Source organism: Leclercia sp. CFBP8987 (assembly GCF_034044995.2).
GTDB classification, from domain to species: Bacteria; Pseudomonadota; Gammaproteobacteria; order Enterobacterales; family Enterobacteriaceae; genus Enterobacter; species Enterobacter tamurae.
Map to the genome: position 1 here is coordinate 3,151,930 of NZ_CM188255.1, position 57,671 is coordinate 3,209,600.

Annotated in this window: 48 protein-coding genes and 1 riboswitch (2 of these 49 only partly in view); of the genes, 23 read left to right on the forward strand and 25 right to left on the reverse strand. The window is 57.9% G+C overall.

Features of this window, described 5'->3' with window-relative positions:
- The 9 genes in view from wcaF to SOM40_RS15370 are tightly spaced (at most 20 nt apart) and all read right to left on the reverse strand, a layout consistent with a single transcriptional unit that may run on beyond the window.
- A protein-coding gene (gene wcaF, locus SOM40_RS15330) for a colanic acid biosynthesis acetyltransferase WcaF (RefSeq protein ID WP_106993499.1) crosses the window boundary here: on the reverse strand, positions 1–211 show its beginning. 338 nt of this gene lie to the left of the window's left edge; only the first 211 of its 549 coding nucleotides appear in the window; it begins with the start codon at positions 209–211; its stop codon lies beyond the left edge, outside the window.
- A 15-nt stretch (positions 212–226) separates the two neighbouring features.
- Positions 227–973 carry a colanic acid biosynthesis glycosyltransferase WcaE gene (gene wcaE / locus SOM40_RS15335; protein WP_106993500.1) on the reverse strand — a complete coding sequence of 249 codons (747 nt, stop codon included), beginning with the start codon at positions 971–973 and terminating at the stop codon, positions 227–229.
- An 11-nt stretch (positions 974–984) separates the two neighbouring features.
- On the reverse strand, positions 985–2,205 hold the full coding sequence (gene wcaD, locus SOM40_RS15340) for a colanic acid polymerase WcaD (RefSeq protein ID WP_225759506.1): 1,221 nt from the start codon (positions 2,203–2,205) through the stop codon (positions 985–987).
- On the reverse strand, positions 2,180–3,397 hold the full coding sequence (wcaC, locus tag SOM40_RS15345; protein ID WP_320530295.1) for a colanic acid biosynthesis glycosyltransferase WcaC: 1,218 nt from the start codon (positions 3,395–3,397) through the stop codon (positions 2,180–2,182). Before wcaC ends, wcaD begins: the two co-directional genes overlap by 26 nt.
- The gene (gene wcaB / locus SOM40_RS15350) at positions 3,394–3,882 is read right to left on the reverse strand and encodes a colanic acid biosynthesis acetyltransferase WcaB (protein ID WP_103792230.1); all 489 of its coding nucleotides are present in this window, start codon (positions 3,880–3,882) and stop codon (positions 3,394–3,396) included. Before wcaB ends, wcaC begins: the two co-directional genes overlap by 4 nt.
- Positions 3,883–3,884: 2 nt before the next feature.
- Positions 3,885–4,724 (reverse strand): colanic acid biosynthesis glycosyltransferase WcaA, encoded by an 840-nt coding sequence (gene wcaA, locus SOM40_RS15355; protein WP_106993567.1) that lies wholly within the window; start codon positions 4,722–4,724, stop codon positions 3,885–3,887.
- Positions 4,725–4,744: 20 nt separating this feature from the next.
- The gene (wzc, locus tag SOM40_RS15360; protein ID WP_106993503.1) at positions 4,745–6,907 is read right to left on the reverse strand and encodes a tyrosine-protein kinase Wzc; all 2,163 of its coding nucleotides are present in this window, start codon (positions 6,905–6,907) and stop codon (positions 4,745–4,747) included.
- A gap of 2 nt (positions 6,908–6,909) precedes the next feature.
- A complete protein-coding gene (gene wzb / locus SOM40_RS15365) occupies positions 6,910–7,353 on the reverse strand; it encodes a low molecular weight protein-tyrosine-phosphatase Wzb (RefSeq protein WP_106993504.1) in 444 nt (147 codons plus the stop codon).
- Between the two features lie 5 nt (positions 7,354–7,358).
- Positions 7,359–8,495, reverse strand: a complete 1,137-nt coding sequence (locus tag SOM40_RS15370) for a polysaccharide export protein (protein ID WP_225758443.1) — start codon at positions 8,493–8,495, stop codon at positions 7,359–7,361.
- Positions 8,496–9,188: 693 nt separating this feature from the next.
- On the opposite strand from SOM40_RS15370, the gene SOM40_RS15375 reads away from it, so the two are divergent.
- A complete protein-coding gene (locus SOM40_RS15375) occupies positions 9,189–10,772 on the forward strand; it encodes a TerC family protein (protein ID WP_225758442.1) in 1,584 nt (527 codons plus the stop codon).
- Positions 10,773–10,903: 131 nt separating this feature from the next.
- Here the strand turns inward: SOM40_RS15375 and asmA are convergent, their stop codons facing one another.
- The 3 genes from asmA to udk form a co-directional block, all read right to left on the reverse strand.
- Positions 10,904–12,757 (reverse strand): outer membrane assembly protein AsmA, encoded by a 1,854-nt coding sequence (asmA, locus tag SOM40_RS15380; protein ID WP_320530296.1) that lies wholly within the window; start codon positions 12,755–12,757, stop codon positions 10,904–10,906.
- A gap of 27 nt (positions 12,758–12,784) precedes the next feature.
- Positions 12,785–13,366, reverse strand: coding sequence for a dCTP deaminase (gene dcd / locus SOM40_RS15385; protein ID WP_106993508.1), 582 nt, complete (start codon positions 13,364–13,366; stop codon positions 12,785–12,787).
- A 91-nt stretch (positions 13,367–13,457) separates the two neighbouring features.
- Entirely contained in the window at positions 13,458–14,099 is a 642-nt protein-coding gene (gene udk, locus SOM40_RS15390) for a uridine kinase (protein ID WP_032612454.1), read from the reverse strand.
- A 333-nt stretch (positions 14,100–14,432) separates the two neighbouring features.
- Between udk and SOM40_RS15395 the strand changes: the two genes are divergently transcribed.
- On the forward strand, positions 14,433–17,762 hold the full coding sequence (locus SOM40_RS15395) for a diguanylate cyclase (protein ID WP_320530297.1): 3,330 nt from the start codon (positions 14,433–14,435) through the stop codon (positions 17,760–17,762).
- Here SOM40_RS15395 and alkA read toward each other — a convergent pair.
- On the reverse strand, positions 17,733–18,599 hold the full coding sequence (gene alkA / locus SOM40_RS15400) for a DNA-3-methyladenine glycosylase 2 (RefSeq protein WP_320530298.1): 867 nt from the start codon (positions 18,597–18,599) through the stop codon (positions 17,733–17,735). The genes SOM40_RS15395 and alkA overlap by 30 nt on opposite strands.
- A gap of 133 nt (positions 18,600–18,732) precedes the next feature.
- On the opposite strand from alkA, the gene yegD reads away from it, so the two are divergent.
- From yegD to baeR, 7 genes are all read left to right on the forward strand, one after another.
- Positions 18,733–20,085 (forward strand): molecular chaperone, encoded by a 1,353-nt coding sequence (yegD, locus tag SOM40_RS15405; RefSeq protein WP_262673423.1) that lies wholly within the window; start codon positions 18,733–18,735, stop codon positions 20,083–20,085.
- Positions 20,086–20,331: 246 nt separating this feature from the next.
- Entirely contained in the window at positions 20,332–21,564 is a 1,233-nt protein-coding gene (locus SOM40_RS15410) for an MdtA/MuxA family multidrug efflux RND transporter periplasmic adaptor subunit (protein ID WP_320530299.1), read from the forward strand.
- Positions 21,564–24,689, forward strand: a complete 3,126-nt coding sequence (locus tag SOM40_RS15415; protein WP_225758437.1) for an MdtB/MuxB family multidrug efflux RND transporter permease subunit — start codon at positions 21,564–21,566, stop codon at positions 24,687–24,689. Before SOM40_RS15410 ends, SOM40_RS15415 begins: the two co-directional genes overlap by 1 nt.
- On the forward strand, positions 24,690–27,767 hold the full coding sequence (gene mdtC, locus SOM40_RS15420; RefSeq protein ID WP_106993513.1) for a multidrug efflux RND transporter permease subunit MdtC: 3,078 nt from the start codon (positions 24,690–24,692) through the stop codon (positions 27,765–27,767). It begins immediately after the preceding gene.
- Positions 27,767–29,182, forward strand: a complete 1,416-nt coding sequence (locus SOM40_RS15425; RefSeq protein WP_166182953.1) for an MFS transporter — start codon at positions 27,767–27,769, stop codon at positions 29,180–29,182. The genes mdtC and SOM40_RS15425 overlap by 1 nt, the downstream gene beginning before the upstream one ends.
- Positions 29,179–30,582 (forward strand): envelope stress sensor histidine kinase BaeS, encoded by a 1,404-nt coding sequence (gene baeS, locus SOM40_RS15430; protein ID WP_320530300.1) that lies wholly within the window; start codon positions 29,179–29,181, stop codon positions 30,580–30,582. Before SOM40_RS15425 ends, baeS begins: the two co-directional genes overlap by 4 nt.
- Positions 30,579–31,301: an envelope stress response regulator BaeR gene (baeR, locus tag SOM40_RS15435; protein WP_106993516.1), complete on the forward strand. Its 723-nt coding sequence runs from the start codon at positions 30,579–30,581 to the stop codon at positions 31,299–31,301. The genes baeS and baeR overlap by 4 nt, the downstream gene beginning before the upstream one ends.
- 39 nt (positions 31,302–31,340) lie before the next feature.
- Here baeR and SOM40_RS15440 read toward each other — a convergent pair whose 3' ends face one another.
- Together SOM40_RS15440 and SOM40_RS15445 are read right to left on the reverse strand one after the other, a co-directional pair.
- Positions 31,341–32,084 carry a MerR family transcriptional regulator gene (locus SOM40_RS15440; protein ID WP_320530301.1) on the reverse strand — a complete coding sequence of 248 codons (744 nt, stop codon included), beginning with the start codon at positions 32,082–32,084 and terminating at the stop codon, positions 31,341–31,343.
- Positions 32,085–32,198: 114 nt separating this feature from the next.
- Positions 32,199–33,419 (reverse strand): diguanylate phosphodiesterase, encoded by a 1,221-nt coding sequence (locus SOM40_RS15445; protein WP_166182955.1) that lies wholly within the window; start codon positions 33,417–33,419, stop codon positions 32,199–32,201.
- Positions 33,420–33,723: 304 nt separating this feature from the next.
- On the opposite strand from SOM40_RS15445, the gene ycgZ reads away from it, so the two are divergent.
- The 6 genes from ycgZ (at position 33,724) to yegS (ending at position 38,040) form a co-directional block, all read left to right on the forward strand.
- Complete coding sequence (gene ycgZ / locus SOM40_RS15450) at positions 33,724–33,963, forward strand: regulatory protein YcgZ (protein WP_106993519.1); 240 nt, start codon at positions 33,724–33,726, stop codon at positions 33,961–33,963.
- Between the two features lie 139 nt (positions 33,964–34,102).
- Positions 34,103–34,417, forward strand: a complete 315-nt coding sequence (locus tag SOM40_RS15455; protein ID WP_106993520.1) for a hypothetical protein — start codon at positions 34,103–34,105, stop codon at positions 34,415–34,417.
- 50 nt (positions 34,418–34,467) lie between these two features.
- On the forward strand, positions 34,468–34,734 hold the full coding sequence (locus SOM40_RS15460) for a biofilm development regulator YmgB/AriR family protein (protein ID WP_320530415.1): 267 nt from the start codon (positions 34,468–34,470) through the stop codon (positions 34,732–34,734).
- A 172-nt stretch (positions 34,735–34,906) separates the two neighbouring features.
- Positions 34,907–36,268 (forward strand): prephenate-dependent tRNA uridine(34) hydroxylase TrhP, encoded by a 1,362-nt coding sequence (trhP, locus tag SOM40_RS15465; RefSeq protein ID WP_320530302.1) that lies wholly within the window; start codon positions 34,907–34,909, stop codon positions 36,266–36,268.
- Between the two features lie 406 nt (positions 36,269–36,674).
- Positions 36,675–37,013 carry an anti-adapter protein iraM gene (locus tag SOM40_RS15470; RefSeq protein ID WP_106993522.1) on the forward strand — a complete coding sequence of 113 codons (339 nt, stop codon included), beginning with the start codon at positions 36,675–36,677 and terminating at the stop codon, positions 37,011–37,013.
- Between the two features lie 127 nt (positions 37,014–37,140).
- Positions 37,141–38,040, forward strand: coding sequence for a lipid kinase YegS (gene yegS / locus SOM40_RS15475; protein WP_106993523.1), 900 nt, complete (start codon positions 37,141–37,143; stop codon positions 38,038–38,040).
- Between the two features lie 113 nt (positions 38,041–38,153).
- Here yegS and SOM40_RS15480 read toward each other — a convergent pair whose 3' ends face one another.
- The 7 genes from SOM40_RS15480 to fbaB all read right to left on the reverse strand — a co-directional run bounded on the left by SOM40_RS15480 (position 38,154) and on the right by fbaB (position 45,816).
- Positions 38,154–38,927: an ABC transporter ATP-binding protein gene (locus SOM40_RS15480; RefSeq protein ID WP_106993524.1), complete on the reverse strand. Its 774-nt coding sequence runs from the start codon at positions 38,925–38,927 to the stop codon at positions 38,154–38,156.
- Between the two features lie 9 nt (positions 38,928–38,936).
- Positions 38,937–39,809 (reverse strand): ABC transporter ATP-binding protein, encoded by an 873-nt coding sequence (locus SOM40_RS15485; RefSeq protein ID WP_414672279.1) that lies wholly within the window; start codon positions 39,807–39,809, stop codon positions 38,937–38,939.
- Positions 39,772–40,677 (reverse strand): ABC transporter permease, encoded by a 906-nt coding sequence (locus tag SOM40_RS15490; protein WP_106993525.1) that lies wholly within the window; start codon positions 40,675–40,677, stop codon positions 39,772–39,774. The genes SOM40_RS15485 and SOM40_RS15490 overlap by 38 nt, the downstream gene beginning before the upstream one ends.
- Entirely contained in the window at positions 40,674–41,711 is a 1,038-nt protein-coding gene (locus SOM40_RS15495; RefSeq protein ID WP_106993526.1) for an ABC transporter permease, read from the reverse strand. The genes SOM40_RS15490 and SOM40_RS15495 overlap by 4 nt, the downstream gene beginning before the upstream one ends.
- Positions 41,708–43,324 carry an ABC transporter substrate-binding protein gene (locus tag SOM40_RS15500; RefSeq protein WP_320530303.1) on the reverse strand — a complete coding sequence of 539 codons (1,617 nt, stop codon included), beginning with the start codon at positions 43,322–43,324 and terminating at the stop codon, positions 41,708–41,710. The genes SOM40_RS15495 and SOM40_RS15500 overlap by 4 nt, the downstream gene beginning before the upstream one ends.
- Before the next feature lie 33 nt (positions 43,325–43,357).
- Positions 43,358–44,512, reverse strand: a complete 1,155-nt coding sequence (locus tag SOM40_RS15505; RefSeq protein WP_106993528.1) for a mandelate racemase family protein — start codon at positions 44,510–44,512, stop codon at positions 43,358–43,360.
- A 251-nt stretch (positions 44,513–44,763) separates the two neighbouring features.
- Entirely contained in the window at positions 44,764–45,816 is a 1,053-nt protein-coding gene (gene fbaB / locus SOM40_RS15510; protein ID WP_320530304.1) for a class I fructose-bisphosphate aldolase, read from the reverse strand.
- 253 nt (positions 45,817–46,069) lie between these two features.
- On the opposite strand from fbaB, the gene SOM40_RS15515 reads away from it, so the two are divergent.
- From SOM40_RS15515 to SOM40_RS15525, 3 genes are read left to right on the forward strand one after another with little or no spacing between them, the layout of a single operon-like run.
- Entirely contained in the window at positions 46,070–47,347 is a 1,278-nt protein-coding gene (locus SOM40_RS15515) for a nucleoside permease (protein WP_106993530.1), read from the forward strand.
- Positions 47,344–48,348, forward strand: coding sequence for an ADP-ribosylglycohydrolase family protein (locus tag SOM40_RS15520; RefSeq protein ID WP_320530305.1), 1,005 nt, complete (start codon positions 47,344–47,346; stop codon positions 48,346–48,348). Before SOM40_RS15515 ends, SOM40_RS15520 begins: the two co-directional genes overlap by 4 nt.
- A complete protein-coding gene (locus SOM40_RS15525) occupies positions 48,345–49,298 on the forward strand; it encodes a PfkB family carbohydrate kinase (RefSeq protein ID WP_261644246.1) in 954 nt (317 codons plus the stop codon). Before SOM40_RS15520 ends, SOM40_RS15525 begins: the two co-directional genes overlap by 4 nt.
- Here SOM40_RS15525 and SOM40_RS15530 read toward each other — a convergent pair.
- From SOM40_RS15530 to thiM, 3 genes are read right to left on the reverse strand one after another with little or no spacing between them, the layout of a single operon-like run.
- Entirely contained in the window at positions 49,272–50,018 is a 747-nt protein-coding gene (locus tag SOM40_RS15530; RefSeq protein WP_106993533.1) for a GntR family transcriptional regulator, read from the reverse strand. The genes SOM40_RS15525 and SOM40_RS15530 overlap by 27 nt on opposite strands.
- 42 nt (positions 50,019–50,060) lie before the next feature.
- Complete coding sequence (gene thiD, locus SOM40_RS15535; protein WP_106993534.1) at positions 50,061–50,861, reverse strand: bifunctional hydroxymethylpyrimidine kinase/phosphomethylpyrimidine kinase; 801 nt, start codon at positions 50,859–50,861, stop codon at positions 50,061–50,063.
- Positions 50,858–51,628, reverse strand: a complete 771-nt coding sequence (thiM, locus tag SOM40_RS15540; RefSeq protein WP_320530306.1) for a hydroxyethylthiazole kinase — start codon at positions 51,626–51,628, stop codon at positions 50,858–50,860. The genes thiD and thiM overlap by 4 nt, the downstream gene beginning before the upstream one ends.
- 35 nt (positions 51,629–51,663) lie before the next feature.
- Positions 51,664–51,760: riboswitch (TPP riboswitch) on the reverse strand.
- A 285-nt stretch (positions 51,761–52,045) separates the two neighbouring features.
- Between thiM and SOM40_RS15545 the strand changes: the two genes are divergently transcribed.
- From SOM40_RS15545 to SOM40_RS15565, 5 genes are all read left to right on the forward strand, one after another.
- Positions 52,046–53,029, forward strand: a complete 984-nt coding sequence (locus SOM40_RS15545; RefSeq protein ID WP_320530307.1) for a radical SAM/SPASM domain-containing protein — start codon at positions 52,046–52,048, stop codon at positions 53,027–53,029.
- 37 nt (positions 53,030–53,066) lie between these two features.
- Positions 53,067–53,900: a class I SAM-dependent methyltransferase gene (locus SOM40_RS15550; RefSeq protein ID WP_320530308.1), complete on the forward strand. Its 834-nt coding sequence runs from the start codon at positions 53,067–53,069 to the stop codon at positions 53,898–53,900.
- Positions 53,901–54,172: 272 nt separating this feature from the next.
- Positions 54,173–54,649, forward strand: a complete 477-nt coding sequence (locus SOM40_RS15555; RefSeq protein ID WP_312077331.1) for a hypothetical protein — start codon at positions 54,173–54,175, stop codon at positions 54,647–54,649.
- A gap of 226 nt (positions 54,650–54,875) precedes the next feature.
- On the forward strand, positions 54,876–56,258 hold the full coding sequence (locus SOM40_RS15560) for a diaminobutyrate--2-oxoglutarate transaminase (protein WP_039031094.1): 1,383 nt from the start codon (positions 54,876–54,878) through the stop codon (positions 56,256–56,258).
- 18 nt (positions 56,259–56,276) lie between these two features.
- On the forward strand, positions 56,277–57,671 hold the 5' portion of the coding sequence (locus SOM40_RS15565) for a pyridoxal phosphate-dependent decarboxylase family protein (RefSeq protein ID WP_320530309.1). The gene runs 72 nt beyond the window's last position; only the first 1,395 of its 1,467 coding nucleotides appear in the window; the start codon lies at positions 56,277–56,279; the stop codon falls past the right edge of the window.

Consider the following 57,671-nt stretch of genomic DNA (forward strand, 5'->3'; position numbering starts at 1 on the left):
TCCACGGGTAAGTAATTTTTACCGACGGGCGAATCACTACGTTTTTTCCGATTTTTGCGCCAAACAGACGTAATAAAAAGGCGCGCCAGCGGTACATTATTTGCGGCGACCAGGCAAATAACGTCGCCTGAACTGCCCACCATAACTGCACCTTAATACCGCCTGCGCCACGAAATCCTTTCGGCACAGAGAAGCCACTTAATTCCTGCATCGTGTTTCCTTATATTCAGGCTTTGTTATATAAGGCTTTTGTTTTACCGGTCGTTTTCAGACGCAATAAATAAGACAATTCCGCGAGCACACCCGGCATGCGCAATATTTCGCGCTGCACTTTTTTGGCATCCTGGCATAATTCAAGATTATTCGAGGTTGACACGCCGCCCATCGAGAATTCAGATACCAGCCCCGGGAGACGTTTAAACGGATAACCGGCTTTATACATTCTGGCGGTCAGGGCGTAATCCGACGAGACGCGGTACTGCAGATCGTACGGGTACGTTTTTAATCCACTTACGGGAAAGAAAATCGCCTGATGGCTAGCCGGCAGGCTGTGGTAAATATACCAGCCCGGTTTCGCCGCCCGGCGCACTTTATTTCCGTCACCAAAATCGAGTAACGCATCGCCGAGGATCATGGCGTTACCCTGCACGTCGCCGAGCTGGCGTACAAACTGCGCCACATCGTCATGAAAAATGTCGCCAGAGTTGAGGAAGATCGCGTAGCGACCCTGCGCCATGTCGATGCCTTTATTCATCGCATCGTAGATACCGCGGTCCTTCTCACTGACGTAACGTAAGTTGAACTCACCGTTCAGTTTTTCGAGAAATTCTGCCGTGCCGTCGTTGGAACCGCCATCCACCACAATCCATTCAAAACTGAGGCTGGGATCGCGGGCCAGGTTGCGCAGCGAACGCCAGGTTTTTACCACGCCGTCAAGATTACGGAAGGCAACAGTAATAACGCTGAGTAACATAAACCACCTCGTTATGAATGCGTAATATTAAGCGCCTTGCGCAAAATAAACGGGCAAACAATTAAGAATGCGTATTCCGGGCTAAATATTGACCCGGTAAAAAACAGCGACACCGGCGTAAAAAGATAAAGCTGTACGCGAAAATTCTGATTATCACCAAAAGCGCTGATCGTCATTTTGAAAACTTTGAACAGATACCACGCCGTTAATAACACTGCGAACCACGAAAAATAAATAATCAGCAGATACAGGCCATTGTCTATGGTTTTTCCGACGTCCGCACCGTTAAAGATTCCGAATGATGCGACATATTCGTAAAGTGAGCCGAATCTGACTACGCCATCAATATGGGTTAAAGAGTAACCCACCATCACCAGCGGACCGATAATACGATAATAAGATGACGATCCTTCGGTCCCCAAATCACCCAGGCGTTCGGAAATATACGGGAAGGCAAATACCACCCCGACCAGGAACACCGACAATGAAATGATCGCTAAAGGTAACTTTTTCTTGATCGCCTCTTTATTCAGATACTGAAACGCCCACTCAAGAAGGTAAAACAGGATAAAGGTCATTACCCCGGAGAACGATCCTGACAGGACTATTCCTGCAAGAATCATAGCATCGCTCTTGGGCGTTTTGATACCAAACTGTTTGATGCTGAGCCAAATTGAGATTAACGCCAGAGCAAAGAATGCCGGTTCGAAATAGAGTGCCGTCGTACGCTTGCCGCCAAATTTAATGAAATTCAGTACATAGCTATTACTGTAAATAAGATATTTCGAAATTATTTCCATCAGGCTACTGCCGCCTGTCAAAATAATTTGCGCCATCTCCAGCGCCGCTATCGTCACAATGATGCCGATGACCAGATAAAAGAACCTGAGGATCTTCCGATAATTGTGCGGCGAGATGGTTTTAAAGCGAATACTCCACACCATCCCGATAATGATCACGATATAGACAAACAGCATGGTGGAGGTGACATATTTGCTGGCGTCCAGCGACTGACCAAAGATGTAGTTAAAGGCCGTCAGCCCCACCCCCAACCCCAGGGCAATCATCAGTTTTTTCACGCTGATCTTGTCGACAAACAGCAACAGCAGCAGCGGTAAGAAGGTCACGATGGTGATCGGGAAGCTTTCACCCAACTGGGCTATTTTGACATTGACCAGCAGGTAGATCAGCGGCAGCAGCAGATAGCTACAGATTCTGATAGAACGAGACATACTCCTCCAGCATCTGTTGTCCACTGTAGGCCTGACGGCTGCGGGTGCGGAACGATTCCAGGTCAGTGCCAAAAACGGCCTGAGCGATCTCCGCCTTCGACAGCTGCACCAGCGGCAGCACCTCGTTTTCCGTAAAGGTTTTGCCCCCTGATTTCTCCAGCACTTCCCGCGCCGCGTCGCTGTGGGTGGCGATCACCGGCACGCCGATGGAGAGCGCTTCGCACAGGATCAGCGGGTAGTTATCCACCCGGGAGCTGAACACCAGCGCATCCATGCCGTTCAGGGCGCTCATCAGCTTGCGCTTGTCGGTTTCGAAGCCGTGGTTAATCACGTTGGCACCGTCAAACGGCGAAAACTTCCCGAAGGTGTGCAGTTCGATTTTGTCCCCGAGGGCCATGATCTGGCGCACCAGCTGCTGGTTGGTTTTGCCGTCGTAGCGCAGGTCGTGGGCCACCACCGCGATTTTCGGTTTGCCCGGCGTGACGGCGACCGGGGTCAGCTCGGCCAGAATCTCTTCGGTGGCCACGTCGATGCCGTTGTTGATGATTCGGCAGCGCCCTGCCCCGTACAGGCTGTTAAACGCATCCGCCACGTGCTGGCTGGGGGAGATGAACTGACAGCCGAGCGCCAGCATGTCGCGGAACAGCTGACGTTTACCGGCCACCAGCTGATGAGCGCGATCCACCTTCACCGGAGGATAGTTGCCGAGCGTCGGGCACTTCTGGCAATTCTCTTTCCAGCCTTCGCAGCCGTCGGTAAAGGCGCAGCGGCCGGTGACGCTCCAGTGATCGTGCAGGGTCCAGACGAAGGTGGTATCGGGTTTGTGCGCCTGCACTTTCTCGCAGAAGGCCACGACCTCCTCCAGCTTCAGCCAGTAGCTGTGCAGGACGTGAAAATGCAGCACTACCGGGCCCGCGGTGCGGGTCACGGTGCGATACAGGTTGTTAAGGTTGCCGAACAGATCGCGGTTAAAGAGACGGAACAGCGCAATATTCGCCACCGAGGTCAGACGCGGGGTATGTTTCACCACCTGCGGATAGCGGTCGTGGCTGACGCTCTTCTTGCCGCCCTTGCCGTAGCCGTAGATAAAGCGCGACTGAAGCCCTTTTTGCAGCGCGCGCTGGTGCAGATCCAGCGCCACCCCTGCCGCCCCGCCCTCGGCGAGACGCACGTTAAATTGCAGAATATTCATTTGATCACCTTCACCCGGGCCTTCTCGCCCACCACCAGCGCGTTGTCCGGGATGCTGTCGAGCACTACGCTCCCGGCTCCGATGGTGACGTTATTGCCTACGGTGATATCACCAATCATCACTACGTTGGCGCCCAGCTCAACGTTATTGCCAATCACCGGGCAGGCAAGGCTGTCCGGACCGCGGTTGCCAAGGGTCACGCCGTGGCGGATAGTAAAATCATCCCCGGCAACCACGAATTTATTGATCACCACGGCATAGCCGTGGTGAATGGTAAAGCGCCGTCCGATGGTGGCCGCGGCCTGGATTTCATAGCCGAAGAAGCACTCGGTGATGATGCGATAGAGCACCAGCACCGGGGCCGCCCACAGGTTGTTGAGGACGTTCTTTTTGCGCCAGACGGAGCAGAAATGGGCCACCCGATAGGCCAGCACCATGCAGCAAGGGCGCAAGCTCCAGCTGTTTGCGCGACAATCTTCCAGCACCATTATTTCCCCCGCAGTCCGTCAGCCAGACGCTTACCGTTGCGCACCGAGATCAGCGTCAGCAGCGTGCGCCAGTTCATGCGCTTATTGCGGATCTGATACAGGGTAAACAGCTGATACTTGCGGCTGGCGCGATCGAACTTGTCCCGGTGCTTGCGGTAGAAATGGAAGTAACCGGAGAACTTTTTCGGCGAGGAGGTGATCTGCATCTCGCCATGGTTGATGTGCAGGATCTGCGTCGCCTCGTCCACCTTCCACGGCTCGCCATACTCCACCACCATCCGCAGGAAGATGTCGTAGTCCTGGGCGGCCTTCAGTTCGGTATCGAACAGGCACTCCTTGAAGCGCCATGCCCAGGTAAAGACCTGATTGCCGATAATGTTGCGCTTGTAGAACAGGCGGCGCGAGTAAGGTGATTTCGGGTACAGCGGCAGACTGGCGGGCTGGGAGTAGACCTCCCCCTCGCAGACGTAGTCGTTGGCATACAGGAACGCATGGGTCACCAGATGATGCTGATGCGCCAGGAAGGTCGAGAGCCGGTTCGGCGTCCACTCATCGTCGTCATCAATACCGGTCAGGTACTGACCGTTGGCCTGCAGGATCGCCTGATTGCGTACCGCGCAGGCACCGGAGTTGATGGCGTTGTGGGTGTAGACCACCCGCGGATCGTTCAGGTCAGTGACAAACTGCTGCAGCTGTTCCCAGGAGGAGGAGCAATCATCGACGATGATCAGCTCCCAGTGGTCGTAATCCTGGCGCAATACCGACTTTATCGCACGGATCGCCAGCTGCTGACGGTTCCATGTCGGCATATAGATAGAAATCAAAGGGCGTGTTGTCATGGTATTCCCCGAATGGCTCATTACTTGCTGTCCGACTTATATTCGTACTCGTAATACCCGTAATCCTGATAACCAGCGGCACGGCGGAAGATGGAGTTGAGGATCACCCCTTTCACCGGAATGCCGTTCTGCTCGAAGCGGCTGAGGCTGGTTTCGACCTCTTTCAGGGTGTTAACCGCATAACGTGCCACCATCAGGGTGGTGCCCGCGTGGCGACCCACGATTGCCGCATCGGTGACCGCCAGGATTGGTGGGGTATCGATGATTACCAGGTCATAATTCTCGCTGGCCCACTTCACCAGTTGGGTGAAGCGCTCGCTCATCAGCAGTTCCGACGGGTTCGGCGGCACCTGCCCGCGGGAGACCAGGTCGAAGTTAGGCACGGAGGTCGGTTTCGCGCACTGGGTGATATCGCCCTTGCCGAGCAGGATCTCCGACAGACCGTTAACGTTGTTGGTGCCCAGCAGCTCGTGGGTGTAGCCCTTACGCATATCGCAGTCGATCAGCAGCACGCGCTTGTTGGTCTGGCTGACAACCGCCGCCAGGTTGGCGCAGACGAAGGTTTTCCCGATCGACGGGCTGACCCCGGAGAGCATCAGCACGTTGTTGCTGGCCTGCATCATGGCGAAGTGCAGGCTGGTGCGCAGACTACGAATGGCTTCGATGGCCAGATCCGTCGGGTTGCCCACCGCCAGCAGCTGGCTCTGTTTGTAGCGTTTAACCCCGTTAGTGGTTTTGACACTGTCACGGGACTTCTGCCACTCCGACAGCGGGATGCTGGCGTAGACGTTGATGCCGTGCTCTTCCAGCACCTGCGGGCTTTCGATCCCACGGTTAAACAGGGAGCGCAGCAGCACGCCAACGATGGAGAGCATCAGGCCGAGAATAATGCTGCCGAGAATAATCAGCGCCTTCTTCGGCTTCAGCACGCCGGGCTGGGTGATGGCCGGATCGACAATCCGCACGTCGCCTACGGTGCTCGCTTCGGTGATCTTCAGCTCCTGCTGTTTGTTCAGCAGCTGCATATAGACCTGCTGACCGGACTCCACGTCGCGGGTCAGACGCAGGATCTCCTGCTGGGTTTTTGGCATCGCGGTGACGCGGCCATTGAGCTTCGCTTTTTCCTCTTCCAGGGTCTGGCGTTTTTCCAGCAGCGTGCGGTAGGCAGGGTGACGTTTGGTGTAGAGCTTGGAAATTTCCGCCTCTTTAAAGGTCAGCTCGTTGAGTTGGGCGTCGATGTTGACCATCGAATCCAGCACCGACTTCGCTTCCAGCGGCAGGTCGACGGAATCTTTATCCTGACGGAAGGCGTTGAGCTTGTTCTCGGCTTCATCCAGATGACCGCGCACTTCCGGGAGCTGTTTGGCAAGGAAGTCGAGACTTTTTGACGCCTCTTCCGACTTGCGCTTTACGTTCTGAGCCTGGTAGTTGCGGGTGATGCTGTTGAGAATGTCGCGGATTTTGTCTTTGTCTTCCCCGGTAAAGGTCAGACTCAGCACCCCGGTATCTTTCCCGGTTTCGGTGACCGTCAGGTTGCCCTGCAGGTTATTGATCATTCCCAGCATGGAGAATTTGCTGACGGTGAACTCGCTGCCGCTCTGGGCATGAATAGCGCTAACCATCATGCTCACGCCGTCTTTGGTCAGCATCTCCCCCACCTTGCCGCGGGCGCTAAACCCGGCGTCGCTGGTGAGTTCATACTGATCTTTGCCCAGCACCTCGAGGGTGAAGACCTGACTTGCTCCCCCGGCAGGCAGGGTAAAGGTGGTGACTTTGACGGTGTCGTTCTGACGGCCCATCAACCGGTCCCAGCCCGCGCCAAACACCGGGAAGGTGTTTTTGCTGACGCCGATGTCGAGATCCAGATCGTCCACGGTTTTACCCAATACCAGGCGGGACTGGATCAGCTCAATTTCCGCCTGCGAGGCGGGCGGCTTATTCGCCAGCGCTGAACCAATGTCCTGCACCAGCGAGCTGCCGCTGTTCTGCTCAATTTGTACCAGCGCATCGGCGCTGTAGATCGGCGTGGCGAAGAGGGTGTAAATCACCGCCGCAACGGCAAATACCGCGGTGATGCCTATCACCCACCAGCGCGCCTCGACCACGGTGCCGATCAGGCGACCAATATCAATCTCATCACCGCCCGCACTCGGGGAGGAAGAAGGTTTTACGTTTGCTGTCATTATTATCCCTGCTGAACGTTCAGTGCCTGTGCCCACTGGCGGGCAGACTGGTCGAGTAAGGTGTAAACCGCCTCAAACGCTTCATGGCTTTTGCGATACGGATCGGGGATCTCACGCTCATTGTCCCAGTGACCAAACAGCATCACCTTGCCGCGCATCTCCGGTGCGATATCGCACAGGGCGTGGATGTGGCGTTTTTCCATGGCGAGGATCAGGTCGTAGTCCCGGCACAGGCTGGCTGTCACCTGACGGGCGCAATGCCCGTCGAGCGAAAGCTGATGCTCTGCCGCGACCTGACTTGCGCGCTCATCGGCCCCTTTGCCGACCAGCGCGCCAAGCCCGGCTGACGCGACGGTCAGCTGTGGCTGGTACTGTTTTAAAAGCCGCTCAGCGGTGGGGGAACGGCAGATGTTCCCCACACAAACCACCAGAATTTTGTTAAACATCGTTATCACCAGTTGTGGTACTGATGTACCGTGTCGGTCATGGTATGGATATTGTTGATGGTCGGCATCAGCTGGTTCATCACACGGTTCCAGCGCGTAATCGGCGCGGTGGTGACGTAGACCACGTCATATGGCTGGAGGCGGAACCCGGTTGCCATCACCAGCGAGGTCGCATCAGACATATCCAGCTGGTAGACGTTGGCAATCTTGCCCTTCCCACCATTTCCGGTGATCGGACGGATCACGAAGATGCCGCTGGCGTCGGAGGTGCTCATATCCAGCCCTTCCGCGTTGCCCAGCGCTTCGGTCAGGGTCATACCGCTGAAGTCCATCTTGAGGGTGCTCTGTTTCTTCACTTCGCCCATCACGAACACTTTCAGGTCGTCATTGCGCGGCACAAACAGGATGTCACTTGGATAGAGCAGACGGTTCTGGCTCAGGTCGCCGTTCTGCATCAGCGCCTGCAGGGAGATACGCTCCTCTTTGCCTTTATGGGTCAGCACCGCATTGCGCCAGTCGGCGCCATCGGTGAGCCCGCCCGCGGCGTTGATGGCGTCGAGCACCGTCAGCGGCACGTTGGTGATCGGCTGCTGGCCAGATTTATTCACCTGGCCGGAGACATAGACTTTCTGTGAACGGAATGCGGCGATATTAACGTCCACCTGCGGATCGGCGATGTACTGCGCTAAACGGCCGGTAATATCACTACGAATCTGGGAGAGCGTTTTGCCGGCAACACGTATTTTGCCGACATAGGGATAGAACATGGTGCCATCCGACTGAACCCAGTTACCGGCATCGCTGGAGCTACGATACTGCCCCGCCGGGGTGGTTAGCTCCGGGTGATCCCAGACGGTAACGTTGATGACATCTCCAGGCCCCACGCGGTACTGGTAGTTGGCGATCTCCTGCTCAAGGTCGACATTCGGCCGTGCGACAACCGGGCGGGGGCGTAATTGTTCAACCAGCTGCGGGGTCATTGGATAAACATTCACCATGCGGTTGATATCAAAATCAGCATCCTGCTGTTTAATCACATCCTTGCCCGATGTTGACATATTGCTGCCGGGAAAGACCGTACAACCACTCATCAAGGTCACAGACACCAATAATGGCATCAATTTCATTTTGGATTTCATCATTGATTATTTATCACTATGGAAGAGTAATTATCCTGTGCATTTAAATAAGCGCGGAGGCGTATTACTTTTAGCATGCAGTCAATAAAAGTGAAATATAACTGGCATCAGTCCTAAAAGAGGCTTATTTGCATTCAGACTATTGACAGAATAATCGAGGCTGATTAACACGCTTTCAGGCACGCTACCGCCCTTGGCTTTCAGTTACCAATCTACTGTTTAAACAGTAATTTATGAGTAAACACCCTCTTTGGCACGGCATAACGAAAAATATAAAAGGCCGGATAATTCCGAACCCGATATAAGTTTTTCATGTCATTAAACCGATACAGAAATAGCAGCAAAAAAACAGCGCAATTTGATGCTGAAAGAATTGTTGCAGCTAACGGAATAGCAGGCAAGGAAACATCAACGAAGGCGTGGCTTTTAAGATTAATATTAACGGCCACACTTCTGCATTTTTAGGAATAGCTTGATATTGACTTTATTGAAGGAAGCACTTTGACCTGCGATATTTCTTATTTTGCGATAATACAGACTATTCACAATATTAACCCACAGAGCGCAGGGTTTATTTCCACCGTGATTCAGTAAAATCTGTACAGATAAATGCCCGGCTGGCATTGCATTTTTCAGGCGCAGTATCCATGATCGAAATGTGACAATTGTCATATAACAAAAGGTATTACTCACACTATGGAATGGATAGCAGATCCATCAATATGGGCCGGGCTGGTCACCCTGGTGGTGCTGGAACTTGTGCTCGGTATCGATAACCTGGTCTTTATCGCTATTCTCGCCGAAAAACTGCCCCCTGCTCAGCGCGACCGCGCCCGCATTACCGGCCTGTTAATGGCGATGGTGATGCGCCTGCTGCTGTTGGCCTCTATCTCCTGGCTGGTGACGCTCACCCGCCCGCTGTTTACCGTCCACGGATTTGGCTTTAGCGCCCGCGATCTGATCATGCTCTTTGGCGGGTTTTTCCTGATCTTCAAAGCCACCATGGAGCTTAACGAAAGGCTGGAAGGCAAGGACAACGAGAACCCCACCCAGCGGCGCGGAGCCAAATTCTGGGCCGTGGTAGCGCAAATCGTGGTGCTGGACGCCGTCTTCTCCCTGGATTCAGTGATCACCGCCGTGGGGATGGTCGATCACCTTGGGGTGATGATGGCCGCGGTGATTATCGCTATTGCCCTGATGGTAATGGCCAGCAAGGCGCTCACCCGCTTCGTCAACGATCACCCAACGATTGTAATTTTATGCCTGAGCTTCCTGCTGATGATCGGCTTTAGCCTGGTGGCAGACGGTTTTGGCTTCCACATACCGAAAGGCTATCTGTACGCCGCGATTGGCTTCTCGGTAATTATTGAGGCGCTGAACCAGCTGGCGATCTTCAACCGCCGCCGCTTCCTCTCTGCCAATCAGACCCTGCGCCAGCGCACCGCCGACACGGTTATTCGCCTGCTGAGCGGTAAAAAGGAGGATGCCGAGCTGGATGCGCAGACGGCTTCGCTGCTGGCCGACCACGACAACAGCCCGATCTTTGCCCCGCAGGAGCGCAGGATGATTGAGCGGGTGCTGCATCTCAACCAGCGCTCGGTCAGCAGCATCATGACTTCGCGCCACGATATTGAACATATCGACCTGAACACGCCCGAGAGCACCATTCGTGCGCTGCTGGATAAAAACCAGCACACCCGCATTGTGGTCACCGGCGGGGAGCAGGAGGAGGAGCTGCTGGGCGTGGTGCACGTTATCGACCTGCTCAATCAGCAGCTGCGCGGCGAGCCGCTCAACCTGCGGGTGCTGATCCGCCAGCCGCTGGTGTTTCCGGAAGTGCTGCCGCTGCTGCAGGCCCTGGAGCAGTTCCGCAACGCGCGGACCCATTTCGCCTTCGTGGTGGATGAGTTTGGTTCTGTAGAGGGGATCGTGACGCTCAGCGACGTGATGGAGACCATTGCCGGTAATCTGCCGAACGAAGTGGAAGAGATCGACGCCCGGCACGATATTCAGAAGAATGCCGACGGCAGCTGGACCGCCAACGGCCATATGCCGCTGGAGGATCTGGTGCAGTACGTACCGCTGCCGCTGGACGATAAGCGCGAATACCACACCATTGCCGGTCTGTTGATGGAGTATCTGCAGCGGATCCCGCAGCCGGGGGAAGAGGTTCAGGTGGGAGATTATGCGCTGAAAACCCTGGAGGTGGAAAACCACCGGGTGCAGAAGGTGCAGCTGATCCCGCTGATGACGCAGGATGATGTGGATTACGAGTTGTGATGCGTTCCCCTCACCCCGCCCTGTCCCCATAGGGGCGAGGGAGAAAACACAATCGAGTTCAGTCTATAAGACCGCACCAGACTGTTCCCTCTCCCCTCTGGGGAGAGGGTTAGGGTGAGGGGAAAAAGCGCTTACTGAAGCTTATCCAGTAACTTCTTCACATCTTTGCCGTTCTGCGAATCTTTGTTCTTCTCCGCCCAACCACTAAGACGACGTTTCGCCTCATCCTGAAGATGTTTACGCAGCAGCTGGTCCACCTGCAGGCTGTAGTTGAGCGCCTGCCAGTTGCCGTAGACGTTCAGCGGGATCGGCGTAGTTTTCAGGAAATCGATCAGCCTACTTTCACCCAGCCAACCCTCCAGCACGCGGATTTTAAAACGGGTGTCGGCTGTCTCTTTGATCAGATCCAGACTCCCGTTTCCTTCGAGCGTCAGCATGGGCGACTCACCCTGCATATCATCCAGCGTCACCTTCCCTGCGTCGAGGCTCAGGTCGGTGACAAAGCTATCCAGACGGGTCGCGTTGTCGACGTTCTCTTTTACCTTCACGTTGCTGCTACGCTCCACCGCCTGCTGCACCAGCTGCTGGAAGTTAAGCCCTTCCATGCGGGTGTTCTTCATTTCCAGATGGGCCTGGCCCTGCCAGTGGTGACGGAAGGCGTCGGCGTCAATCTTGCTCCCCGAGAAATCACCGGCCATGGTCAGGCTACCGGTGAGCGAAATCGGGTAGTTAAAGGCCTTCAGAATGGTGCCGATCTCAATGTTATCCAGACGCGGCTGGAAAGAGGACCGGGCGACCGCTTTACGCACGTCGAGCGTGCCGGGTAAAGAGATATGCCCTTCTCCCATTTTACCGCTCAGCTCAGCAATGTTCAGAAGGCCGTTCTTGTTGGTCATCTGGCTGCTGACCTGGCTGAAGTCCATACCCCGCCAGTGCACGCTGTTGGCTTTCAGCAGGATATCGGCGCTAAAGCCGCGCAGGCCGTTGTAATCGGGCTGCTCCAGGTTGGAGGAGATCACCGGGCGCTGAGGTTTGGCCTGCGTTTGCCCCTGCTGCACCGCCTCGCCGTCGGCAGCCGCGGCGGCCTGGGCCGGGAGCAGGTTTTCCAGATTAAGATTGTCGAACTGCAGGTTCATGTTCCACTGCGGTTCGCTGCCAAGGATCACGCTGGCCTGGCCGGTCATCGCGCTGTCATTGGCCTGTAAATTGAGTTGATTGAGTTCAAGCTGCTTCTGCTCTTCACGCCACTGCGCCTGCAGAGTACCCTGGCCGCTGATGCCCTGCACAGGCAGATCGACGCCGGTCAGTTGCCAGCTCAGCTGCTGGATGTCAGCGCTCAGCAGGTGCGGATAGTCAGAGGCATTCACATTGGCGGCGAGGGAAAGCTTCAGATCGCGCTGATTGCGGTTAATGCGGCCGCTGAAGTCGATCTTGCCTTTGTGGTGTTCATCCTGCTCCATCTGCAGGTTGATATTGCGCACCGTGACCTGCTCGGCACCTTCGTGCTGGAACACCAGCAGGCTGTCCGCCACCTTCAGGCGGCCAATATCGAATGACCAGCCGGCATCTTCTGCTTTATCCGGGAGAGTGTTCTCACGCGGGGCCACCGGCGCATCGGCGTTACGCACCGCCTCAGACTGCGGGGTCAGCTGGATCACCGCCCCTTTGAGCATCACCTCATTGACCTGCAGCTGATGCGAAAACAGCGGCATCAACGCCACGTCGAGGCGCATATTGTCGGCAGCCACCAGCGGCACCGACGCTCCCGGCGCGGTAAGGGACATGCGCCCGGACAGGATGCTCAGCTGCGGCCAGACGTGCCAGCGCAGCGGCCCCTCCAGCTTCAACGCATACCCGCTGCGGACCTCGACCTGACGCACCATGTAGGCGCGAAAGTCATTGGGGTTGACCAGCAGAACCAACGCTGACAGGCCAGCAACCAGCACCACCAGCAAAATCATCAGCGTTGTCAGAACTCTTCTCATGGCTTCCTCAATGGACCGGATTTAAGCTCAGTCTTTATCAATACGACTGGCGACCGCACCCTGCTGGTCGCGATATTTTGCATCCTGGCGGGCGTTATACGGACGGGCCGCCGGACCGGTTAACGGCTCAAAGCTCAACGCGCCGATCATCATGCCCGGGCGCAGCGCCAGCGGCAGTTTACCCGCGTTGAAGAATTCCAGCACGATCCGCCCGGACCAGCCGGGATCGATACGGTGCGCGGTGACGTGCACCATCAGCCCCAGACGCGCCAGAGAGGAGCGTCCGTCGAGCCAGCCCACCAGATCTGCCGGCAGGGTGATCGACTCAAAGGTGACCGCCAGCGCCAGTTCACCCGGGTGCAGGTAAAACGCATCGCCATCGGCCAGCACGATTTCATCGCTCATCACCCGATCGAGTGCCGCGCTGACTTCATCTTTCGGTCCGCTCAGGTCGATAAAGGGCGCGGTATGACCGCTGAAGGTACGAAACTTATTCCCCAGACGCACATCGACGGTGACGCCGTTAATCCGCTCGACCGGCGGGCGCGGGGTGATGGTCAGACGGCCTTCGTCCAGCCAGGCTTCAATATCTCGGTCACAAAGACGCATGCCACTTTCTCCTTTGGTGCATCGCGCCCTCTGGCCAACAAAGCCGGAGGGCGAACCCGATTATCTTTGAACGGTACACAATTCGCGCGTGTTATTCAAAAAACTGGCTGATTTTCGCTTTCAGAATATCAATGGCAATGCGGTTTTTACCCCCGCGCGGCACGATGATATCGGCATACTGTTTGGAAGGCTCAATGAACTGCAGGAACATCGGGCGGACCGTTTTCTGGTACTGCGCCATGACCGAATCCATGGAGCGGCCGCGTTCGTTCACGTCACGTTTGATGCGGCGCATCAGGCAGATATCCAGCGGGGTATCGACAAAAATCGAGAAGTTCATCGACTCGCGCAGACGGGCGTCGGTCAGCAGCAGGATCCCTTCGAGGATGATGACCTTTTTCGGGGCAATGCGAACGGTTTCCTGCAGACGGGTGTGTTCAACATAGCTATACACCGGCAGCTCAATGGCAGTGCCGTTCTTCAGGGCCTGAAGGTGCTGGAATAACAGGCTGTGATCCATCGCGCTGGGATGGTCATAGTTGGTTTTAACACGCTCTTCCATCGACAGATGGCTTTGATCTTTGTAGTAGCTGTCTTCTGGAATGACACCGATGTGCTCATCACCGACCTGTTCACGTAATTCACGGTAAAGCGTACTGGCAATGAGACTTTTACCTGAAGCCGATGCGCCGGCGATGCCTATAATGACGCACTGATGAGACTTATCAGTCATAAATTGAGTAACCTGGATGTAAGGAAGGACGACGCCTGAGCGTCAAACGCGGCAATTATAGGGATTTCACGGGCCTGATACCAGTCGAATAGAAATGTTATGCGAGACGGGTTCAAAGTCCAGGCGGATCGTCCCTGCCATAAATTTTCCCGCTCACTTTTTCAGCACCCAGGATGAAATCTTTGCAGGATAAGTATTTAATAACTCTGTGATGTCAAATTATGAGCGCCTACCATATTAATTGTAAATTGTTTGTACTAGCATGATTCAAATTAGAAATGAATTCGTCCGGAGTTGGCTCCTGGCGGCATGGCGTCTTCGGATAAAGCGGTAATGAATAAAAAATACCAGCGCGTTTTGGTAACTACGCCACATCCTTTACTACGGCTTGTCAGTCTTGGTCTGGTTACCTTCATCTTCACTCTTTTCTCGCTTGAACTAACGCGTTTCGGAACATTTCTGGCACCTTTATGGTTCCCGACCGCCATTATGATGGTGGCGTTTTATCGTCACGCCGGGAAGATGTGGCCCGGGATCGCCCTCGCCTGCACCCTCGGTAATATCTGTGCCTCCGGGCTGATCTTCTCCTGGGAGTCGCTCAACCTGTGGTTCGCCGGCATCAACATCGCAGAGGCCTTCGTCGGGGCCCTGCTGCTGCGTAAACTGCTCCCCAGCTACAATCCTCTGCAGAACCTCGGAGACTGGATCCGTCTGGCCATCGGAAGCGCCGTGATCCCTCCCCTGCTGGGCGGAGTGCTGATTTATCTGCTGGTACCAAATGACGAGCCCGTGCGCAGTTTTCTGGTCTGGGTGCTGTCGGAGTCCATCGGCTCGCTGGCGCTGGTGCCGTTAGGCCTGCTGTTCAAACCGCACTATCTTCTGCGTCACCGCAATCCGCGCCTGCTGTTCGAAACGCTGCTGACCATGGTGGTGACGCTGATCCTGAGTTGGATCGCCCTGCAGTTTCTGCCGTGGCCGTTTACGGCCATTATTGTTCTGCTGATGTGGAGCGCCGTGCGTCTCCCGCGCCTGGAAGCCTTCCTGGTGTTCCTCGTCACGGTGATGATGGTGTCGTTGATGATCGCCAAAAATCCCACCTCGCTGGTGACGCAAAATGCCAGCGTGATGATCAACGCCCCCTGGCTGCCGTTCCTGATGATGCTGCTGCCCGCCAACGTCATGACCATGGTGATGTATGCGTTCCGCGCAGAGCGCAAGCACATTACCGAGAGCGAAGAACGCTTCCGCAATGCGATGGAGTATTCCGTCATCGGCATGGCGCTGGTCAGCACCGACGGCCAGTGGCTGCAGGCCAATAAAGCCCTGTGTCAGTTCCTCGGCTACAGCCAGTCAGAGCTGCGCGCCCTTAACTTCCAGCAGTTAACCTGGCCGGAAGATCTGGAAAGCGACCTGGAGCAGCTGGACCAGCTGTTAAAGGGCGAAATCAACAGCTACTCGCTGGAGAAACGTTACTACACCCGTAATGGGGAGGTGGTCTGGGCGCTACTGGCGGTGTCGCTGGTGCGTCACGCCGACGGCACGCCGCTCTACTTTATCGCCCAGATCGAAGACATTAACGATCTTAAGCATACCGAATGGGTCAATAAGCGCCTGATGGAGCGTATTACCCTGGCCAACGAAGCGGGCGGGATCGGCATCTGGGAGTGGGACGTCAAACCTAACGTCATCAGCTGGGACAAGCGTATGTTCGAGCTGTACGAAGTCCCGGCCCACGTTAAACCCACCTGGCAGCTGTGGCACGAGTGCATGCTGCCGGAAGATCGCGCCCAGGCAGAACAGGTGGTGCGCGATGCGCTGGCGGCCCGTATCCCGTTCAAGCTGGAGTTCCGTATCCGGGTGAAAGACGGTATTCGCCATATCCGCGCCCTGGCAAACCGGGTGCTGAATAAACAGGGTGAAGTGGAACGTCTGCTCGGCATCAACATGGACATGACCGAGGTCAAGGAGTTGAATGAGGCGCTGTTCCAGGAAAAAGAGCGTCTGCATATTACCCTCGACTCCATCGGTGAAGCGGTGCTCTGTACCGACGTGAATATGAATGTCACCTTTATGAACCCGGTGGCGGAGAAGATGAGCGGCTGGCTGCAGCAGGATGCGCTGGGGCAACCGATCCTCTCGGTGCTGCATATTACCTTCGGGGATAACGGCCCGCTGATGGAGAACATTCACAGCGGGGATATGTCCCGGACCGACATCGAACAGGACGTGGTGCTGCACAGCCGCAACGGCGGCAGTTACGATATCCATTACAGTATCACCTCGCTCAGCACCCTCGACGGGCAGAATATCGGCTCGGTGCTGGTCATTCAGGACGTCACCGAGTCGCGCAAAATGCTGCGCGAGCTGAGCTACAACGCCTCGCACGATGCCCTCACCCACCTGGCGAACCGCGTCAGCTTCGAATCCTATCTCAAGCGGATGTTACATACCGTGCAGGAGACCCGTCAGCGTCACGCGCTGGTGTTTATCGATCTGGACCGCTTTAAGGCGGTCAACGACACGGCTGGCCACGCGGCGGGGGATGCCCTGCTGCGGGAGCTGTCGTCGCTGATGCTCAGCATGCTGCGCTCCACCGACATGCTGGCGCGCCTCGGCGGGGATGAGTTCGGCCTGCTGCTGCCGGACTGCAATACCGAAAGCGCGCGCTACATAGCGGGTCGCATCATTGACGCCATCAACGAGTATCACTTTATGTGGGAGGGCCGCCTGCACCGGATCGGTGCCAGCGCCGGGATCACCCAGATCGACGAGCGCAACAATCAGGCCTCTGAGGTGATGTCGCAGGCCGATATCGCCTGCTACTCCTCGAAAAATAACGGTCGCGGCGTGGTGACGGTGTATGAACCGCAGCAGGAACGGATGCACAACGCGCCGGGCACCATCTCCCTCGACGAGCAGTGGCATATGATCAAAGACAATCATCTGCTGATGATCGCCCGCAGCGTCGCCTCACCGCGGGTTCCCGAGAGCAGCACCTTCTGGATGCTGGCCCTGCGTCTGTGGACCAACGACGGCGAGATGCTGGAAGAGCAGGCCTTCCGGGCCGGACTGGCGGAGCCTGAGTTAATTCACGCCCTCGACAGACGGATCCTGCAGGAGTTTTTCCGCAATTTCGCCACGCCACTGACCAGCAAAGGCACCGGGGTCGCCCTGCCGCTGTCGATGGCCGGTCTTGCCAGCGCCACGCTGGTGGATGAGCTGCTGGAGATGCTGAGCGCCAGTCCGCTGCAGCCGCGTCTGCTGCATCTGGTGGTGCACGTCAGCGTGCTGACGCTGGAGGATGAGCACTCCCGCAACAATCTGGATAAACTACGCCAGGCCGGATGCCGCATTATCCTGAGCCATGTTGGTCGCGATATGGAGGTGTTCAACCACCTGAGCGCGCAAATGGCCGATTACCTGCTCCTCGATCCGGAGCTGGTGGTTAACGTCCACGGTAATCTGATGGATGAGATGCTGGTGACCATTATTCAGGGCCATGCCCAGCGCCTGGGCATCAAGACCATTGCCGGGCCGAGCAACCAGCCGATCATGATGGACACCCTCTCCGGCATTGGTATCGACTATATCTTCGGCAACACCATCGGTGAGCCGCAGCCGCTGGAACTGCTGCTAAATACCAGTTATTTCGGCATCAACTGACGGCGTCCAGCCGTCGGTGTACCAGATGTGCAGCAGGGCGTACGAGCGCCACGGCTGCCAGCGTTCGGCATAGCGGCGGATTTGCGCCGGGGTCATCCCGGCAAAACGCTGCTTAATCAGATAGTCATCCGCCAGAAAGACATCTTTTGCCTGCCAGCCGCGCAGGGCAAAGTAGTTCGCCGTCCAGCGGCCAATCCCCGGCCGGGTCTGCAGCGCTTTTATCGCGCTGGCGATATCCTCCGGTGCCTCCGCCGGAAAATCCCCCGCCACTACCGACTGCGCCAGATGGATCAGCGCTTCCGCACGCTTCAGCGGCATACCCAGCGCCTTCAGCGCCAGCGGATCGGCCCCTGCCACCGCGGCAGGTTCCGGGAAGCAGCGATAGCCCGGCGCTTCCGGCAGGAGGTCGCCCGTCAGCGCCACCAGCTTCGCGGTCAGCTTCGCCGCCATCGCCACGCTGACCAGCTGCCCGAGGATGGCGCGCACCCCCTGCTCCCAGGTATCCATCGAACCCGGCAGGCGCAGGCCGGGGCGTGCGGCCCCGAGGGTGCCGAGGGTAGCGGCGATCTGCTGCGGATCGCAGTGCAGATCGAACAGGCGGGTGATGCGTTCCAGACAGAGATCGGCAATCGGCAACAGCCCGTCGCTGAGCACCACCTCCAGCGTGCCCGCCTGCGGCTGCGGCGTAACCTGTATCAGCCCCCGATGGCCCCGGCAGGCAAAGCTGCGGGTGTAGTCAGTGGCGGTCACGATTTCAATCCCGGCCACCGCACGATCGCCAAGAAATTTCAACATCCATTGCCAGTCATAGGGCGGCTGCCAGGTGAGGATAAACATCGTCGCTCCTTTTGTTGTCCTGTCTCAGCATAAACGGAGATGGCGGGTTGCGCCTTGCTTTCATATTCCTGTTGTCGCCAGCCTGACATTTCGCTAAAGTCTCGCCCCTTCTCAATGGCATGGGGACGCTGACGTGTTTATCGGATTTGACTATGGCACCGCCAACTGCTCTGTAGCAGTAATGCAAAACGGGCAGCCGCAGCTGCTGAAAATGGAAAATAACAGCACGCTGCTGCCGTCGATGCTCTGCGCACCGACACGCGAGGCGGTGAGCGAGTGGCTGTACCGCCATCACCAGGTTCCGGCCACCGGCACGGAAACCCAGGCGCTGCTGCGCCGCGCGGTCAACTTTAACCGCGACGAAGATATCGATGTCACCCCGGGTAGCGTGCAGTTTGGTCTGTCGTCGCTGGGTCACTATATTGAGGACCCGGAGGAGGTGTACTTCGTTAAGTCACCGAAATCCTTCCTCGGTGCCAGCGGCCTGAAGCCGCAGCAGGTGGCGCTGTTTGAAGATCTGGTCTGCGCCATGATGCTGCATATTCGCCAGCAGGCGCAGTCCCAACTGACGGAGGAGATCACCCAGGCGGTGATTGGCCGTCCGATCAACTTCCAGGGGCTGGGCGGTGATGAGGCTAACCAGCAGGCGCAGGGGATCCTCGAGCGTGCCGCCCAACGTGCCGGGTTCCGCGACGTGGTGTTCCAGTACGAGCCGGTTGCTGCTGGTCTCGATTTTGAAGCGACCCTGAGCGGTGAAAAACGGGTGCTGGTCGTCGATATCGGCGGCGGGACCACCGACTGTTCGCTGCTGCTGATGGGCCCACAATGGCACCAGCGCCGGGATCGCGAAACCAGCCTGCTGGGGCACAGCGGCTGCCGTATCGGCGGTAACGACCTGGATATCGCCCTCGCCTTCCGGAGCCTGATGCCGCTGCTCGGTATGGGCGGCCAGACCGAAAAAGGCACCGCCCTGCCGATCCTGCCGTGGTGGAACGCCGTGGCGATTAACGATGTGCCTGCCCAGAGTGATTTTTACAGCGTCGCCAATGGACGTTTTCTTAACGATCTGGTGCGCGACGCCCAGGACGGCGACAAAGTGGCGCTGCTGCATAAAGTGTGGCGTCAGCGTCTGAGCTATCGCGTCGTGCGCAGCGCGGAAGAGAGCAAAATTGCGCTCTCGGAGGCCGCAGAGCATGCCGTAACGCTGCCGTTCATCAGCGATGAGCTGGCGACCGCCATCAGCCAGCAGGGGCTGGAAGCGGCGCTGGCGCAGCCGTTACAGCGCATTCTGGAACAGGTGCAGCTGGCGCTGGATAACGGCAACGAAAAGCCGGACGTGATCTATCTCACCGGCGGTAGCGCCCGTTCACCGCTGATCAAAAAAGCGCTGGCGCAGCAGTTGCCGGGTATCCCGATTGCCGGGGGCGATGATTTTGGCTCCGTCACCGCCGGGCTGGCCCGTTGGGCGCAGGTCGTTTTCAGCTAAGGTGGAAATGCCGGGCGGCGCTGCGCTTGCCCGGCCTACAACTGGTGCGGCCTGTTGCCCTCACCCCGCCCTCTCCCACAGGGAGAGGGAGAAAACACTAAAAACGACAACTCGCGTTGCCGTTTTGCTTTCACCTCCATTCAGACAATTCCAGACAGTCTTCCATATTTCCTCCATTTTTCTGCTCCATTGCCTCACTAAACTAGTATTATTTTCCGCACAGTTTCAGGATGAGTACGTATAACGATGAAAGGCCGCAATAAATCCCGCTGGGTAATCGCCGCTGGCATCATTGTGGTGGCCCTTGCCGCCGCGTGGTACTGGCATCAACACTCTTCGGCCCCTGCTGGTGCGTCAAGCCAGGCGCAGCGCCCGGCAGGCGGTGGACGCCACGGGATGCGCAGCGGTCCTCTGGCGCCGGTGCAGGCCGCGACCGCGGTCAGTAAATCCGTGCCGCGCTATCTCTCCGGGCTCGGGACCATCACTGCCGCCAACACCGTTACCGTGCGCAGCCGCGTCGACGGACAGCTGATCGCCCTCCACTTCCAGGAAGGGCAGCAGGTGAAAGCGGGCGATCTGCTGGCAGAAGTCGATCCCAGCCAGTTCAAGGTCGCGCTGGCTCAGGCCCAGGGACAGCTGGCGAAAGACACCGCCACCCTCGCCAATGCCCGCCGCGATCTGGCCCGCTATCAACAGCTGGTGAAAACCAACCTCGTCTCCCGCCAGGAGCTTGATGCCCAGCAGGCGCTGGTGAGCGAAAGCCTCGGCACCATCAAAGCGGATCAAGCCGCCGTGGCCAGCGCGCAGCTCCAGCTCGACTGGAGCCGCATCACCGCCCCTATCGACGGGCGCGTGGGTTTAAAACAGGTGGATATCGGCAACCAGATCTCCAGCGGCGATACCACCGGGATCGTGGTGCTCACTCAGACTCACCCTATCGACCTGGTGTTTACCCTGCCGGAGAGCGATATCGCCACCGTGATCCAGGCGCAAAAAGCCGGGCAGAGCTTAACCGTGGAAGCCTGGGATCGCGCCAACAAGCAGAAGCTGAGCGACGGCACCCTGCTGAGCCTCGACAACCAGATCGACACCACCACCGGCACCATCAAGCTGAAAGCGCGCTTCAACAATCAGGACGACGCCCTGTTCCCGAACCAGTTTGTTAACGCCCGGATGCTGGTGGCCACCGAAGAGAATGCGGTGGTGATCCCCACCGCGGCGCTGCAGATGGGTAACGAAGGCAACTTCGTCTGGGTGCTGAACAGCGACAACAAAGTCAGCAAACACCTGGTGAAACCGGGCATTCAGGACAGCCAGAGCGTGGTGATTGCCGCCGGACTGTCGGCAGGCGACCGCGTGGTGACCGACGGCATCGACCGTCTGACCGAAGGGGCAAAAGTGGAAGTGGTGGAAGCCCACGCCGACACCCCTGCCGCACCTGCTAAACGCGACCATAAAAAACAGGGAGAGAACGCCTGATGCAGGTGATGCCTCCGAGCGCTACAGGCGGGCCGTCACGTCTGTTTATCCTGCGCCCTGTTGCCACCACCCTGCTGATGGTGGCGATCCTGCTGGCGGGGATCATCGGCTACCGCTTCCTGCCGGTCTCTGCCCTGCCGGAAGTGGATTACCCCACCATTCAGGTGGTGACGCTTTATCCTGGCGCCAGCCCGGACGTAGTGACCTCGGCCATTACCGCCCCGCTGGAGCGCCAGTTTGGCCAGATGTCGGGCCTGAAGCAGATGTCTTCCCAGAGTTCCGGCGGTGCGTCAGTGGTGACATTACAGTTCCAGCTCAGCCTGTCGCTGGATGTTGCCGAGCAGGAGGTGCAGGCCGCGATCAACGCCGCCACCAACCTGCTGCCCTCCGACCTGCCTAACCCGCCGGTCTACAGCAAGGTCAATCCGGCGGATCCGCCGATCATGACCCTCGCCGTCACCTCCTCCGCCATGCCGATGACCCAGGTCGAAGACATGGTGGAAACCCGGGTGGCGCAGAAGATCTCCCAGGTCTCCGGCGTCGGGCTGGTGACCCTCTCCGGCGGCCAGCGCCCGGCGGTTCGCGTGAAGCTGAACGCCCAGGCGATCGCCTCTCTCGGCCTGACCAGCGAAACGATCCGCACCGCCATCAGCAACGCCAACGTCAACTCGGCGAAAGGCTCCCTCGATGGCCCGACCCGGGCGGTGACGCTCTCTGCCAACGATCAGATGCAGTCCGCGGATGAGTATCGTCAGCTGATTGTCGCGTACCAGAACGGGGCCGCGATCCGCTTAGGGGATGTCGCCACCGTTGAGCAAGGGGCAGAAAACAGCTGGCTCGGGGCGTGGGCCAACAAGCAGCAGGCGATCGTGATGAATGTCCAGCGCCAGCCGGGGGCGAATATCATCGATACCGCCGACAGCATCCGCGCCATGCTGCCAACGCTTATCGACAGCCTGCCGAAATCCGTCAGCGTCAAGGTGCTGTCGGACCGCACCACCAACATCCGCGCCTCGGTCAGCGACACCCAGTTTGAGCTGATGCTGGCGATTGCGCTGGTGGTGATGATCATCTACCTGTTCCTGCGCAACGTTCCGGCGACCATTATTCCCGCCGTGGCGGTGCCACTGTCGCTGGTGGGCACCTTCGCGGTGATGGTGTTCCTCGATTTCTCGATTAACAACCTGACCCTGATGGCTCTGACTATCGCCACCGGCTTCGTGGTGGATGACGCCATCGTGGTGATCGAGAACATCTCCCGCTATATCGAAAAAGGCGAGAAACCGCTGGCGGCGGCGCTGAAAGGGGCCGGTGAGATCGGTTTCACCATTATCTCCCTCACCTTCTCACTGATTGCGGTGCTGATCCCGCTGCTGTTTATGGGCGATATCGTCGGCCGCCTGTTCCGCGAGTTTGCCGTAACCCTGGCGGTGGCGATCCTCATTTCGGCGGTGGTCTCCCTGACCCTGACGCCAATGATGTGTGCCCGCATGCTGAGCCATGAATCCCTGCGCAAGCAGAACCGCTTCTCCCGCGCCTCAGAGCGGATGTTCGAGCGCATTATTGCCGCCTATGGCCGCATGCTGGCAAAAGTGCTCAACCACCCGTGGGCGACCCTCGGCGTGGCGCTCGGCACCCTGGCCCTGAGCGTGCTGCTGTGGGTGATGATCCCGAAAGGCTTCTTCCCGATCCAGGATAACGGCATTATTCAGGGCACCCTCCAGGCGCCGCAGTCGGTGTCGTTCGCCAGCATGGCCCAGCGCCAGCAGGCGGTCTCGGAAGCGATCATGAAAGATCCGGCGGTGGAGAGCCTGACCGCCTTCGTCGGGGTCGACGGCACCAACCCGTCGCTCAACAGCGCCCGCCTGCAGATCAACCTCAAGCCGCTGGACGATCGTGACGACCGGGTTAACACGGTGATCGACCGCCTGCAAAGTGCAGTGGCAAAAGTCCCGGGCGTGGAGCTGTACCTGCAGCCGACCCAGGATCTGACCATCGACACCACGGTGAGCCGCACCCAGTATCAGTTCACCCTGCAGGCCACCAGCCTCGAGGCCCTCAGCACCTGGGTGCCGCAGCTGGTGGATGAGCTACAGCAGCTGCCGCAGCTCTCCGACGTCAGCAGCGACTGGCAGGACAAAGGCCTCGCGGCATACATCAACGTCGACCGCGACAGCGCCAGCCGCCTGGGGATCTCCATGGCGGACGTGGATAACGCGCTGTACAACGCCTTTGGCCAGCGCCTGATCTCCACCATCTACACCCAGGCCAACCAGTACCGGGTGGTGCTGGAGCACGATACCCAACAGACGCCAGGCCTGGCGGCGCTCGATTCGGTGCGCCTGACCAGCAGCAGCGGCGGGATTGTGCCGCTCAGCGCCATCGCCAAAGTGGAGGAGCGCTATACCCCGCTGGCGGTGAACCATCTGGATCAGTTCCCGTCCACCACCATCTCGTTTAACGTCCCGGACGATTACTCGCTGGGCGAAGCGGTGCAGGCCATCACCGACGCGGAGAAAAACCTCAGCTTCCCGACCGACATCCAGACCAAATTCCAGGGCAGCACCCTCGCCTTCCAGGCGGCGCTCGGGAGCACCATCTGGCTGATCGTTGCCGCGGTGGTGGCGATGTACATCGTGCTGGGGGTGCTGTATGAGAGCTTTATCCACCCGATCACCATTCTCTCGACCCTGCCGACCGCAGGCGTGGGGGCCCTGCTGGCGCTGATGTTAGCGGGCAGCGAGCTGGACGTGATTGCGATCATCGGCATCATCCTGCTGATCGGCATCGTCAAGAAGAACGCCATCATGATGATCGACTTTGCCCTCGCCGCCGAGCGCGAGCAGGGCATGCCGCCGCGGGAGGCGATCTATCAGGCCTGCCTGCTGCGTTTCCGTCCGATCCTGATGACCACCCTCGCGGCGCTGCTCGGTGCCCTGCCGCTGATGCTCAGCACCGGGGTCGGGGCCGAGTTGCGCCGTCCGTTAGGCATCGGCATGGTGGGCGGTCTGCTGGTGAGCCAGGTGTTGACCCTGTTCACCACCCCGGTGATCTACCTGCTGTTTGACCGGTTAGCGCTGTGGACCAAAAGCCGCTTCCCGAAACGTGACGAAGAGGAGGCGTAAGTGAAGTTTTTCGCCCTCTTCATTTACCGCCCGGTGGCGACGATTTTAATCTCACTCGCCATCACCCTCTGCGGCGTGCTCGGCTTCCGGCTGCTGCCGGTGGCCCCGCTGCCGCAGGTGGATTTCCCGGTGATCATGGTCAGCGCCTCGCTGCCCGGTGCTTCGCCGGAGACCATGGCCTCGTCGGTGGCGACGCCGCTGGAGCGCTCCCTCGGGCGCATTGCCGGGGTCAACGAGATGACCTCCAGCAGCTCCCTTGGCAGCACGCGCATTATCCTCGAGTTCAATTTTAACCGCGACATCAACGGCGCGGCGCGGGACGTGCAGGCGGCGATTAACGCCGCGCAAAGCCTGCTCCCGAGCGGGATGCCGAGCCGGCCGACCTACCGCAAAGCTAACCCGTCTGACTCGCCAATCATGATCCTGACCCTGACCTCGGATACTTACTCCCAGGGGCAGCTGTACGATTTCGCCTCCACCCAGCTGGCGCAGACCATCGCCCAGATCGACGGCGTGGGCGATGTCGACGTTGGCGGCAGCTCCCTGCCCGCGGTGCGCGTGGGGCTGAATCCGCAGGCGCTGTTTAACCAGGGCGTGTCGCTGGATGACGTGCGCAGCGCCATCAGCAACGCCAACGTGCGCAGACCTCAGGGTTCAGTGGAGGACGCCAGCCACCGCTGGCAGATCCAGACCAACGACGAGCTGAAAACCGCCGCGGAATATCAGCCCTTAATCATCCACTACAACAACGGCGCGGCGGTGCGCTTAAGCGACGTGGCGAGCGTCACCGACTCGGTGCAGGACGTGCGCAACGCCGGGATGACCAACGCCAAACCGGCGATTTTGCTGATGATCCGCAAGCTGCCGGAAGCCAACATTATTGAGACGGTGAACAGCATCCGCGCCCGTCTGCCGGAGCTGCAGGAGACCATTCCGGCGGCCATCGACCTGCAGATTGCCCAGGACCGCTCCCCCACCATCCGCGCCTCGCTGGAGGAGGTGGAGCAGTCGCTGATCATCTCGGTAGCGCTGGTGATCCTGGTGGTGTTCCTGTTCCTGCGCTCCGGACGCGCAACGCTGATCCCGGCGGTGGCGGTGCCGGTATCGCTGATCGGCACCTTTGCCGCCATGTACCTGTGCGGATTCAGCCTCAACAACCTGTCGCTGATGGCCCTGACCATCGCCACCGGCTTTGTGGTGGATGACGCCATCGTGGTGCTGGAGAACATCTCCCGCCACCTCGAAGCGGGGATGAAACCGCTCCAGGCGGCGTTGCAGGGCAGCCGGGAAGTGGGCTTTACGGTGCTCTCCATGAGTCTGTCGCTGGTGGCGGTGTTCCTGCCCCTGCTGCTGATGGACGGTCTGCCGGGGCGTCTGCTGCGGGAATTTGCGGTGACGCTGTCGGTGGCGATCGGCATTTCGCTGTTAGTCTCCTTAACCCTGACGCCGATGATGTGCGGCTGGATGCTTAAGCGCAGCCCACCCCAGTCGCAGCCGCGCAAAAAAGGCTTTGGCCGGATGCTGATGGCGCTGCAGGAAAGCTATGGCAAATCGCTGAAGTGGGTGCTGAACCATACCCGGATCGTCGGGCTGGTGCTGATCGGCACCATCGCGCTCAACGTCTGGATGTACATCACCATCCCAAAAACCTTCTTCCCGGAGCAGGACACTGGGGTGCTGATGGGCGGCATTCAGGCCGACCAGAGCATCTCCTTCCAGGCGATGCGCGGCAAGCTGCAGGATTTCATGAAGATCATCCGCGAAGATCCGGCCGTGGATAACGTCACCGGCTTTACCGGCGGCTCAAGGGTCAACAGCGGGATGATGTTTATCACCCTCAAGGCGCGCGACGAGCGCAACGAAACCGCCCAGCAGGTGATCGACCGCCTCAGGGTGAAACTCGCCAAAGAGCCGGGGGCGAACATGTTCCTGGTGGCGGTGCAGGATATCCGCGTCGGCGGGCGTCAGTCGAACGCCAGCTACCAGTACACCCTGCTGTCGGACGATCTCGCCGCCTTGCGGGAGTGGGAGCCGAAAATTCGTAAGGCGCTGGCGGCCCTGCCGGAGCTGGCGGACGTTAACTCCGATCAGCAGGACAACGGCGCGGAGATGGCCCTGACCTACGATCGCGAAACCATGTCCCGGCTGGGCATCGATGTCAGTGCCGCCAACAGCCTGCTGAACAACGCCTTCGGCCAGCGGCAGATCTCCACCATCTATCAGCCGATGAACCAGTACAAGGTGGTGATGGAGGTCGATCCGCGCTACACCCAGGACATCAGTGCCCTGGATAAGATGTTTGTGATTAATAACGACGGCAAGGCGATCCCGCTGTCGTACTTCGCTCGCTGGCAGCCTTCGAACGCGCCGCTGTCGGTGAATCATCAGGGGCTGTCGGCGGCGTCAACGGTGTCGTTTAACCTGCCGACCGGCAAATCCCTGTCGGAAGCCAGCGAGGCCATTAATCGCGCCATGACCCAGCTCGGGGTGCCGTCAACGGTGCGCGGCAGCTTTGCCGGTACCGCTCAGGTATTCCAGGAGACCATGAACTCGCAGGTGATCCTGATTCTGGCGGCGATTGCCACGGTCTATATCGTGCTCGGGGTGCTGTATGAGAGCTACGTCCATCCGCTGACCATTCTCTCCACCCTCCCCTCGGCGGGGGTGGGGGCGCTGCTGGCGCTGGAGCTGTTTGGCGCGCCGTTCAGCCTGATTGCTCTGATTGGCATTATGCTGTTAATCGGGATCGTGAAGAAAAATGCCATCATGATGGTCGACTTTGCGCTGGAGGCGCAGCGCAACGGCAACATGACCCCGCAGGAGGCGATCTTCCAGGCCTGCCTGCTGCGTTTTCGCCCGATCATGATGACTACCCTGGCGGCGCTGTTTGGCGCCCTGCCGTTGGTGATCTCCGCGGGTGACGGCGCGGAGCTGCGTCAGCCGCTGGGGATCACCATTGTCGGCGGGCTGGTGATGAGCCAGCTGCTGACCCTGTACACCACCCCGGTGGTCTATCTGTTCTTTGATCGCTTACGGGTGCGTTTTTCACGTAAACAGAAAGAGACGGTAACCGGCTAATGACTGATCTCCCCGCCAACGTTCGCTGGCAGCTATGGATTGTCGCCTTCGGCTTTTTTATGCAGGCCCTGGATACGACCATCGTTAACACCGCCCTCCCCTCAATGGCGCAAAGCCTGGGGGAGAGCCCGCTGCATATGCACATGGTGATCGTCGCCTATGTGCTGACGGTGGCGGTAATGCTGCCCGCCAGCGGCTGGCTGGCGGACAAGGTCGGGGTGCGCAATGTCTTCTTTACCGCCATCGTGCTGTTTACCGCCGGATCGCTGTTCTGCGCCCGGGCGGAGACGCTGAACGGGCTGGTGATGGCCCGGGTGTTGCAGGGTGTTGGCGGGGCGATGATGGTTCCGGTCGGCAGGCTGACGGTGATGAAGATCGTCCCGCGCGCGCAGTATATGGCGGCGATGACCTTCGTCACCCTGCCCGGCCAGGTGGGGCCGCTGCTCGGCCCGGCCCTCGGCGGAATGCTGGTGGAGTATGCCTCCTGGCACTGGATCTTCCTGATTAACCTGCCGGTGGGCATTATCGGGGCGATCGCCACCCTCTGGCTGATGCCGAACTACAAAATGCAGACCCGGCGCTTCGATCTGGTGGGTTTCTTCCTGCTGGCGGCGGGCATGGCGACCCTCACCCTGGCGCTGGACGGGCAGAAAGGGCTGGGGATCTCCACCCTGTCACTGGCTGGACTGGTCGCTATCGGGGTGATCTCCATTCTCTGGTATCTGTGGCATGCCCGGGATAACGATCGCGCCCTGTTCAGCCTGAGCCTGTTTCGTAATACCACCTACCGGCTGGGGCTGCTCGGCAGCTTTGTCGGGCGCATCGGCAGCGGGATGCTGCCGTTTATGACCCCGGTCTTTTTGCAGATTGGCCTCGGCTTTTCGCCGTTTCACGCCGGGCTGATGATGATCCCGATGGTGCTCGGCAGCATGGGGATGAAGCGCATTGTGGTCCAGGTGGTGAACGCGCTCGGCTATCGCCGGGTGCTGGTGGCCTCCACCCTCGGGCTGGCGCTGGTGAGCCTGCTGTTTATGGCCGTGGCGCTGCTGGGCTGGTACTACGTCCTGCCGCTGGTGCTGTTCTGCCAGGGGATGATCAACTCCATCCGCTTCTCCTCCATGAACACCCTGACCCTGAAAGATCTGCCCGATGAGCAGGCGAGCAGCGGCAACAGCCTGCTGTCGATGATTATGCAGCTATCGATGAGCGTCGGGGTGACCATCGCCGGGCTGCTGCTGGGCATGTACGGCCAGCACCACCTGACCGCCGACAGCCCCGTCGTCCATCAGGTATTCCTCTACACCTACCTGAGCATGGCGGTGATTATCGCCCTGCCGGCCATTGTTTTCGCCCGGGTCCCGGATGATACCAGCAAGAATGTCGTCCTCAGGCGGCGCAAAAGGAGTGAACCATGAAGTTCTGGCGGCCCGGCATTACCGGCAAGCTGTTTCTGGCCATCTTTGCCACCTGCATCGTATTGCTGATTACCATGCACTGGGCGGTGCGGGTCAGCTTTGAGCGCGGCTTTATCGACTACATCAAACACGGTAACGAGCAGCGGCTACAGGGGTTAAGCGATGCCCTGGCCGAGCAGTACGCCCTGCACGGCAACTGGCGTTTTTTACGCAACAATGATCGGTTTGTTTTCCAGATCCTGCGCTCGCTGGAGCACGACACCGACGACGATCGCCCCGGCCCCGGCATGCCTCCCCACGGCTGGCGGACCCAGTTCTGGGTGATCGACCAGGAGATGCGGGTGCTGGTCGGCCCGCGCGCCCCGGTGCCGCCGGACGGCACGAAACGGGCCATTACGGTGAACGGCGCTGCCGTCGGCTGGGTGATCGCCTCTCCGGTGGAGCGGCTGACGCGCAATACCGACATCAACTTTGACCGGCAGCAGCGCCAGACCAGCTGGCTGATTGTCGCCCTCTCCACCCTGCTGGCGGCCCTGGCGACCTTCCCGCTGGCGCGTGGACTCTTAGCCCCGGTAAAACGGCTGGTGGAAGGCACGCATCAACTGGCGGCGGGGGATTTCACCACCCGGGTGGATACCCGCAGCCAGGACGAACTGGGCAAGCTGGCGCAGGACTTTAACCAGCTCGCCAGTACCCTGGAGAAGAACCAGCAGATGCGGCGGGATTTTATGGCCGATATCTCCCACGAGCTGCGCACCCCGCTGGCGGTGCTGCGCGGCGAGCTGGAGGCGATTCAGGATGGCGTGCGCCAGTTCACCCCTGAATCCGTCACCTCATTGCAGGCGGAAGTCGGCACGCTGACCAAGCTGGTGGACGACCTGCATCAGCTGTCGATGTCCGACGAGGGGGCGCTGGCCTATCAGAAAGCGCCGGTGGATGTGATTAACATTCTGGAAATGGCCAGCGGCGTCTTCCGCGAACGTTTTGCCAGCCGCGACCTGCGCATCGAGCTGTCGCTGCCGGAGAACGCGGTGGTGTTTGGCGATCGCGACCGGCTGATGCAGCTCTTCAACAACCTGCTGGAAAACTGCCTGCGCTATACCGACCCCGGGGGCATGCTACGTATTTCCGGCAAATGCGAAGATCACCGCTTTGCGCTGACCTTTGCCGACACCGCGCCCGGCGTCTCTGACGAGCAGCTCAACAGGCTGTTTGAACGTTTTTATCGCACCGAAGGCTCCCGCAACCGTGCCAGCGGCGGCTCCGGCCTGGGGCTGGCGATCTGCGTCAACATCGTTGAGGCCCACGGGGGCACCATCCGCGCCGCCCATTCGCCTTTTGGCGGGGTTAGCATTACAGTAGAGCTACCGCTGGAACGCGATTTATCGAGAGAAGTATGACTGAGTTACCCATTGACGAAAACACACCCCGCATCCTGATCGTGGAGGATGAGCCTAAGCTTGGGCAGTTATTAATCGACTATCTGCGGGCGGCAAGTTATGCCCCGTCGCTTATCAGCCACGGCGATCAGGTTCTGCCGTATGTGCGCCACACCCCGCCGGATCTGATCCTGCTCGATCTGATGTTGCCCGGCACCGACGGCCTGACCCTGTGCCGCGAGATCCGCCGCTTCTCTGAAGTGCCGATCGTGATGGTGACCGCCAAAATCGAAGAGATCGACCGCCTGCTGGGGCTGGAGATCGGCGCCGATGATTACATCTGCAAACCCTACAGCCCGCGCGAAGTGGTCGCCCGGGTGAAAACCATTCTGCGCCGCTGCAAACCGCAGCGTGAATTGCAGGCGCTGGATGCCGAAAGTCCGTTGATCATCGACGAAAGCCGTTTCCAGGCCAGCTGGCGCAGCAAGCTGCTGGATCTCACCCCTGCTGAGTTCCGTCTGCTGAAAACCCTCTCCCACGAGCCGGGCAAGGTCTTCTCCCGCGAGCAGCTGCTGAACCATCTGTATGATGACTACCGGGTGGTGACCGACCGTACCATCGACAGCCATATCAAAAACCTGCGTCGCAAGCTGGAATCCCTCGACGCGGATCAGTCGTTTATTCGGGCGGTATATGGTGTGGGGTATCGCTGGGAAGCGGATGCGTGCCGTATGGGATAGTAAGAGGAAAAACATTACCCGCTGCGGCGGGTAAGCCGATCAGGCCGCGTTCGCCGCGCCGTATGCCCTGATGGCATAGCCCTGCTTTTGCCAGTGGTCCAGCTGCTGAAGCTGTTCCGGAGAAATCACCCGGCCCGTCCAGACCAGAATTTGTTGCCCGGGGAAGAACTCCGGATGGGGTAAATCAAGGGGTTCGGCAAAGACATCAATGCGCCAGCCTTGCTGAGATAAACGCCAGCCCTCCAGCCACAGACCGGTACGATCCTCAATTCCCCACCCAATCAGTAATGCATCCCTGCCCGCTTTAACACGCGAGGCAGTGAGGCTTGATACGGCATACTCAATCAGAATGCCATCCAGCAGACTGCGCATGGCGCGTGCAGTATCACGATCGAGGCTCAGGGTATTGCGCAGGGGCTCAAAGACGTTGTCAATCAGGGTATCCACCGGATGGAGCGCAATGAAGGCCGCCATTTTCGCACGCAGTTTGGTCGGGTTAACCTGACGTAACGTACCAATCATCTCTTCCTGCAGCGCAGACCAGTCGCCGGGCTCAGGCGCTTTTCCTTGATCAAGCAGCGCTTTGACCTTGCCAACCGGCACGCCACGCTCAATCCAGCGCTTGATCTCTTCAATGCGCAGGATGTCGTCGTCATCAAATTGTCGATGCCCGCCTTCGCTGCGCTGAGGCTTGAGCAACCCGTACCGGCGCTGCCATGCGCGCAGGGTAACGGGGTTTATGCCGCAGCGTTCAGCCACATCGCCAATACTGTAAAAGGCCATCGATTCTCCCTTCCTGACCGATATATTCGTTACCCAAGGTAACGAATCTCACCGGGGTGTACAACTTGTTATATTGTACAACAGAATTGTATCACTGCCCGATGAGTATCAGTTTCAGAAGGTGTCGCGCGGCTCAGGCCATGACACAGGCGGGATGCCGGCCAGTTGAGGGTGGGCAAACAGGTGTCCCTGGAAGTGAGAAATCCCGGCGGATTCGAGCCACATCCACTCTTCCGGCTGCTCAACACCGACCACTGAGATCAGTATTTCCAAAGCTGTACAACATTTGATGATGGCCAGCACGATAGCCTGGCGTGGGCCGCTCTTGTGCACGTCGCGGATCAGGTCACGGTTAATCTTAATCCGGTCTGGCTGGAACTGCGCCAGCAGCAGCAGCCCGGCAAAACCGCCGCCGAAATGATCAATAGTCACGCCGATTCCGGCGGCCTTTAACTCACGCACCGCACCGGTGAACTCGTCGAGACGGGAGATGACTTCGTTCTCCGTAAACTCCACCACGATCTGCTCAGGCACCAGCCCGTTGGCCTCTATCTCCTGAATCAGATAGCTGACCGCATTGGGCACGTTGACCAGCGTCATCGGGAGCAGGTTTACAGAGAGGCTCTGATCTCCCAGCCCCAGGGCGCTGGCCATCGCAAACGCAACGCTCTTACTTTTCAGATCGGCTTCGTAGAGTTCATCCCCCACATACCCCTCGAACCAGTTCCGGGACAGGGCCCCTTCCGGGGTGCGGATCAGGGCTTCCAGCGAGACAATTTCCCGCGCCAGCGGATCGATAATCGGCTGGAAGGCAAAGTTGCACACCTCGCTGTAGCGCCGCGTCAGGGAGCGAACGCTGGGGGCGTCATTGTCGGCAATAAAGTCCCACTGCTCCCCTGACGGCAGCTCAAAGTAGTTCTCTTTTTCACTCTCCTCGACGAAGGTTCTGAAGAACTGCAGCGACCTGTCGTTATAGGTCAGCTGGTACTTGGTTGTGCCTTTATCCAGTACGTTTTGCAGGACCTCTTCGGGATCGTATCGACGTAAATCAAAGAGTTCCATACCGCACTTGCCGAAGCGCCGTGAGGGAGAATAATCGCACAGCAGCTCCACCACGTTGTGGTGGCGCGGGTCTTCACATATGGCGCGGTAAATGGCTCTTACGCTCTCCTCGGGCCCTTCCAGCAGCTGAAAAAAGAGCTTGCCGTTGAACAGAAGAATGCCGCTGACCCCGGCTTCGCTGTTCTTTTTGTTTGCTGCAACAACCATGTCTTCCAGCACAGTAACCGGTACGTGGTCACGGTAGTGACTACGGTAAATGATGGTAGTGAGCATATGTTTCCAATAGAGGAGGTGAATGAAAGTCCACGGTATCAGATGGTTGGCGTTACGTCTTGTTAACCCATCCGGGGCTGGCGTCGCCCTTTTCCTGTTACGGAAATAACGGTAAAAATCACCGAAAATGTACAATATTTTCTTTCTATTTTGCCAATTTTATTACGGTTAACATATTGATATTTATTGTTTAGCACGTAATGATCAAAATATATTTGTTAAGTTGTACAATTAGCCTGTACAGTATTCCTCAGTTAACAAGACATTAACCATTTTTTAGCTCTGCGGATTTCAGGAGTGACATATGCGCGAGAACGGGTTTGCACCGAATACAGCCAATGCCATTACCCAGTATTTTAATAAAGCAAACCAGCCTTCCCAGCAGGAAACGCTGGGACAAATCGTCGTGGAGCTCCTTCGGGAAGGGAAAATCCTCAACCGAAAATCCATCTGCACCCGACTGCTTTACCGGATGGAACAGGCAACGGATCAGGAAGAGGAGAGCCGTTACCAGACGCTGATTGGCCTGCTGTTTGATCGTTAAGAGACGTACGCCCACAGCCGCTAATTGAATTGTTTTCAAGTCAGTTTTTTCTTCGGGACAGTTTTTTTATACTGTCGCCACAGACTGACTTAATGCCGCAATTCCTCTTACAGGTAGGTGTGGCAACAGAGACGTAGTTATGAACAGAAGTGACCATGAACGACTTACTGATGAACTTATTGGCGAAGCCACTCTTTCTCTGCTTAAGGATAACGGCCCCATCAGCATGAAGCTTTTGCTGCAAAGGTTGCAACAGATGTTATCGACAGAGCGAGACGGCCAGCGTCGGAATGTGCTTTCCCAAATCATCCTGGAAATATCCAACGATGGTAAGGGCGGCGCGCAACGCAAGCCGATGAATGAACAGCAGGAATGGGACACGGATGGTCGAAACAACAGCAATGTGTATCCCCTGTTTGGCACCAGACAGCAAGCCGACAGCAAAAAACACTGACTGTATTATTCATTTATTAACCTAACCGGTGCGACACTATGAGTCAGGCTATGCTCCAGAAATCAGACTTTTATGACCAACTGCCTAATGCTGCGTTATCCAACTATTTCCGTAGCGCCGGTGGTTTGTTAGCCGAAGAGTGGGCGCTGCTGGAATCCGTTGTGGGCGCGATTGTGGAAGCGAAGGAACCGCTGACCAACAAAGCGATTATTTTACGCTTGATCCAGAAGATTGAGTCCACACGCGACGTTGTCAGAGCGGATATCATCCGTAAAACGCTGGAAATTATTGTCGATCATACCCAGGACGATCTCTAATCGCCCCGGTGAATGAAACGCCGACGGTACTGTCCTGCCGTCGGCGTTTTGTTATCTGAAGGATTTACCTCCCCGCCCCGCAGCGTTACAATGCCCGCCCTTAAAGTATGGGATCTCCTCCCGGCGCCCACCTGGTGTGCGCATCTGACCTGTCATCAGAACGAGAACAAACATGTTTAAACCGGAACTCCTCTCCCCGGCGGGAACGCTGAAAAATATGCGTTACGCTTTCGCCTATGGCGCCGATGCCGTCTATGCGGGCCAACCGCGTTACTCGCTGCGCGTGCGTAATAATGAATTCAACCACGAGAATCTGCAGCTCGGCATCAACGAAGCCCACGCGCAGGGGAAAAAATTCTACGTGGTGGTGAACATCGCGCCGCATAACGCCAAGCTGAAAACCTTTATCCGCGACCTGAAGCCGGTGGTGGAGATGGGGCCGGATGCGCTGATCATGTCGGACCCGGGTTTAATCATGCAGGTGCGGGAGAACTTCCCGGAGATGGATATTCACCTCTCGGTGCAGGCCAATGCCGTTAACTGGGCGACGGTGAAATTCTGGCAGCAGATGGGGCTGACCCGCGTGATCCTCTCCCGCGAGCTGTCTCTGGAAGAGATCGAAGAGATCCGCAGCCAGGTTCCCGAAATGGAGCTGGAGATTTTCGTCCACGGTGCGCTGTGCATGGCCTACTCTGGCCGATGCCTGCTCTCGGGTTATATCAACAAGCGTGACCCGAACCAGGGCACCTGTACCAACGCCTGCCGCTGGGAATACAAGGTCCAGGAAGGGAAGCAGGATGATGTCGGTAACATCGTGCACAAGCACGAGCCGATCCCGGTGCAGACCATTGAGCCGACGCTGGGCATCGGGGCGCCGACCGACAGCGTGTTTATGATTGAAGAGGCCCAGCGCCCGGGCGAGTACATGACCGCGTTCGAAGATGAGCACGGTACCTACATCATGAACTCGAAAGATCTGCGCGCTATCGCCCACGTTGAGCGCCTGACCCAGATGGGCGTGCACTCGCTAAAGATTGAAGGCCGCACCAAATCCTATTACTACTGCGCGCGTACCGCCCAGGTCTATCGCAAGGCGATCGACGACGCGGCGGCGGGCAAACCCTTCGACCCGACCCTGCTGGAAACCCTGGAAGGGCTGGCGCACCGCGGCTATACCGAAGGCTTCCTGCGTCGACATACCCACGATGACTACCAGAACTACGACTACGGTCACTCGCTTTCCGAGCGCCAGCAGTTTGTCGGTGAGTTCACCGGCGAGCGCAAAGGCCCTCTCGCAGCCGTGGCGGTGAAAAACAAATTCCTCGTGGGTAACAGCCTGGAGTTGATGACCCCGCAAGGCAACGTCAACTTCACCCTCGAACATATGGAGAACGGGAAAGGTGAAGCGGTATCGGTCGCGCCGGGAGACGGCCATACCGTCTGGCTGCCGGTGCCGGAAGATATTTCCCTGGATTATGCCCTGCTGATGCGTAATTTCACCGGAGAAAATACCCGTAATCCGCACGTCGGGTGATTTTAGGGGTTATTTTCTGGTATGAGATGATTCTTAGAATTCGATCACATACCGCTGCGTTTGATACGGGTATTATCCATGACGCTGAAAAACATAACCCATAAATGCTAGCTGTACCAGGAACCACCTCCTTAGCCTGAGTAATCTCCCTTACGCAGGCTAATTTTTTTGCCTAAAAAACCCCCGCCTTATTTTCTTAGCCTGTTTTTTAATCTCCCTTATAGGGCGTCACCTGCTCCCATGGTGGTATTTCACCCCCTTCGAAAATGGCTGTAACGTAAATTAAGTTATATTTACAACCAGAAACCCCAGGATTTATCAATTTATCAAATACAGGATTATCAACAGCCTGGGCGATGCTATTCTCTTTATGAATGAAATTTCACTTAAGGATAAGGAGAAATATATGTACTGGGTGGTTGAAAACAGGATGGTATGCCCGCGTACCGGAACAATATTTATACATGTTCTTACGGTTAAAAATCTCAGGCTAATCATCTGGTATAAAGGCGACTATTTTATCAGCATTGGTTCAGTTCTCGTTACCGGCCCCTTCGGTATTGCCATTGATGGCAGACTCAGAAAGCTCCACATCATGCGAACTTTTTCCTATAACCCCTCCTTTTGGTCATCATTACTGGCGAATTCAGGCTGTCCCGGCAACCATGGCAATTTGCTCACCCGCTGTGAACATCGCCAGGACTGCGTGTTCGCGTTATGCCCGTATGGCGCCATCGCCTCATAAAAGCCCGGTCCGAGTGGCGCACGTTTCGCCTCGCCACTCATTTAATTTTTATCCTTTCATCCTCTTCTTACCCGCTTTTGTCCGCGCTGCGATACACTTTTGAAAGATCAGCACAGGAGCAATGTGGATGGCGACCTATCCGGCAAGTTTATTAATTCTGAACGGCAAAGGGACAGGCAACGACCTGTTGCGCGAAGCCGTGACGCTTCTTCGGGAAGAAGGAGTGGTGATCCATGTCCGCGTGACATGGGAGAAAGGTGATGCAGCCCGTTATATTCAGGAAGCGTGCGACCTTGGGGTGGAGACCGTCATTGCGGGCGGCGGCGATGGCACCATCAATGAGGTGGCGACGGCGCTGATAGACCTGCCCGACGCGCAGCGTCCGGCGCTGGGCATTCTGCCGCTCGGCACCGCCAACGATTTTGCCACCAGCGCCGGGATCCCCGAGAGCCTCGACAAGGCCCTGCAGCTGGCGATCGCCGGTAAAGCCACGGCGGTGGATATCGCACGGGTCAACGACACTACCTGCTTTATCAATATGGCGACCGGCGGGTTTGGCACCCGTATTACCAGCGAAACCCCGGAAAAAATGAAAGCCGCGCTGGGCGGTGTCTCGTACCTGATCCACGGTCTGGCGAGAATGGATTTACTCAAGCCTGATACGTGTGAAATTCGCGGCGAGAACTTTCGCTGGGAGGGCGATGCGCTGGTGATCGGTATCGGCAATGGCCGTCAGGCGGGAGGCGGGCAACAGCTCTGCCCGGATGCATTGATTAACGATGGACAGCTCCAGCTGCGTATTTTTTCCGCCAACGAACTGCTACCGGCGCTGCTGACAACACTGACCAGACCGGAAGAGAGCCCGAACGTCATCGACGGGCAGTCAGCCTGGTTTGAGGTCGTCGCCCCGCACGGCATGACCTTTAATCTGGATGGCGAACCGCTGAGCGGCGATCATTTCCGCATCGCGCTGTTGCCTGGCGCCCTCCAGTGCCGGTTGCCACCGGATTGTCCGCTTCTGCGTTGAATTTACGGGATTGGTGCGGCCGGTTCCCCCTCACCCCAGCCCTCTCCCTCAAGGGAGAGGGGGCAATATCGTAGGCCGGGTAAGCGCAGCGCCACCCGGCAATAGCCGCCGGCCTAATACACCGCCACCTCCCGGGCCATCTCGCGGGAATACTGCTGGCTGGCGTTGACCAGCATCCGGGTGTAATCCGTTTGCGCCTGCCCTGCCACCAGGTCATCCACCGTCAGGGTTTCGAGGATCTTGCCGTATTGCATCACCGCCACCTTCTGGCACAGATGGGCGATCACCCCCAGGTCATGGGTCACCATCAGGTAGGTGAGCTTCGACTCACGCTGCAGCTCCGCCAGCAGGTTTAAGATCTCCGCCTGCACCGAGACGTCCAGCGCTGAGGTCGGCTCGTCGAGCAACAGCACCTGAGGTTCGAGGATCAGCGCCCGGGCAATGGCCACGCGCTGACGCTGGCCGCCGGAGAGCTGATGCGGATAGCGATCGCGGAAGGCGCGATTAAGGCCCACTTTATCCAGCAGAGCGTGAATGCGCCGATCCCGGTCGTTGATGCCGTGGATTTGCAGCGGCTCCTCCAGAATATCGCCGATGGTATGCCGCGGGTGCAGCGAACCGTAGGGATCCTGAAACACCATCTGCACCAGCCGACAGCGCTGGGGGCTAATGCGCCGCTCCAGCGGCTGGCCGTTGATCGCCAGCGCCCCGTCCCAGTGGGTGAACAACCCGGCCAGGCACTTCAGCACCGTGGTTTTACCCGAGCCCGACTCCCCCACCAGGCCATAAATCTCCCCCGGCTGGACGTTAATATTGACGTCATACAGCACCTGGCTGCGTTTCTCGCCTTCGCCGAAGGCCAGATTCAGGTTTTTTACCTCGATCATCTTCGCTCCTTATTCGGTCAGCCAGCTGGCCTGGCGCTGCAACACTGGCAGCACCGGGCGGCGGTGATTCATCTCCGGCAGGGCATTGATCAGACCCTGCGTATACGGGTGCCGGGCGTTGTGCAGGTCGCAGGCGGCAATCGACTCCACCACCCGTCCGGCGTACATCACCAGCACCCGGTCACAGAAGCTGCGCACCAGGTTGATGTCGTGACTGATAAAGATCAGCCCCAGCCCGCGGGACTGGACTAAATCATCCAGCAATCCCAGTACCTGCAGGCGCACCGAGACGTCCAGTGCCGAGGTGGGCTCATCGGCGATCACCAGCTCCGGGTCGGTGATCAGCATCATAGCGATCATGATGCGCTGCCCTTGCCCGCCGGAAATCTCGTGCGGATAGAGTTGATAAACCCGCTCCGGCTGGCGAATGCGCACCACGTCCAGCATCTCCAGCACTTTGGCTTTCGCCTCCGCCTTGCGCCCCGGATGGTGGGTCAGCCAGGCCTCGGCAATCTGATCCCCGACGCAGACCACCGGGTTAAGGGAGTACTTCGGGTCCTGCATGATCATCGAGATACGCTTGCCGCGAATGCCGCGCATCTGCGCCTCGCTGACCGTCTGCAAATCCACATCGCCAAACTGCATCCGGGTGGCGGTGATCTGCGCTTTGGCCGGGTGCAGGCGCAGCAGCGCCCGTCCGACGGTGGATTTCCCGGAGCCCGACTCGCCGACAATCGCCAGCTTCTCGCGCCCCAGTTGAAAGGAGACGCCGCGCACCGCGTTGGTAACCGCGCGTCCGTTGATAAAGTCGACGTGCAGGTCACGCACGTCCAGCAGTGGCGCATCAGTTGCTGCGAGGATCGAGGATGTCACGTAAGCCATCTCCTAAGAAGTTGAACGCCAGGCTGTTAATCAGGATCGCCAGCCCCGGGATAGTCACTACCCACCAGCACTCCATCATGTAGGTGCGCCCGCTGGAGATCATCGCCCCCCACTCCGGCTCCGGCGGCTGCGCGCCGAGACCGAGGAAGCCGAGACCGGCGGCGGTCAGGATGATCCCGGCCATGTTCATGGTGATACGGATAATCACCGACGGCAGGCACAGGGGCACAATGTGACGCCATAGCACCCGCACCGGGGAGGCCCCCTGCAGACGCACGGCAGAGATAAAGTCGGCCTGGCGCAGCGAGAGGGTTTCGGCCCGGGCCAGACGGGCAATCGGCGGCCAGGCGGTGATGGTTATGGCGATCACCACGTGCTCCAGCCCCGGGCCGAGCGCCGCGACAAACGCCAGCGCCAGCACCAGGCTCGGGAAGGAGATAAAGATATCGGTGACGCGCATCAGCACCGCATCGACCTTGCCGCCAAAGTATCCGGCGGTAACCCCCAGCAACAGCCCCAGCGGCCCGACGGTCACGGAGACCAGCAGGACGATATAGAGCGTAATGCGCGAGCCGTACACCAGGCGGCTGAAGATATCCCGGCCAAACTCGTCGGTGCCGAACCAGTGTTGGGCATTCGGCGCTACCAGAGCGTTATTCAGGTCCTGTACCAGCGGGTTGTACGGCGCAATCCACGGCGCGAAGGCCGCGACGATCAGCAGCAGCAGAATGATGCCGCCGCCAATCGCCGTCAGCGGGTTACGCGCCATCTGTCCGGCAAAGCCCAGCGAGCGACGTGCCATCCGCGCCAGACGCTGACGTCCTTCGCTGCGAACAGGTTGCAGGGGTGTATCCAGAGAAACGGTCATGATTTCGTCCTCGGGTCAAAGAGTTGATACAGCATGTCGGAGAGCAGGTTGAGCATCACGAAGATGATCCCCACCAGCAGGACGCAGCCCATCACCGCGTTCATGTCCCCCAGCAGCAGGCTGCCGGTAAGATAGGAGCCAAAGCCCGGCCAGGAGAAGACGGTTTCAATCAGCACCGCCCCTTCCAGCAGCGAGCCGTAGGCCAGCGCCACCACCGTGAGTAACTGAACGAGGATGTTGCGGAACGCGTGGTTCCAGATCACCTGCCGCTCGGTTAACCCTTTCACCCGGGCGGTAATGATGAACTCCTGCGACAGCTGGGCCAGCATAAAGCTGCGGGTCATGCGGCTGATGTAGGCCAGGGAGTGGAAGCCCAGCAGCGAGGCTGGCAGCACCAGATGGTTAATGGCGTTCCAGAACACCGCGCTGTTACCCGCCAGTAGGGCGTCGACGGTCATCAATCCGGTGCGACGTGGCACCAGGCCGTCCAGACCCAGATCCAGCCGTCCTGCACCGCCCACCCAGCCGAGCCAGGCGTAGAACAGCAGCAGCCCCATCATCCCCACCCAGAAGATTGGCGTGGAGTAACCGGCGAGGCTGATGATACGCACCACATAATCTGAGACGCTGTTACGCCGTGCGGCGGCCAGCACTCCCAGGGGGATACCTAAACCGGCCCCGACAATAATCGCCATCGTCGCCAGCTCGAGGGTCGCCGGGAAGACGCGCATAATGTCGTCCAGCACCGGTTTGCCGGTCAGCAGGGCATTGCCGAAATCGCCGTGCAGCAGGTTGCTGAGGTAGATACCGAACTGGGTCAGCAGGGACTTGTCAAAGCCCAGCTGCTGATAAACCTGCTGATAGGTGCTGTGGTCGGCATCCGGGCCGACAATCGCCAGCACCGGATCCACCGGCATCACCCGGCCAATAAAGAAGGTCAGCACCAGCAGGCCGAACAGGGTCACCAGCACCTGGGTTAGCCGTTTTGAGAAACGGCGGGTGCGGGAGCCCGGGGCGAGGATCGCAACGCTCATTTTTCACCTCCGGTTTTGTACACTTCGCGCAGGAAAGTGGTGGCCGACGGATGCGACTGGAAGTTTTTGACTTCGTTGCGCACAACCACCGAATCAACCATCTGCGACAGCGGGAGCAGGGCCGGGATCAGCTGGTCATAACGCACCTGGATCTGCTGGTAATCGGCGATCTGTTTCTGCGGATCGCGCTCCAGCAGGGCTTTGTCGATCATCTCGTTCAGCGGTTTGTCGTAAAAACCGGTGCGCCAGCCCTGGAAGTTGGTCAGCCGGGCCTCGTCGCTGTTGTCAGGGTTGTAGACCAGCGCGCGCAGGCTGGAGTGCGGATGGGGCTCTACCCCGCTGCCGCCGCGTCCGACCAGCATGTCGAACTTGCGCTCGCGCATCGCGCCGTAGATCTGGTTCCCGGTCCCGGTGATAATTTTGGCGTTAATGCCCGCCTGCATCAGGGTGGACTGCACGGCGATGGCGATATTAAGGAACGGCTGATCCGCCAGCACCCGCAGGGTGGTGTCGAAGCCGTCCGGGTAGCCCGCTTCCGCCAGCAGCTTTTTGGCACGCGGGATATCCAGCTTGTAGCCCGGATCCGGCAGCGTCGACGGCATGCCCGCCTTGATCGGCCGCTGGTGCAGCACGCCGTAGCCCGGCATCAGCGCCTTGTTGATACCCTGATAGTCAATCAGGTAGCGTACCGCTTCGCGCACTTTCGGGTTGGCAAAGTGCGCCTCCTTCATGCTCATCGCCACGTAGTAGACCGTACCCTTCTGCACGGCTTCTACCGTCAGCTGCGGATCCTTACGCAGGGCGTTGATGTCCGCCACCGCCATGTTGCTGGCGATATCCAGATCGCCCTTCTCCACCATCAGGCGCAGGGTTTGCGACTCCTGGAAGTGGCGCAGGACCACGCGGTTCATCTTCGGCGCTTCACGCCAGTAGGTCGGGTTGCGCTGCATGCGCAGTACGTCTTTTGCCTGCCAGGTGTCGAGCCTAAATGGCCCGGAACCGGCTTCGTTGGTGGTCAGCCAGCGGTTGCCCCAGTCGCTGTTAACCTCGTGGCTGAGCACCGTTTTGCGATCCAGCACGCCGAGGTTGCCCAGCGCGCCGAGGGAGTAGATCACCAGCTGCGGATCGTTAGCCTTCGGCAGGGTGAGCTGCACGGTGTGGTCATCGAGGGCTTTAATCTGCTGATCGATATTCTTCTTAGAAAACCCATAAGATTTCCACACCGAGGCCTGAGCCAGGTTCAGGTGCAGCAGGCGGCGCATCGACCACACCACGTCCTCGGCGGTGAGCGGGTTGCCGGAGTGGAAGGTCACGTTATCGCGCAGATGGAAGGTCAGGGTTTTACCGTCCGGGGAGATGTCCCAGGATTTCGCCAGCGCCGGTTTGACGTTGGTGAGGGTGTTGGGGTCCAGTTCCACCAGCGAATCGTAGAGATTGACCACAATGCCGACCACTTCGTTACCGGTCATCGCGGCCGGATCGAGGGTCAGCAGGTTGTTCATGTTCATACCGATGATGAGCTGATCGGGCGGCGTTTTTGCGTACGCCGCACCGCTCCCCATCATCAGCGCGAGCGCGAGTAAACACGCTCCTGCCAGAGGAGATCTTTTCATGTATATATCGCCTGTAGGGTACGTTTTTATTTGTCAGTCGTGGCTGACGGTATTGGCTTCGATATATGCAAAATTAATGTCTTCGCCGAGTCCCGGGCGCGTCGGCAGGCTGACCATGCCTTCATCATCCATCGGGTCAATCAGGCTGTGCAGATACGCCGCCGGTTCGTCGTAATCGAGGAACGGGTGCAGCAGGCCGCGCTCATACCAGCGGCAGTTCTTGATGGCACCAATTACCGCCAGGCTCGCCGCGCCGTTGCCGTGCACTTCGCAGTCCATGCCGAACGACTCTGCGAGGTTCGCCACTTTCAGGGTCGGCGAGATACCGCCGACGCCGTTCGATCCGGCGCGCAGGATGTCGCAGGCCCCGGCTTTGATCCAGTCGGCGCGGCTGTGGTGCTTGCCGCCCAGGCTTTCCGGCCCGATGATCGGAATGGAGAGGTTTTCCGCCAGCCAGGCGTAGGAGGACATGCTCTCCTCTTCCATCGGCTCTTCGAACCACGCGAAGTTGAGCTTCTCCAGCTCCTTGCCGATGTACAGCGCCTCGGTGCGGCTGTACCAGTGATAGCCATCGATCATCAGGTCGATATCCGGACCGACCGCTTCACGTACTGCGGCGCAGGCCTTGACGTCCATCTTTGGATTAGGAGCGAAGGAGACCGGCGGCATCCAGGTGTGCAGCTTGATGGCTTTGTATCCGCGGGCGACCAGCGTCTCGGCAAAGCTGGCGTACTCTTCCGGCGTCGACAGGCCACCCGGCAGGTCATCGCCGCACATGGTGCTGCCGTAGGCCGGGACTTTGTCGCGGTAGCCGCCGAGCAGTTTCCACACCGGCATATTGAGTTTGCGGCCAATCAGATCCCACAGCGCCTGCTCAACAAACCCCAGCGCGCGTTCGGTCAGCTGATGGGCGCTGCCGCGCTGCCAGTGTGCCAGCTCTTGCCAGATCTTCTCGCGATTGAACGCGTCCTGGCCGACCATCACTTTACGAAAGAAGGTATTGACCACAAAAGGGCGCACCACTTCCGGCGGTGCAAATGAATACCCTTTGGTGCCATCGTCTGCGGTAATGGTCAGCATCGCCATTTTGGCCAGACTCTCCGGGCCCGGGTGGGAGTGCCCGGCGGTATCGGAGACACGGCGCGTGGGATACTGAAAGACGGTGACGTTTACAGATTCGATTTTCATTATTAGTCCTTAAAACAACGTAGGTTCAGTGCCTTTAGCATTTTGAAAAGCTGTTTCGAAACTAACTGTAAGCGCAAAATTCATCCACTGCCTTAGACAAATTCCGCTAAGCGCTGACCATTTATTGTGCATCTGCACGGGGGGGAGTGACACTTTTCACAAAAGCCAGGGGAAGTGTGAAGTGGATCGGGAGGGATTTTTGAATGAAGTTTGTAGGCCGGGTTAGACATAGTCGCCACCCGGCAGCATGGTTACGCGATGGTCACTTTCTTATCCAGATAGACATCCTGCACGGCGTTAATCAACTTCACGCCATCGGCCATCGATTTCTTAAACGCCTTGCGACCGAGAATCAGACCCATCCCGCCCGCGCGTTTATTGATAACGGCTGTGCGCACCGCATCGGTGAGATCGGTTTCCCCCCCTGCCGCACCGCCGGAGTTGATCAACCCGGCACGGCCCATATAGCAGTTCGCCAGCTGGTAGCGCACCAGGTCGATGGGGTTATCGCTGGTCAGTTTGCTGTACACCCGATCGTCGGTATAGCCAAACTTCACCGCGGTATAGCCGCCGTTGTTTTCGGCCATTTTCTGCTTGACGATGTCCGCCCCGATAGTGGCCGCCAGATGGTTGGCCTGGCCGGTTAAATCGGCAGAAACGTGATAGTCCGTCCCGTCTTTGCTGAAAGCCGCGTTACGCAGATAGGCCCACAGCACGGTCACCAGACCCAGCTCATGGGCACGCTCGAAGGCGGCTGAGATCTCTTCTATCTGACGGCGCGACTGCTCTGAGCCGAAATAGATGGTGGCGCCCACCGCGACCGCACCGAGGTTGAAAGCCTGCTCAACGCTGGCGTAAAGCGTCTGGTCATATTCGGTGGGGTAACTCAGGGTTTCGTTGTGGTTGAGCTTGACCAGGAACGGAATGCGGTGCGCGTAACGTCGCGAGACCGACGCCAGCACGCCGTAAGTGGAGGCCACGCAGTTACAGCCCGCCTCAATAGCCAGTTCGACGATGTTCTTTGGATCGAAATAGAGCGGGTTAGCGGCAAAGGACGCGCCCGCGGAGTGCTCCACGCCCTGGTCCACCGGCAGGATCGACAGATACCCTGTCCCGCCCAGACGTCCGGTGTTGTACAGCGTCTGCATGTTTCGCAGCACCGCCGGCGGACGGTTGTTGTCCACCATCACGCGGTCGACGTAGTCATGGCCAGGCAGGTAAAGATGGTCGGCTGGAATGGTCATACAACGATGCTGTAACAGGCTGTCGGCATCTTTGCCCAGCAATTGCGTAATATCAGTCATGGTTTTCCTCCCGTCAGTGCCGACGTGATGTCGGCGCAAATTATCCAGGCTCACATTGTTGTGAGCAGACTAAGCCTGGTACTGCCTCTCCTCTATTTCCACCGCCCGCAGCGTTTTTTCCGTACCGGTCGCTGGCGCGTTTCGTGTACAACAATTTTGTTACACCGATCAAACAATCACCACAAAGGTATTTAAAAGGTATTATTGAGTGGTATGTTAAAGGCGTACCCTCTCTGACATGCAGGATTAAACAATGAAAACGAAAGTCCAACTGTCATTCATGATGTTTGTTGAATGGTTTATCTGGGGCGCATGGTTTGTGCCGCTGTGGCTATGGCTGAGTAAAAGCGGCTTTAGTGCCGGAGAAATCGGCTGGTCTTATGCCTGTACCGCGATTGCGGCGATCCTCTCGCCGATCCTGGTCGGCTCGCTGACCGATCGCTTCTTTGCCGCCCAGAAAGTGCTGGCGGTGCTGATGTTTGCCGGTGCCATTCTGATGTACTTCGCCGCGCAACAAACCCAGTTCAGCACCTTCTTCCCGCTGCTGCTGGCCTACTCCCTGACCTATATGCCGACCATCGCCCTGACCAACAGTATCGCTTTTGCTAATGTTGACGATGTCGAGGCGGATTTCCCACGCATTCGCGTGATGGGCACTATCGGCTGGATCGCCTCCGGCCTGGCCTGTGGGTTCCTGCCGCAGATGATGGGCTATAGCGATATCTCCGACACCAATATTCCGCTGCTGATGACCGCTGCCAGCTCTGCCCTGCTCGGCGTGTTCGCACTGTTCCTGCCGAATACGCCGCCGAAGAGTACCGGCAAGCTGGACTTCAAAGTGATGCTGGGGCTGGATGCGCTGATCCTGCTGCGCGATAAGAACTTCCTGGTGTTCTTCTTCTGCTCGTTCCTGTTCGCGATGCCGCTGGCGTTCTACTACATCTTCGCCACCGGATATCTGACGGAAGTAGGTATGAAAAACGCGACGGGCTGGATGACGCTCGGTCAGTTCTCAGAAATTTTCTTTATGCTGGCTCTGCCATTCTTTACCAAACGCTTTGGTATTAAGAAGGTCTTGTTGCTGGGTCTTATCACCGCCGCCATTCGCTATGGTTTCTTTGTTTACGGCGGGGCGGAACAATACTTCACCTACGCCCTGCTGTTCCTCGGCATCCTGCTGCACGGCGTGAGCTACGACTTCTATTACGTGACCGCGTACATCTACGTGGACAAAAAAGCGCCGGCGCATATGCGTACCGCGGCGCAGGGCTTGATTACGCTGTGCTGTCAGGGCTTTGGTAGCCTGCTGGGTTACCGTCTGGGCGGCGTAATGATGGAAAAAATGTTCGCTTACAAAGAGCCGGTGAATGGGTTGACCTTCAACTGGGCCGGAATGTGGACGTTTGGTGCAATCATGATTGCGGTGATTGCCGTGCTGTTTATGCTGTTTTTCCGCGAATCGGATAAAGAGATCACCGCAATTGAGGTGGTTGATGGCGATACCGCGCTGACACAAGGGGAAGTTAAATGAAACAACAACGTATTCTCGGTGCGCTTTACGGGCAGGCTTTAGGGGATGCGATGGGCATGCCATCAGAGCTGTGGCCGAGAAAGCGTGTAAAAGCGCATTTCGGCTGGATTGACCGTTTCTTGCCCGGCCCGGCGGAAAATAACGCGGCTTGTTATTTCGACCGCGCTGAGTTCACCGATGATACCTCAATGGCGTTGTGTCTGGCCGATGCGATTATCGAGTGCGACGGGCAGATTGATGCGGATGTTATCGGCAAACACATCCTGCACTGGGCGCTCGACTTCGACGCCTTTAATAAGAACGTACTCGGCCCGACATCGAAAATCGCCCTCAACGCCATTCGCGACGGTAAGCCGGTCAGCGAACTGGAAAACAACGGCGTCACCAATGGGGCGGCGATGCGTGCCTCCCCGCTGGGCTGCCTGCTCCCGGCTACACGTCTGGAGCACTTTGTTGAACAGGTCGCGCTGGCCTCCAGCCCGACCCATAAATCGGACCTTGCCATCGCCGGCGCGGTGGTGATTGCCTGGGCGATATCGTGCGCCATCGACGGTGAGCGCTGGCAGAACATTGCCGATGCCCTGCCGGCTGTTGCCCGCTCTGCACAGGAAGCCAACACCACCACCTTCAGTGCGTCGCTTGCCGCGCGCATTGAGCTGGCGCTTAAAACCGTGCGGGAGGCCAATGGCACAGAGTCCGCCAGCGAGCAGGTGTATCAACTCGTCGGGGCGGGAACCAGTACCATTGAGTCGGTTCCGGCGGCGATTGCGATGGTCGAGCTGGCCGGTACTGACCCGAACCGCTGCGCCATGTTATGCGCTAATCTTGGCGGTGATACGGACACCATTGGCGCGATGGCAACGGCTATCTGTGGGGCCCTGCACGGCGTGCAGGCGATTGACCCGGGTCTGAAGGACGAACTCGACGCCGTTAACCAGCTCGATTTTGGTCATTATGGCGATAAACTCCTGCACTACCGGGAGCAAAGGGAGGCGGTATGAGTTCTTTTTCCCGGCGTCTTGACGCATTACATGCCACCCGCCCGGTCACGGTACTGGGGGCAGCGGTGATTGACGTTATCGCCGATGCCTACGCCCTGCCCTGGCGCGGGTGTGATATCGAACTCAAACAGCAGGGCGTCAACATCGGCGGCTGCGCGTTAAACATTGCCATCGCCCTGAAACGCCTGGGGATCACCGCACAAAATGCGCTGCCCGTCGGCCATGGCGTGTGGGCGGACATTATTCGTCAAGCGATGGCCAGACAGGATCTTCACAGCGTGGTGGAAGCCGAAACCGGCGATAACGGCTGGTGCCTGGCGCTGGTGGAGCCTGACGGCGAGCGAACGTTTATGTCGTTTAGCGGGGTGGAGAATCAGTGGCAGCAGCCCTGGCTTGATGCGCTTAACGTGCCGCAAAATAGTCTGGTCTATCTGTCCGGTTATCAGCTGGCATCGCCATGCGGTGAGTTACTGACGGGCTGGCTGGAAGGCCTTCAGGACGTGACCACGTTCATCGACTTTGGGCCACGGATTGCGGATATTCCTGATGCGCTGATGACACGGATTATGGCCTGCAAGCCGATCGTGTCGCTCAATCGCCAGGAGGCACAACTTGCCGCTGAAAGATGGGGTGTAGAGGATGAGATGCTAGGTGCCCACTGGCAGCAACGGTTCGGCTCAGTGCTGATTGTCCGTCACGACAAAGATGGTGCGATTTGGTATGACGCTGACGCCTCGGGTCATGTTCCTGCCTTTCCGGCCACCGTGGTCGACACCATTGGTGCAGGCGACAGCCACGCGGGCGGCACGCTTGCCGGCCTGGCGGCGGGATGGGATATTGCTGACGCCGTGATGCTGGGCAATGCCGTGGCCGCTTGGGTGGTCAGCCATCGCGGGGGAGATTGCGCCCCCACGCGCGAGGAGTTACTCCTCGCACACAAAAACGTATAGATCGCTGCGACAGTAGCTGATGCTGTACTCGATGGGCCGGTGTTGCTGGTCAAGCGCAACCTGCTTGATCACCAGCACCGGTATTTTGTCATCCATTTTAATGTGGGTCTGAAATTCAATGTCCGGCATGCGGGCACTGACGCGAGAACGGGTACGCTGCGGAAAGATATTCTGGCTGCGGAAGTAGTCGTACAGCGAAATACCAATGGCGTCCGGGTCCTGGATCAGTGCCACCGGAACCCAGGATTCTTCAATCGAGACGGCGTCATCATCTACGTAGCGAATACGTTTCAGCAGAAAGACATCACTTTCCGGGGCAATCGACAACTGAGCAGCGACCTCTTCCGGACACTTCACCACGCGCTTATTGACCCATAGCGTATTGGGCTTTTTACCGCCCAGCACCACCTGCTGAGAAAACCCGCGCGCTTCTTTGAGTGAATATTCAAAAATGTTATTGATTTGCGTCCCGTAGCCACGGGCGCGCGTCACCACACCCTCTGCTTCCAGCGCCTGCATCGCTTTACGCACGGTAATGCGCGACACCCCGGTCAACTGGCTCAGATCGCGCTCGCCTGGCAGAATATTTCCATGCTCCAGCACCCCGCTGCGCACCGCATTTTTTACGGTTTCGGCAAACTTCAGATACAGCGGCGTATTGTCAGGGGCAGCGATCCGTTCAGTCAGTTGAGCAATTAGTCGGGTATGCGCTTGTTCCATCTCTGTTTTTCTCAGGCCTGATGTGTCCTGCCAGTATAAGGCTTACCACCATGCATGAAAATGGTGTACCGGACCAATACCGTGACCCACCTCCAGACTATCGGCTTTGGCCAGCGCGGCAGAGAGCCAGCGCTTGGCTTCCTGCACCGTATCAGGCCAGTTGTCATGGCGTGGACGCAGCGCAGCCAGCGCGGCGGAGAGGGTGCAGCCGGTGCCGTGGGTGTTTTTAGTGTTGATGCGCGGGGCGGTAAAGCGCGTGGCTCCGTCGCGGGTGAACAGCCAGTCGGGGCTTTCAGCGTCATCCAGATGACCGCCCTTCATCAGCACCGCACCGCAACCCAGGGCGAGTAACGCAGTGCCCTGCTCTTTCATTTCTCGCTCGTTTTGTGCATGCGGGGCATCCAGCAGTGCCGCCGCTTCGGGCAAGTTGGGGGTGATCAGCGCCACCTGCGGCAACAGCTTTTTACGCAGTGTGTCGACGGCGGAGGGTGACAGCAGCGGATCGCCGCTTTTCGCCAGCATCACCGTGTCCAGCACCACGTTTTTGACCCGATGCCGCAGGAGCTGCTCCGCCACGGCCTCGACGATATCGGTTTCGGCCAACATGCCGATCTTGGTGGTGTCGATGCGCACATCGCTGAACACCGACTCCAGCTGCGCCGCCACGAAGTCCGGCTCGATGCGATAGACCGACTGCACCCCGCGGGTGTTCTGCGCCACCAGGGCGGTGATCACCGAGCAGCCGTACGCCCCAAGCGCCGAGAAGGTTTTCAGGTCGGCCTGGATCCCGGCTCCGCCGCTCGGGTCGGTGCCGGCGATGGTGAGGGCATTTATTCGTTTCATGGTTGCGCCCCCAGATCCCAAAGGGCATCCAGAAACGCCGGGGCAAAACTGCCCGGACCACGACTCTGCGCTGCCGCCAGCGTCCCGGCCCGTTTCATCCAGCCGCAGGCCGCGGCGATATTATCCAGTCGGTCGCCTGGCAGTGAGCAGCTGGCCGCCACGACCGCCGACAGGGCGCAACCGGTGCCCACCACGCGGGTCATCAGCGGATCGCCGCCGGTAATGGTCAGGGTCCGCAGCCCGTCAGTAACGTAATCCACCTCCCCGGTCACCGCCACAATCGCATTAGTCTGCCGGGCCAGCGCCTGGGCTGCCGGCAGCGCGCTGGCGGCGGTATCGGTGGTGTCAACGCCGCGCCCGCCTGCACTCATCCCGGCAAGGGCCAGAATTTCAGAGGCATTGCCGCGAATGGCTGCCGGTTTGAGGGCGAGAATTTGCTGACAAAAACGGGTCCGGTACGCCAGGGCGCCAACGGCCACCGGATCGAGCGTCCAGGGTTTACCCACCGCCACCGCGCTTTCAATCGCCCGGCGCATCGCCTGAGCACGCGAGGCGGTCAGGGTCCCGACGTTAATCAGCAGCGCATCGGCAATAGCGGAGAACTGTTCAGCCTCTTCGGCTTCGATCACCATCGCCGGTGATGCGCCGAGGGCCAGCAATACGTTGGCGGTAAAGGTCTGCACCACGTCGTTGGTCATACAGTGGGTCAGCGGGGAACGGGTTCGGAAATGGTGTAAGGCGTGTAAATTGAGCAGGTCAGGCTGCATGGTATCGCTCCTGCCTTGCGCGAAGAAGCGATTGCCCGGAGGGCATCTGACTTCCCTACGCTGGCATTATCCAGATCAGGTGGTACGGGTATTTCTCAGCCTTCACAAAGAAGGGCACCCCGAGTCATTGATGTAACGGTAACGTTATCACCGCCAGCGATGATAGCAGTCCTCTCACGCTTGTAAAACCATTTGTCCAGCCCCCTTCTATGCGCAGAAAAAGCTGGTGAACCACTGTCTGTTGCGCCATTAACTCCCCCGCCACCTGGGTTAAGCTGTGGTCATACTGCTTGGGGTGCGCATAATGTCGCTCAGCGCCTTAAGGAAAATTTTTATCATGCGCCGTATTCAGGTTTTCAGCCGGGTGGCCGATATAAATACGTAGTGACTGAGCGTTTAAGCGGCAGGAGAGTAACAATGGATTATTTTGAGCAAATCAGTTTTGCTTCAGATGAAAGCATCAAAAATCTGCTGGACAGTCGGCGCAGCGCGGCAATGACCGAATCGCAAAAGCAGATCATGTTTAAGCGCCACGTTGAAATCGTCAACCTTGAGCTTTCTTACAACTGCAACCGCAAGTGTGATTACTGCCCGGTCAGCTTCTCCAACCGGCAGTCGCTTCAGCGCTTTATGGATACGGTAACGCTGGAGAAAATCTGCGGCGAACTAGCAGCAATCCGCTACGAAAACCGTATTTCACTGAACTTATATAACGAGCCGCTGCTGGATTTGGATCTGGAGCGTAAAATCGGCTTGATCAAGCAGGCGCTGCCTTATACCCATATTGCCTTTAACAGCAACGGTGATTTCCTTGATATAGCCCGCCTAAGTACGCTTTCTGACAGCGGTCTGAACAATATTTGTGTGACTCTACATCCGCCCTCCAACGTGGTTCAGAAACCGTCGGCAATTTACCGTCGGGTGACCAAACTGCTTGATAAGCTAGAGTGCAGGCATAAGCTCCCCGATTTCGATGTAGATACGGTGCTTAATTCCACCTCGGTCCTTTTCAGCCATCGTGGCGTGCAGATTAAAATTCAGTGGCCGGACTGGCGGAAATACGGCACCAACCGCGCCGGGGTTTTAATCGAGCATGCGGCCTCGTCAACGATCCGTACCAGCCCCTGTGTGAAGCCCTTTCGTGAATTCACCATTTTTTACGATGGCACGGTGCAACCCTGTTGCGAAAGTTTCCTGGACGACAAAACCAACCTCGCCCCGGCGGGAAATCTGAATGACGCGTCAATATTTGACGTCTACGCCTCAAAAACCCTGAGCGGATTCCGCCGTGGGCTGTTTGATTTCGGGCTGAAGAAAGGGATTTGCGCCACCTGTACGGTGGCTGACTTCACCACTCTGGAAGAAGACGTTGAACGCAAACTTATTTTGCAATCCTTGTAATCAACACACTTACGAACCGGACTTAGGTAATAACAGAATGAACAGTGTGGAACAGTTAATTTTAGCGGAAGCAGACTATTTTCATCCGATGCTGGCGCGCGCTCAGCAATCAACGGTCGAGCAGCGTGAAGCCTGGCGTCGCGAGACTATTCGCGAACGTCAGGAGCGTATCTCTCTGGAACTGTTCGATATTCTCAACGGCGTGGTGAAATATGGCCCATTTACCGGGTTGCATCTGGATCGCGAGACTTGGTGGGGCAAACTCGATCTCGGTTCTCAGTGCCTTGGACTTTATGAGAAAGAGATCCTCAATCTGATCGATGCCATTGAGGCCGGTCACTACAGCACGTTTATTGATATCGGTGCGGCCGATGGCTATTACGCCATCGGCATGCTGGTGTCCGGTAAAGTCGGCAGAACCATATGTTTTGAGCAGACGGAAAAAGGCCGCAGCGTGATTGCTGAGAACTGGAAAAAGAACAACTCCGTGGGAGAACTTACCATAATGGGCGAAGCCAATGCCGCAAGTTTTGCCGCCCTGAACCCAGTAGCCCTTGAAAATGCCTTTGTGCTGGTGGATGTTGAAGGGTTTGAATTCGAACTCCTTACCAACGAAGTGTTGAGCTTGCTGAGATCCTCAACGGTGGTCATTGAAATCCACCACTGGATGGACAACTTCCTTTGCAAATACAGCAATTTCCTGCGTCACGCGGACAGCTATTTTGATGTGACTGTGATTGAACGAGTAGAACGTGAGACCAGCAATTTGCCTGAGCTGCGTGATTTCACTGATGACAACCGCTTGCTGCTCACTTCCGAGCGCCGCCCTGGGGTCATGCGTTTCCTTAAGATGACACCTAAAGCGCAGTGAACACCAGTAAAAAAAGCCCCACCGTTAAGGTTCAAAGCGGGGCTTTTTATTGATTTACTTTGGTGCCTGCGACGCCCTGATTATTCCCATCTTTTTAGCTATTCGTGCTAAGTGTGATCTTCATCAAATAGCAAAACCCTGCATTCCGCGATAGTCACCCCACGTCACTACTGCGTTACTACTATAGATATACGCAGTTAACGGCTGGCTTAATGGAATGAATGAGCAATTATCAGGGAATGAGAAATTCTTAAACTCGATAAGGTTAATGTATGAAAAAGATTCTGTTGGTGGGTGTGGTTGCTGCATTGCTGGCGGGCTGCGTCTCCGAAGAGCAGCGGTTAGCGCAGTGTGAAGCAAAGGGCGTCAGCCGTGATGCGTGCTATATCGCAGACCAGAACCGTCAGGCCACGATCAATGCTGCTGCCGAAAAACAGGCCTTAGAGAATGCCCATGACGCCGTACAACATGGCCAGGCGGCCCATGTTGCCGATCCGCTGCGCGAAGCCTCTTTTAGCGCTAACGGTATCAAAGCCACCATCAACAATGGCTTCACCCAGGCCATCATCAACGGCAAGAAAGCCACGGTGAAGCGGTTGAATGCTAATTTTTACGAGATCAAAGGAGCCGGTTATATCCTGTCGATTTCACTTGATGCGGATGGCGTCACTGATGCGTCATGGAATAAAACCCATGGTCGCGATCACGGGATTCTGAACGTTGTTCAAAGTAGTCCTAAAGCATTCTAAAATACCCCACTTTTTTCCCCGGAGTGCCCCCCAGGAAACCTCAGTTGCCATGCGGGGTTACGGCTTACGCGCGTTGTTTCAACGCGCGTAACAAAACGATAAACAATTAACCATTGAGCCCTACGCAAAAAGGCTCTATATTGGCCGCGATTTTTGATGCCCTTCTCATTTTCTTAATTAATTATTCAATCGTGGCCACGTGCTGAGCTGCGGTTGTAGGAGTGATATGATGACGGATAAAGTCCGTATTGATACTTTGAATGCCTCTTCTTTCAAAACTAACGAAACCTATCTGGCCCGTCAGGCTGAAATGGAATCCAACGTCAGGAGTTATCCGCGCAAACTGCCTTTAGCTATTACTAAGGCGGACGGGGTGTGGATCACCGACGCGGATAATAAAGAGTATCTGGATTGCCTGGCCGGAGCGGGAACGCTGGCGCTGGGTCATAACCATCCTGATGTGCTGAAAAGCATCCAAAGTGTCATTACCAGCGGCTTGCCGTTACATACCCTGGATCTGACCACGCCGTTGAAAGACGCGTTCTCAGAATACCTGCTCTCTATGCTGCCAGGTCAGGGCAAAGAGTACTGCCTGCAGTTTACCGGCCCATCCGGTGCAGACGCTGTTGAAGCCGCGCTGAAGCTGGCGAAAAAAGTGACCGGCCGCAGCGGCATTATCAGCTTCTCCGGTGCTTATCACGGCATGACCCACGGCGCGCTGTCCGTGACCGGCAACCTGTCTCCGAAAGAAGCGGTTGACGGCATGATGCCAGAAGTGCAGTTCATGCCTTACCCGCACGAGTACCGCTGCCCGCTGGGTATCGGCGGCGAAGCGGGTGTGAAAGCCCTGACCTACTACTTCGAAAACCTGATCAACGACGTCGAGAGCGGCGTGCGTAAACCTGCAGCTGTGATCCTGGAAGCCGTTCAGGGCGAAGGCGGCGTGAACCCGGCGCCGGTTGAGTGGCTGCAGCGCATCCGTAAAGTGACCGAAGAGCACGGCATTCTGCTGATCCTCGACGAAGTTCAGGCAGGCTTTGCCCGTACTGGTAAATTCTTTGCCTTTGAACACGCAGGTATCCAGCCAGACATCGTCGTGATGTCCAAAGCTGTCGGTGGCGGCCTGCCGCTGGCCGTACTGGGTATCAAAAAGCAGTTCGATGCCTGGTCTCCGGGTCACCACACCGGTACCTTCCGTGGCAACCAGCTGGCGATGGCCACTGGCCTCACCACCCTGCAGATCCTCAAAGAGCAGAACATTGCCGATAAAGTTGCCGCCCAGGGCGAGTGGCTGAAAGCGAAGCTGGTTGAGCTGCAGAAACGCTATCCGGTTATCGGTCACGTGCGCGGTCTGGGCATGATGATCGGCATCGAGATCGTGAAACCGCACGAAGCTGCTGACCATATGGGCTGCTTCCCGGGTGATGGCGAGCTGTCTGCGCTGATCCAGAAGAAATGCTTCGAAGCCGGTCTGATCCTGGAGCGTGGCGGTCGTAACGGTAACGTTGTGCGTCTGCTGCCTTCCCTGCTGATCAGCGATCAGGAGCTGAACGTGTTCCTGGACAAATTTGAGCAGGCGCTGCTTGCTGCGGGCGTTCGCCCAGTCTAACCGGAGACAATGGATACAATGTCAGATTTAAACCCGATTTTGTCGTCGTCGGCGCAAAGCATCGAAGCCTATCAGCAGGCCATCGAGCAGAGCACCCAGGCGGTTATGCAGTGGCTGAAACAGCCGGAAATGTACCAGGGTAAAACGGTCGCCGAGCTGCGCGAACGTATCAACCTGGATTTCAGCCCGGAAGGGCTGGGCAACGAGACCGCCATCGAGCGTGCCGTTGAATATTTCCTGAAAGACAGCCTGGCGGTGCATCATCCGCAGTGCGTGGCGCATCTTCACTGCCCGAGCCTGGTGGTAAGCCAGGCGGCGGAAGTGATGATCAACGCCACTAACCAGAGCATGGACTCCTGGGATCAGAGCCCGTCTGCGACCATTATCGAGATAAAACTGATCGAGTGGCTGCGTACCCGTCTGGGTTACCAGCCTGGCGACGCCGGTGTCTTCACCAGCGGCGGCACCCAGAGCAACATGATGGGTCTGATGCTGGCGCGCGATGCGTTCTTCGCGCGTCAGGGCCACTCCGTCCAGCAGGATGGTCTGGTGGGCGATCTGCGTAAGATCCGCGTTCTGTGCTCCGACAGCGCGCACTTCTCCGTGCAGAAGAACATGGCGCTAATGGGCCTCGGCTACCAGTCCGTTATTCAGCTAAAAACTGACGAATGTTCGCGTATGGATCTGACCGATCTGGCAGCGAAAATCGAGCAGTGCAATGCCAACGGCGAACAGATTCTGGCGATTGTTGCCACTGCCGGCACCACGGATGCGGGCGCTATCGATCCGCTGCGTGCGATTGCAGAGCTGGCGGCGAAGCAGAACATCTGGGTTCACGTGGATGCGGCCTGGGGCGGCGCGCTGCTGATGTCCGAGAAGTATCGCGATTACCTCGACGGTATCGAGCTGGTGGATTCCGTGACGCTGGACTTCCACAAGCAGTTCTTCCAGACCATCAGCTGCGGCGCATTCCTGCTGAAAGAGGCGCGTCACTATGAGCTGATGCGTTATCAGGCGGCGTACCTTAACTCTGAGTTTGACGAAGAGGCTGGCGTACCAAACCTGGTGTCCAAATCCCTGCAGACCACCCGTCGCTTCGACGCACTGAAGCTGTGGATGAGCCTGGAGGCGCTGGGCCAGAAGAAATACGCTGAGATCATCGATCACGGTGTCACCATGGCGCAGCAGGTTGCCGCGTATGTGACCGAACAGCCACAGCTGGAACTGGTGATGCCACCCCAGCTGGCAAGCGTGCTGTTCCGCTTCCGCCCTGAGCTGAATCTGGACGATGCGGCCATTGCGCTGCTCAACCAGAAGATCGGTGATGCGCTGCTGGAATCGGGCCGTGCCAACGTCGGTGTGACCGAGCATAACGGTATCACCTGCCTGAAGCTGACCCTGCTGAACCCAATC

Coding starts and splice junctions, on each gene's coding strand:
- wcaE (WP_106993500.1), bottom strand. CDS start 973: ATGTTACTCAGCGTTATTACTGTTGCCTTCCGTAATCTTGACGGCGTG.
- wcaD (WP_225759506.1), bottom strand. CDS start 2,205: ATGTCTCGTTCTATCAGAATCTGTAGCTATCTGCTGCTGCCGCTGATC.
- wcaC (WP_320530295.1), bottom strand. CDS start 3,397: ATGAATATTCTGCAATTTAACGTGCGTCTCGCCGAGGGCGGGGCGGCA.
- wcaA (WP_106993567.1), bottom strand. CDS start 4,724: ATGACAACACGCCCTTTGATTTCTATCTATATGCCGACATGGAACCGT.
- wzc (WP_106993503.1), bottom strand. CDS start 6,907: ATGACAGCAAACGTAAAACCTTCTTCCTCCCCGAGTGCGGGCGGTGAT.
- wzb (WP_106993504.1), bottom strand. CDS start 7,353: ATGTTTAACAAAATTCTGGTGGTTTGTGTGGGGAACATCTGCCGTTCC.
- SOM40_RS15370 (WP_225758443.1), bottom strand. CDS start 8,495: ATGATGAAATCCAAAATGAAATTGATGCCATTATTGGTGTCTGTGACC.
- SOM40_RS15375 (WP_225758442.1), top strand. CDS start 9,189: ATGGAATGGATAGCAGATCCATCAATATGGGCCGGGCTGGTCACCCTG.
- asmA (WP_320530296.1), bottom strand. CDS start 12,757: ATGAGAAGAGTTCTGACAACGCTGATGATTTTGCTGGTGGTGCTGGTT.
- dcd (WP_106993508.1), bottom strand. CDS start 13,366: ATGCGTCTTTGTGACCGAGATATTGAAGCCTGGCTGGACGAAGGCCGT.
- udk (WP_032612454.1), bottom strand. CDS start 14,099: ATGACTGATAAGTCTCATCAGTGCGTCATTATAGGCATCGCCGGCGCA.
- SOM40_RS15395 (WP_320530297.1), top strand. CDS start 14,433: ATGAATAAAAAATACCAGCGCGTTTTGGTAACTACGCCACATCCTTTA.
- alkA (WP_320530298.1), bottom strand. CDS start 18,599: ATGTTTATCCTCACCTGGCAGCCGCCCTATGACTGGCAATGGATGTTG.
- SOM40_RS15410 (WP_320530299.1), top strand. CDS start 20,332: ATGAAAGGCCGCAATAAATCCCGCTGGGTAATCGCCGCTGGCATCATT.
- SOM40_RS15415 (WP_225758437.1), top strand. CDS start 21,564: ATGCAGGTGATGCCTCCGAGCGCTACAGGCGGGCCGTCACGTCTGTTT.
- SOM40_RS15425 (WP_166182953.1), top strand. CDS start 27,767: ATGACTGATCTCCCCGCCAACGTTCGCTGGCAGCTATGGATTGTCGCC.
- baeS (WP_320530300.1), top strand. CDS start 29,179: ATGAAGTTCTGGCGGCCCGGCATTACCGGCAAGCTGTTTCTGGCCATC.
- baeR (WP_106993516.1), top strand. CDS start 30,579: ATGACTGAGTTACCCATTGACGAAAACACACCCCGCATCCTGATCGTG.
- SOM40_RS15440 (WP_320530301.1), bottom strand. CDS start 32,084: ATGGCCTTTTACAGTATTGGCGATGTGGCTGAACGCTGCGGCATAAAC.
- SOM40_RS15445 (WP_166182955.1), bottom strand. CDS start 33,419: ATGCTCACTACCATCATTTACCGTAGTCACTACCGTGACCACGTACCG.
- ycgZ (WP_106993519.1), top strand. CDS start 33,724: ATGCGCGAGAACGGGTTTGCACCGAATACAGCCAATGCCATTACCCAG.
- SOM40_RS15455 (WP_106993520.1), top strand. CDS start 34,103: ATGAACAGAAGTGACCATGAACGACTTACTGATGAACTTATTGGCGAA.
- SOM40_RS15460 (WP_320530415.1), top strand. CDS start 34,468: ATGCTCCAGAAATCAGACTTTTATGACCAACTGCCTAATGCTGCGTTA.
- trhP (WP_320530302.1), top strand. CDS start 34,907: ATGTTTAAACCGGAACTCCTCTCCCCGGCGGGAACGCTGAAAAATATG.
- SOM40_RS15470 (WP_106993522.1), top strand. CDS start 36,675: ATGTACTGGGTGGTTGAAAACAGGATGGTATGCCCGCGTACCGGAACA.
- yegS (WP_106993523.1), top strand. CDS start 37,141: ATGGCGACCTATCCGGCAAGTTTATTAATTCTGAACGGCAAAGGGACA.
- SOM40_RS15480 (WP_106993524.1), bottom strand. CDS start 38,927: ATGATCGAGGTAAAAAACCTGAATCTGGCCTTCGGCGAAGGCGAGAAA.
- SOM40_RS15485 (WP_414672279.1), bottom strand. CDS start 39,809: ATGGCTTACGTGACATCCTCGATCCTCGCAGCAACTGATGCGCCACTG.
- SOM40_RS15490 (WP_106993525.1), bottom strand. CDS start 40,677: ATGACCGTTTCTCTGGATACACCCCTGCAACCTGTTCGCAGCGAAGGA.
- SOM40_RS15495 (WP_106993526.1), bottom strand. CDS start 41,711: ATGAGCGTTGCGATCCTCGCCCCGGGCTCCCGCACCCGCCGTTTCTCA.
- SOM40_RS15500 (WP_320530303.1), bottom strand. CDS start 43,324: ATGAAAAGATCTCCTCTGGCAGGAGCGTGTTTACTCGCGCTCGCGCTG.
- SOM40_RS15505 (WP_106993528.1), bottom strand. CDS start 44,512: ATGAAAATCGAATCTGTAAACGTCACCGTCTTTCAGTATCCCACGCGC.
- fbaB (WP_320530304.1), bottom strand. CDS start 45,816: ATGACTGATATTACGCAATTGCTGGGCAAAGATGCCGACAGCCTGTTA.
- SOM40_RS15515 (WP_106993530.1), top strand. CDS start 46,070: ATGAAAACGAAAGTCCAACTGTCATTCATGATGTTTGTTGAATGGTTT.
- SOM40_RS15520 (WP_320530305.1), top strand. CDS start 47,344: ATGAAACAACAACGTATTCTCGGTGCGCTTTACGGGCAGGCTTTAGGG.
- SOM40_RS15525 (WP_261644246.1), top strand. CDS start 48,345: ATGAGTTCTTTTTCCCGGCGTCTTGACGCATTACATGCCACCCGCCCG.
- SOM40_RS15530 (WP_106993533.1), bottom strand. CDS start 50,018: ATGGAACAAGCGCATACCCGACTAATTGCTCAACTGACTGAACGGATC.
- thiD (WP_106993534.1), bottom strand. CDS start 50,861: ATGAAACGAATAAATGCCCTCACCATCGCCGGCACCGACCCGAGCGGC.
- thiM (WP_320530306.1), bottom strand. CDS start 51,628: ATGCAGCCTGACCTGCTCAATTTACACGCCTTACACCATTTCCGAACC.
- SOM40_RS15545 (WP_320530307.1), top strand. CDS start 52,046: ATGGATTATTTTGAGCAAATCAGTTTTGCTTCAGATGAAAGCATCAAA.
- SOM40_RS15550 (WP_320530308.1), top strand. CDS start 53,067: ATGAACAGTGTGGAACAGTTAATTTTAGCGGAAGCAGACTATTTTCAT.
- SOM40_RS15555 (WP_312077331.1), top strand. CDS start 54,173: ATGAAAAAGATTCTGTTGGTGGGTGTGGTTGCTGCATTGCTGGCGGGC.
- SOM40_RS15560 (WP_039031094.1), top strand. CDS start 54,876: ATGATGACGGATAAAGTCCGTATTGATACTTTGAATGCCTCTTCTTTC.